This window comes from Streptomyces sp. NPDC096324, assembly GCF_044763015.1.
Taxonomy (GTDB): Bacteria; Actinomycetota; Actinomycetes; order Streptomycetales; family Streptomycetaceae; genus Streptomyces.
In genome coordinates this window covers 26,238-81,003 of sequence record NZ_JBIWFK010000012.1, presented here as the reverse complement: position 1 = coordinate 81,003, position 54,766 = coordinate 26,238, and the positions used below count along the sequence as shown (strand labels likewise).

Below are 54,766 nucleotides of genomic sequence, written 5' to 3'. Positions count from 1 at the left end.
TTGGCGGCGGTCCCGCCCTGGAGCGGGTTGTCGAAGTCCACGACGTGCGCCGCGGTGTCCGTGAAGACCTCCGCGAGCACCGACCCGAATTCGTCGTCCGGCGGGTCGTTCGACCACAGCGCGAACACACCGCCGGGATGGAGCAGTTCGGTCAGGGCGGTCAGACCGGCCCGTGTGTAGAGCACGGCGTGGCCGGGGTGCAGCACATGGCGCGGCGAGTGGTCGACGTCCAGGAGGATCGCGTGGAAGCGGCGGCCGGGGGTGTCGGGGTCGAGGCCTGGCGGCGTGCCGGTGGTCATCGCGAAGAAGTCCCCGCGCACCAGCCGGCACCGGGGGTCGGACGCCAGGCCGGCGCCGAGGGGTACGAGCCCGCGCCGGTGCCAGTCGATCACCTCGGCCAGGGTGTCGACGACGATGAGCGAGCGCACGCGGGGATCGTCCAGGGCCGTCCGGGCCGTGTATCCGAGGCCGAGTCCGCCCACGACGACGTCGAGCGGGCCCTCGGACAGCTCCGCCAGGCCGAGCCGGGTCAGCTCGATCTCCCCCGTGGTGAAGAGGCTGGACATCAGGTACTCGTCGCCGAGCTTCACCTCGTACACGTCGTCGCCCGAGACCGGGTCCCGTCGACGGCGCAGGCTGATGTCGCCCATGGCCGTCGGCTGCCAGTCGATCTCCTCGAAACGCGCGCTCATCCGAAGCCTTTCTCCCCGGCCTCGCCCCACCCCCGCGGGCGGAGGAACGGCCACCGGCACCGGGCGCCCCGGCCGTGGCGATGCGGGCGACGGGGCCCGCACGGTCCGGCTCGGGCCCGACGCTGTGGAGGATCTTGGCACGGGAAGGCCATGGGCAGGTGGCCAAACGGTCGTACGACACCGGATCGAGTCGGGTGGCGGACTCGTCGTTCGTCACGCCCGCCGGGTCAGGCTCGCGCGGCGGCCTCGCCGATGTCCCGGTGCATATGACCCATGAGTTCGCCCATCTCGCGGACATCGGCGCTCGGCGACTCGGCGTTCTCCGCCGCGCCGCGCAGCCAGTCGGCGGTCGCCAGGGAAAGCGCGACGGCATCGTCCACACGGTCGTCACCGAGGAGTTCCTCGACCCGGAAGGCGAGGCTGCCCAGGGTCTCGGCGTTCGTCTCCGGCGTCAGATAGCCGCGCAGGGCGACGGGGAACGGGTCCTGGGCTCGGGCCTGGCGCACGGCGTCGAGCACCGCGGGATCCTCGCTGTACTGGTCGAGATGGCCGAGAAGGACGTAGATCCGCGCGATGAGCCGCGGCCGGCCGGGGTGGCGGTCCAGCCAGGCCATCAACTGCTGCTGGCCTCCGAGGTGGTCGACGACCGGGGTGAGCGCCTCCACCGACTTGGTGGGGAGATCCCAGTGGTGAGGCAGCAGTCGGGCGATCTCATCGGCCAGGCTCGCCTCGTCCTCGGCGCCGAGCGTCCCGGCGGTGAACCCGCTGACCTTCGCGCTGTCCAGGGTGAACCCGTCGGGCAACGCCGCCTGGCGGTCTCGGCTCGAGGAACCGTGCCGTCGGCGCAGCAGTTCGCCGACGCTCTTGAGGAGCGGCATGTCGTGCACGAAACCTCCTGATGAACGCGCTGAAAGGCCGGCCTCAAGTCCGGAACGGCGACCGCGGCCACCGAGGCGACGGTCCGGCCGGCGATTCCATCGCTGCTCCCCGGCATCGACACCATCACCCTGCCGCCCGCCCGCCGGGTCCGCGCGCCCGGTGACCCGGATGGGTACGGGGCCCGCACGTCCGACGCGCTCCGCGGGCGGCGAGGCGGGCACCGGGCGGGCAGTGACGTTTCGTCGTGGCGCTCGGCCAGGGTGTCCCGTGAGGGTCAGACGTCCGCCACCAGGAGTCGGTAGCCGACGTCGAAGGTGTCGAGCGCCAGGAGGTCGGCCTGGCGCCGGTGCCAATGGCCTGTCGCCAGGTCGTCGGTGAGTGCTGCCAGGCCCGGCGCGAGGGCCTCCTCGCCGGTCTGGGCGAACATGGAGATCCCGGCGCGCACTTGGGGGTCGAGATAGGCGTGGGGGCGGCGCCAGAACGCCGCGCCGAACCCGTCCGTGCAGTCGTGCGGGACGTGAACGGGCTCCACACGCGCCCCGCCGAGCAACGCCTCCAACCGTCCGATGGGGACGGCCCGGTTGTCGTCGAACGCGGCGGCCTGCGGGAGGTATTCGCGTACGAGCCAGAACGTCTCGCGGAAGATCTCCTGGTCCCAGGTCAGGATGACGATGCGGCGGCGCGCGACCCGGCGGAGTTCGGTGATGCCGGCGGCGAGGTCGGTCCAGTGGTGGACGGTCAGCAGTGCCATGACGGCGTCGGCGGCGTCGTCGCGCAACGGAAGTTGTTCGGCGACCGCGCACACGGCGGGCGCGGAACCGCGCGGACGCTGGGCGATCATGATCTGACTGGGCTCGACGGCGAGAACCGTCTGCTCCGGTTCGTAGGAACCGGTGCCTGCCCCTATGTTGATCACCGTCCTGGCGTCCCCGAGCGCGGCATGCACCTGTCTGGCAATCCGCGGATCCGGCTGCCGGGTCCGGCCGTACGTCGCGCCGAGCGTGTCATAAATGGCCATGCCCCTCAGTATGCGAAGAAGTCGCCCACACCGGGACCGCTCCCGGGAACTGGTGACCTTGTCGAGGGCTCCGGCGGGCGAAGCCCGAGGGCTCACGTGCCGCGCAGGTGGCCGTAGGCGTCGTGCACGGCGGTGCGGCCCGCTTCCAGCGCGGTTTCGAGGAGGTCGCCCTCGCGTGCCAGACGGCTGACGGTCGGTGAATCCGGGGCGGGACGGATCGAGACGATGGCCGCGTGGTCGATCAGACGGGCGTCGTCCTCGGCCAGTCGCGTCTCACGGTCGAGGAACACCTGCCGCAGGGCCGCGGGCTCACGCCGCAGCACCGTCCTGGCGATGAGCGGGGCGGAGCGCGACGGCCGCGCGACGTCGGTCGCGCGCCGTGAACGCAGCACCATGACGTGGGTCGCGCCCTGGGCCAGCGCGGTCCGGTAGGGAATGGACTCGGAGACGCCCGCGTCGTAGAACCGGCGTCCGCGCAGCGTCACGGGTTCGCCCGCCAGGAGGGGCAGGGAGGCGCTGGCCCGCAGCGCGCGGCGCAGTTCCGCGGCGTCGGCGATGAAGGGCCGCAGGTCGGTCGACTCCCCGGTCTCGGCGTCGGTGGCCAGGGGGTGGTACTCGATGCCGCTCGCGAGGATGGATTCGAAGTCCATCGGCGCGCAGTCCTGGTCGCCGTAGCGGTAGAGCACCTCGTAGAAGGCGTGCAGGTCCACGAGCGGTTTGCCGCGCAGCGGGTTGGAGCGCCGGATCAGCGTTCTGGCGTACTTGGGAACCGCCCAGAAGCGCAGGGACTGCGGGCTCGTGCTCAGCAGCCATGCCGCGGAGGCGGCACCGGCGGAGGCGCCGTAGACGGCGTCGAAACTGTTGGTCAGTCCGAGTTCGTGGAGGGCCAGGGCCATCCCGCCGGCGATGATGCCGCGCATTCCGCCGCCCTCGATGGCCAGGGCGACGCGGTGCCCGTCGGTGCGCGCTCCGGGGTGGCTGCCGGTTCGCGCGCGCTCGGTGAGGACGCGCCAGACCGCGTGCGGCTCCTCGGGTTCGGGTATGGCGGCGGAGGTCGTGGCGGTCGTCGTCATCGCGGTCAGGGCTCCAGGGGGCAAGCTCGGGGGTCTTCCGCCGGGGGTGGCACCGCCCGCCGGACATTCACTTTACCAATGAACAGCCACTCACTAGCCAGCGGCTAGTCAAAATAGGGCCACGTCTGAACGCCACATCAGAGTGCGGCGTCAACGGGCCCCGTCACCTCCTGAGGCCCCCGGGGCACCCTGGGCACCCGAGGCATCCGGGACGGCGAGGAGACCTCGGGCGGTCAGGAGCAAGGTGGCCCTCAGGTCGCCGTCCGAGAGGTCGGACAGCTCCCCGAGACCTTCCAGCATCCACAGACACATCACGTACGCCATGCGCTCGGCGGGCGTGGGCGAGCCGCCGAACAGCACCCGCAGCACGCGCCGCCTGCGCGTGTCGTTCTCGGCGTAGACGCTGGCGGCCCGGATCTCGGGATCGTGCAGGAGCATGGTGCCGAGTTCGCGGTTGCGCACCAGGAAGTCGACCCAGCCGACCGCGTACGCGTCCAGCCTCTCCTGGCGTGACGGCATTCCCGCCAACTCGTCCAGGAGGACGGTCATTTCCTCCACCGTCGGATCGAGCGAGGCCTGGAGGATCTGCGCCTTGGTCCGGAAGTGGTAGTAGACCGCGGCTTTGGTCAGGCCCATCTCGTCGGCGATGGCCTGCAACGAGGTGGCTTGGTAGCCGCGGCCGGCGAACAATCGCTGGGCCGTCTCGACGATCTGCCGTCTCGTCGCCGCGGCCTGGGCGGCTCGACCGACCACCGGGGCGCCCGGCTCCCGCTCGCTGGGCACGCTCGTTCGCTCCCGCATGGTCTTGCCTTCATGGGCACTGGTGACATGGGACTGGCCGCTCACTTTACTCTCGCTGTCCTCGGCCGGCGGACGGCCGACCGGCCCGGACGCGCCTGGCCGGGCGATACGGGACCCGGTACGGGATGCCGGTCATCCACCCGCCGGGACGCCGTGGCCGACCGGTCCGACGGGGATCATCGGCCCGCTCGCTCAGGAGCGTCAGCCCGCGGCCACCGCCGGATCGGCGGGGGCCCTCGGATCAGCGGGGGCCGTGGGATCGAGTGCCTCGACGGCCGCGGCGGCCGCGGCGGAGTCCGGGCCGTAGAAGATGTCGATGTCGACCTCCTCGCCGCCCATCGTGAGGGTGTCCCACGCACCGCTGAGCACCAGCATGCGGAGCGTCCTGTCCTCCAGGGTTCCCAGCCGCTCCAGGATCGCCTCGTCGTCCGGCAGACCGGTCATGCGCGTCGCCAGGCGGGTACGGATCCCGCGCAGCCGCTCCAGGAGCGTCGCGGTGTCGGCCTCGCGGTCCGGCTCCTCGGCGATTCCGTCGATGCCGTGCGCGATGATGTCCTTGATGGCCCAGGTGGCGCCCTTGTCGTCGGTGGTCACCATCGCCTTCCAGGCGCGGCTCTTGTGCCGGTACTGGAGCATCGACATGGCGGCCTCGTGGCGCAGGAAGTCCGCGTCCCGGAAGGGCTTGCCGTTCCAGGCTCCGTTGAGGGACCGGGCGAGCGAGATCGCCGAGGCCAGGCCGCTGTTGAGCCCCCGGCCCGGCCAGAAGTGGATCGAGTTGGCGGCGTCACCCAGCAGGAATCCGTACGTGCCCGGCGTGTTGGCCGTCGGAGGCAGCAACTCGGCTGTGAAGCGCGGTCGTTGCACCATGCTCAGGCGGAACGACGTGACCGCGCTGAGCTCCCCGGGCTCGACGCCGAACAGCCGCAGCCCTTCGCCCACCCGCTTCCACAGGGCGGAGCCCCTGATGAGGGCCGGCAGGAACAGGGTGCTGTGCGTGGAGCACCGGAAGTCGCCGTGCTCGTCGCGCCCCATCAGACAGGGGCGGGAGGCGATGCACTCCTCGAAGACGCGGCGGACCGGATCGATGCCGACGACCTCCGCGGCCTCCGCGTCGGTCAGACGCATGTTGAGAAATCCCTCACCACGCAGGGAGTTGAGCAGGAACCGGTTCTGCCCGACGGTCAGCAGGACGGCCGTGGGATCGGCCAGCGCGGATTTCACCCGCAGACCGAGGACGACGTCCTGGAGATGACGGTCGTCCAGCGAGTAGATGGATTCGTCCGCCTTGCCGAACTTGGCGGCGAAGTGCTCGCGCGTGTGGGACCGCCCGCCGTCGCAGATCGCCAGCACGTGCCGGCCGGCCAGCTCGTCCCGCTGCTCCTCGACGCTGAACCGGGCGGGAACGAGCCGGATGCGGCCCCGCTTCTCGTTCGCCACCTCCAGGAGCCGGTCCTCGATGTAGGCGATGCGCATGTTGCGCGGGTGGTGGTCGCCGATGGAGTCGGGACCCGACGGCCACATCTCGGTGTAGCTGTCCGGGTCGAAGAGCCGGGCCTGCACCTCCGCGGGCAGGCTGAGGTACTGGCGGCTCTGTACGGTGACCACCTGCTGGCGCCGCACATTGCCCTGGCTCGCGTCCTTCCAGACGATCTTGCGACCCTGCTTCCGCCACCGGCCGTCGTAGACGGCGATGTCCACCTGGGCACCGAGGAAGTGCTCCAGCAGCAGGGCGAGCGACAGGCCGACGGGACCTCCGCCCGCGATGGTGACCCGCAGCACCGGCCCGCGTTCCAACTCCTCGTCACCATGGGTCAGTGACCTGGGCAGGGAGAGCGCCATGATCGTCTCCATGGCGTCCGCGACCTCGAACCGGAACTCCTGGTCGCCGATGGTGATGTCGTCCCCGGGCTTCAGGAGCCGGGAGTCGATCTCCTCGCCGTTGACCAGCGTGCCGTTGCTGCTGCCGCAGTCGCGCAGAACGTAACCCTGGGTGTCGTCCAGGACGATCTCCGCGTGGAAGCGCGACACGCTCAGACTGGAGACGACGACGGTGTTCTCGGAGTTGCGTCCGAACGTGACCCGGGTGCCGATCACCGGTATCCGTTCTCCGGCCAGTAGTCCTTCGCGTCCAACAAGCACCGGCGCCACTGGATTTCCTCCCCAGGCTGAGACATTGCTTCTGTCGCGGCGCCACCCGCGCGCACGTCCGGGCGGGCGTGACCGGGCGGCGTGCGACAGGTAGGGCGGGGCGCCATTCACTCGACGTACGGGAGCGGTGAGCGGTTCAGTCCGACAACGGCATGGAGTCGCTTGACCGGTACGGATGCCTCATCATGCCCGATTCCGGAGCCTTTCGGGAGAGGCCGTCCGGCCCCGGACACCCGGACCGCGCGCGTTACGGCTTGCGCGCGACGCCCACGTACAACGGGATCCGTTCGCCCTCGGCGCGCGCCCGCTCTCCCCCGGGATTCCACCGGGCGGCGAGTTCGATGCCGGGGTCGAGGAGTTCGAGTCCGGTGAAGAACCCGGCGAACTCGTCGCGCGACCGGACCTGCGCCGTCGTTCCGCCCTTGCGGTAGACCTCGACGACCCGCTCCCACGCTTCGGGGTCGAAGTCCCCCGTCGCGTGGGAGAGCGCCAAATAGCTGCCGGGAGCGAGGGAGTCGACGAGCTCCCCGACGATGCCGTACGGGTCGTCCTCGTCCCCCACCAGGTGCAGGAGGGCCATCATCGACAGGGCGACCGGCTGGTCGAGGTCGAGGGTCTGCCGTGCCGCCGCCAGGATCTTCTCGGGCTCCTGCGCGTCGGCCTGGATGTACGCGGTGCGTCCCCGCGCGTCGCTGTGCAGCAGCGCCTCCGCATGCCGGAGGACGATCGGGTCGTTGTCGGCGTACACCACGCGCGCGGACGGGCTGACGGCCTGGACGATCTGGTGGAGGTTCGGCGCCGTCGGGATCCCGGTGCCGATGTCGAGGAACTGGCGGATTCCCCGCCGCGCCAGCAGACGGGCGGCACGATGCATGAAGTCCCGGTTGGTCCGGGCCATTTCACGGACCGCGGGGAAGAAGGAGATGACCTGCTCGGCGGCCTCCCAGTCGACGGGGTAGTTGTCCTTTCCGCCCAGGAAGTAGTCGTACATGCGCGCCGACTGGGGCTTGCTGGTGTCGATCTCGTCCGCGCCTGTTCCGGTGTCTGTCACTTCGGTCCTCCGCCGCTCCGGGCGTGATCGTGGGAAAGGGTCGGGTCGGTGCCGGGCACCGCTGTCCTGCGGACGCGCGTCAGGCGACGAGGAAGTCCGCTCGTCCCTCCTTGGCACCGCCGACGAACTCGGCGATGACCGAGGAGGCACAGATGAGGGCGGGGCCGTCCGGGTCGGTCGCCTGCCTGACCGCCACGACGCCGCCGCCGAGTTCCTTGATCTCGACGCAGCCGTCGTCGCCGCCGGCGCTCCAAGGCTTGCTCCACCCCTGGGTTCCCAGCTCTGCGGCGGCGTTCACGGCGTGCTTCATGGTCTTTGTCTCCTTGCGGACGCGACCGGGGACTCCCCGGTCACGTCGTGTGGGCTTGGCTTGGGCACTCGTCCGGCCGGACATCACGCGCCGCGGGCGGGCTTCGTCGCGGTGCTGCGAAACCCTCCGCGGCACAGGGGACTTGCTCGCGTTCCTCGCCGTACCGGCGCGGTCGGGGCCGGTGATGCCGACGGTGTCCGGGACAGGGGAGGGCGGGAGGCGGGAGAGGGACCCGGGCACTTCCGGGTACGGCGGAGCGGCGCGAGGGCAACTCACCTGTAGGACGCGGGGATTCGGCGACCCGTCCGTCACCGCTGGAGCGACCGTGCACCCGGCATCGCATCGCGCGCGGTCGGAGCAGACCGCGGTGCGCTCACGTCTCACGCCTCATCGACCCCCTGGACGCCGAGCAGTCTGCCACGACCTTCGGCCTCACGGACAGGTTTGGTGATCCCGGCGCCACTGCCCGTCACCCCGAACTACCCTCGCCACTTGGGAAGTTCATGGTGCGGATGGAGTGGTCGCAGGCGTCCGGGTCCGCGCCTCGGAGTCCTCGGTCAGGGCCACCACTCGGCGGCAAGAGCCTCCACCTGTGCCGGAGTCGCGACGGAGCGGACCGGGACCGCGTCGGGCAGGGCCCTGCGGGCGAGGTTCGCCAGCGTGGAGCCGGGGCCGACCTCGATGAGGCGGAGACGGCCGCGGGCCGTGGCCGCGAGCGTGCGCATGGAGCCGGCCCAGCGGACGGGGGTGACGAGCTGACGGAGCATCCTCGCTCGCCACTGCTCCTGATCGTGGAGGTGGGCGCGGGCGTCGACGTTCGCGATCACCGAGCAGCGCGCGGGGTGAAGGTGAGCGCGGTCGACGGCCTCGGACAGGCGCTCGACGGCCGGAGCCATCAAAGGGGTGTGGAACGCGCCGCCTACCGGGATGCGGATCGCGCGTGCGCCGTCGCGCGTGGCCTCGTCGGCCAGCGCGGCGACCGCCTCGACGGTGCCGGAGATCACGACCTGTTCCGCGCCGTTGACGTTGGCGACCCACACCTGGGCCCGGCGCAGGGACCGCATCCGGGCGGCGAGTCTCTGCGCCCTGGGCACGATGTCGGTGCCGACCAGGACCGCCATGGTGCCGGGCGTGAGCCGGTTGGCCTCTTCCATGGCCGCCCCGCGTTCGTCGACCAGTCGTACGCCGTCCTCCGGGTCGAGCACCCCGGCTGCGGTCAGGGCGGCGTACTCGCCGAGGCTGTGTCCGGCACACACCGCGGGCAGCAGGTCACCCACCGCCGTGCGCAGCGCGTCGAGCACCATCATCTCCAGGGTGAAGGTGGCGAGTTGGGCGCTGTCGGTGCGGGTCAACTGCTCGGCTCCGGCGTCGAGGAGCAGCCGGCCGAGGTCCTGTCCGGAGATCTCGGAGAGACGTGTGACGACCTTCCAGTGCGGGGTGTCGCGCCAGGGCTCCCCCATGCCGGGGCGCTGGGCTCCCTGACCGGGAAAGAGCAGGCCGACGCCGAACGGCACGGTCTCCGGACGGTGAGCCGTACTCAGGGGTGACTCCTGTGACATCGCTGCGGACACCTTTCCGGTCGGCGTGCGGGGCCCGGACTTCCGGAACCGGCGTGCGGGTGGCCCGGACGTCCGGAACCGGGAGGGGGAGGTCGGTTCCGGAAGCCCGGGCGGTGCGGGGCGCGTGCCGGAGCCCCGGTCAGCGGGCGTGTGCCGCCGGTCCCGTCCCGGGGGCCTGCGGCACGTGGACGTCCAGGACGTCGCTCAGATAGACGGGCAGCGAGGCCCGTACCCCGGCGAACGGTTCGTGCCCGCCGGGATAGCGCTGCCAGGTCACCGGGTGCCCCCAGGAGGTGAGCAGGTCCCGCAGCACGGCGCCGCTGCGTTCGGGGACGACCCAGTCCCTGGCCCCGTGGCCGATCCACACGGGCAGGCCGCTGTTGGCGGGCGCGGGCCTGCCGGTCGGGAGCAGCGCGGGCAGGTCGGGAGGCATGAAGGGCGCGTACAGTGCCACGCCCGCCAGCCGTCGGGTGTACGTGAGGGCCATGGTCAGGGCGACCGTGGCGCCCTGGGAGAAGCCCGCGAGCACGACCCGCCCGGCACCGATCCGGTCGGCCTCCGCCTCCAGCAGCGTCGTGAGCGGCCGGTGTGCCGCCAGCAGGCCCTCGACGTCGATCCGGTCGATCGCGAGGAGGTTCTGCGGGAACCAGCACGGCACCGCCAGACCGCTCAGCAGGCTGGGAGCCGTGACGGGTGCTTGCGGGAACACCCCGCGCACTCCCGCCTCGGCGAGCCGGAACCGCTGGGTCACGGCCATCAGATCACCCGGCGCCTGGCCGATGCCGTGCAGCCACACGACGGTGCCACGGTGCGGTCGGGTGGGCTCGGCCGTCTCGTACTGCAGCCGGTCCACCGTGCTCATGCGGGCCGCGGTGCCGGCCGTGGCGTGGCCGGTCGCCGGAAGAGCATCGAGGCGTACTGGCCGCCGAAACCGAAGGAGTTCTTCAGCACGGTGGCGACCGGTCGCCGGACCGGGGTGAGGGAGGTGCGTACGGCGCAGGCGGGATCGGGCTCGGTGGAGGTCGTGACGGGCGGGATGACCCCCCGGCACATCGTGAGGGCGGCCGCCGCCGTCTCCACCACTCCGGAGGCCGCGGAGCCGTGCCCCGTCAGGGACTTGACGGCACTCACGTCGAGGTCGGCCGTCCGTTCGCCGAAGAGCCGGTGCAGTGCGCGGGCTTCGGTGACGTCGTTGAGGCGGGTGGAGGTGCCGTGGGCGTTGACGGTGTCGACGTCGTCCGGGTGCGTGCCGGCCTGTTCGAGGGCGGTCCGCATGACGCGTTCGATCATGTCCACGCTGGGAGCGGTCATGTGGCGGGTGTCCACGGCGAGGCCCCAGCCGCCGATGACGGCGTACGGCTGTGTCATCCCGCGCCGGGCGGCGTGCTCGGCGGTCTCCAGGACGAGCGCGCCCGCCGACTCGTTGATGACCATGCCGGTACGGCGTTTGTCGAAGGGCATGGAGGCCAGCGCGGGGTCGCCCTTCCAGCGTGAGAGCGCCATGAGCTGGCCGTACTGGGAGAGTACGTACGGTGTGTTGCGCGAGACGGCCGCGGACACCACCGCGTACCGCGCGCGTCCCGAGCGCAGCAGCCGGGCGGCTTCGGCGATGGCGCGCAGGCCGCCGGAGCAGGTGGCTTCCAGGCGTACAGGGAGGACGGCCGTCCCGAGACGGTCGGCGATCTCGGTCGGATAGGCGGACAAGTCCCGCGTCTCGGGCGGGAGATGCCTGCCGCGCAGGGATGCGAGGACGGCCGAGGGTTCGTTGCCGATCCGGTCGTAGCGTTCGGCGAGGTCTTCCATGTGGGTGATGTAGTCCTGCGGGAACGAGCCGGTGGGGCCCGGCCACACGCGGGCGTAGACCAGGGCGGCCGGCCCGTCCTGTGCGGGCAGTTCGTCGAGGCGGGCGTCGCCGAGCGCCTGGTCCACCGAGGCGAGCATGAGGGAGTCGCCCCAGGACCTGTCGGGTGCGCCGTAGCCGGCGGCGACCTTCGCCTTGACGTCCTCCGGGATCAGCCCGGCGGTCCAGCCGCAGGGCAGTCCCGTGGTGTCCATCCGCTCCTCGCGGACCACTCCGGAGCGGCCTTCGAGGTTGGCCGACCAGAACGTCTCGACGTCCCCGCCGATGGGGGTGATCACCCCCATGCCGGTGATGACGATGTCGTCGCTCATGTCCGTGCCTTCCCGTCGTCGGCCGTGATCCCGTGCGTCGATGCGATGACGAGGGCTCCGGCCGCCGTCGAGTGCTGTCCCTGGTTGAACGCCGTGATCAGCGCGGTCGGCGCCGGTCCCAGGGGGCGGGTCTCCCCCATGACCGGGTCGAGATCGCCGAGTCCGGGATCGGGGCGGCGCAGCAGGCCCACGGGGGGCAGTGCGCCGCGTCCGAGGCTCTCCACGACCAGTGCGGTGTCGATGAGCGCCGAGCATTCGAAGGCGTTGCCGATGGTGCCTTTCGAGCCGGTGACGGGCAGGCTGCCGACGCGGGGCAGTACCGCCCGGGTCTCCACGCGGTCGAGGCGGTCGGAGCCCGCGCCGTGTGCCCACCAGACGGTGGGTGTGGTGTCCGCGTCGGCGAGTACGGTGTCGACGGCGAGTTCCGCCGAGGCCGCGACGTCGGCGGCGACCAGCACCTCGCAGCCGGCGAGCCGGGCGCGGGCCGTGCCGCGCGCGGTGTCGGCGCGCTCCAGGAGGACGGCTGCGGCACCCTGGCCGAGCAGGGTGCCCGACCTGTCGGCGTCGAAGGGGCCGGCGCCCGCGGTGGCGCGTGTGCCGAGGGGGTCGTCCTGGTCGAAGGCGGCCATCGCGGTGGTCGTGAGGGGTGCTCCGACGCCCACGACGAGCATCCGGTCGAGTTCGCCGCTCTCCAACAGCCGTACGGCCAGGGCCAGTGCGCCCGTGCCGCCGGCCGCGGACTCGCCGTAGACGGCGACGTTGGAGCCCCGGAATCCGCTGGCCATGGAGACGAACTGGCCGAGCTGGGAGGGGATGCCGCGGATGTAGGAGTAGTCGGGAACCTCGTCGTGGAGGAACTTCGCGAGGGGCCTGGGGTCGTCGCGGAAGCGGGAGGCGAGTTGCGGGATGACGTCGCTGAGTTCGTCGCTGCTGCTGCCCACGGCCATGACGGTGCCGCCGCGTACGTCCTCCGTGTCGCCGGTGATCCCGGCCTGTTCCAGTGCCTGGCGGGCGACGGCGACGGCCCAACGGGCCGACTGGTTGGCGTACTTGCCGGCGTTGGCCCAGTCGCGGCCGGCGGGCCAGGTGATCTCCGTGGTGTCGACGGAGGCCGACGGCCACGGCAGCGCGGGGGCGGGCCCGTCGTGGCCGCCGGTGTCGAAGAAGGTCTTGCCCGCCGCCATGGCCTCCCACAGCCGGGCCGCGCCGAGGCCCGCCGGGGAGATCACGCCGATACCGGTGACCACGATGTCGGGACGGTCCTGCCGGCCGGCGCTCTCTCCCGTCAAGCCGGCGGCCTCCGCGGTGGCGCGTTCACTCGGCACGCCGGCCTCCGCCGCTGATGCCGCCCCACAGGCGGTATCCGCCGTCCACGGTGATGGTCTGCCCGGCGATCCAGGACGCCTCCTCCAGGCAGAGCAGGGCCACCACGTCGGCGCTGTTCTCCGGCGTGGTCATGCGGTCCCCGGGCCACGGGGAGACGGACAGTTCCTTGGTGACGCCGTGGGCGAAGTCGGGGCGGACCTTGAAGACCCCGGTCTGGACGAGTCCGGGACGTACGCAGTTGGCGACGATGCCGTACGGCGCCAGCTCGTAGGAGAGGTAGTCGGTCAGCGCCTCGAGTCCCGCCTTGGCGGCGGCGAAGAGTCCGGCGCGCGGGATGATGCGCGTGGTCGTGGAGTTGGTGATCGTGATGAAGCGGGCTCCCTCGCGCTCACGCATCAGCGGGAGGGCGTGCTTGGCGAGCAGCCAGGTGGCCCGGGAGTTGGTGTCCTGCACGAACTGCCAGTCGCCGAGGGAGGCTTCGGTGAGCCGGGCGAACTTGGTGGCGGCCGCGTTCTGGACGAGGATGTGCAGGTCGTGGTGGATCTCGCCGATGTCCGTGATCAGGTTCTCGATCTCGGCGGGTTCGCTGAGGTCGGCGCGGTGCAGGGTCACTTCCGTACCCTGCTCGCGGAGTTCTTCGGCGAGTTCCTTGGCCGGGCCCTCCCGGTCGACGTAGTTGATGGCCAGGGTGGCTCCCCAGGCCGCGAGTTTGCGGGTGATGCCCGCGCCGATGCCGCGTGAGCCGCCGGTCACCAGGGCCACCCGCCCCTTGAGGGGCTGATACTGACTGTCCATCACTGAACCCTTTCCACGGTTGCGGTCCGCTGCGCGGCGTGCCGCAGCACGACGACGCTCATGCGTCCGATGGCGTACGTCCGGTCGTTCTCGTCGAACACCCTGCGTGTGGTCTCGACCAGGCCGATCCGGTCGTCGATCTCCTCGGCCCGGTCGGTGGCGGTGGTGAACCAGAACGGGGTGTCGGGGTACAGCGGCCTGACGAAGTCCCAGTTCAGCCTGCGCAGGCCGACGATGGCTGCCGGGGAGCCGTGCTGGACCACCCAGCCCGAGGTGATGGAGTGGATGAAGCCTCCGGGCACGATGCGCTGCCGGCGCTCGGTGCCCCGGGCGAAGTCGTCGCTGTCGTGCACCGGGTGCTTCTCCCCCATCAGGTCGAGGAGTTGGTCGAGCAGCGCGCCGCCGAACACCACGGGTCCGAACCGGCGCACCGGCGCGTGTGCCAGGTCCTCCCAGTACTTCACGGCCCCCACGGCTGTTCCTCCGTTCGTCCCTGGTTCACCGGGATCGCCGGCCCGGGCTGCGCATGACCATGCGGCCGCCGTCCACCGTGAACGTCTGGCCCTGGATGTAGTCGGCCTCGTCACGGGCGAGGAAGGCGATGAGTCCGCTGATGTCCTCGGGCAGTCCCCAGCGGGTGCCGTCGCTGTCGGAGCCGAGCTGGTCGGCGACGGCCGCGGTCATCTCGGTGCGGACCTTGCCGGGCGCCACGCAGTTGACCCGGATGCCTTTGCGTCCGACCTCGACGGCCAGGGCACGGGTGAGGGCTTCGAGGCCGCCCTTGGACGCCGCGTAGGCGCTCTGCCCCGGTCCCGGGGTACGGGCCGAGTTGGAGGAGACGTTGATGACGCGGCCCCAGCCCTGGTCCAGCATCGTCGGCAGGACCGCCCTGCTGGTGAGGAAGGGGCCGGTGAGGTTGGTCCGCAGGACGTTCTCCCAGCGGTCGGTACGGGTCACCGCGAGGAGCTGGTCGTCGATCACGGCCGCGTTGTTGACCAGGACGTGCAGGGCGCCCTCCTGGGCGGTCACCCGCTCGACGAGCTCCTCGACCTCGGCCTCGTCGCCGATGTCCGCCTGGTGCAGGACAGCGCGGCCGCCGCCCGCCTCGATCTCCTTGACCACACGCCGTCCGGCGTCCAGGGCGCTGCGGCAGACGAGGTGCACGGTCAGTCCGTCGGCGGCGAGGCGGTGCGAGACGGCGGCGCCGATCCCCCGGGATCCGCCCGTGACGAGCGCGACGCGGGCGGCCGCGACCGACTCAGGCACGACTGCCGGCGGCGACGACGGCCACGATGGAGGCGATGCTGCGGTGGTGCTCGTCGGCTTCGGCGTTCCACTGGTCGAGGTCGAACTCGACGCCGAAGTGCCGGTTGATACGGCGGGCGAGCTGCAACAGGTCCAGGGAGTCGAGGCCCAGGTCCTCGACCACGGACTGTCCGGGCTCGATCGCCTGGTCGGCGATGCCCGGCTTGACCTCCTTGAGCAGCTCGATGATTTCGACCTGGGCGGCATTCGACACGGTGGTCATCGCATTCCTCCGTTGATGTGACAGGAGCAGGACCGGCCGGCACCTCCGGCCGGGCAAATCCATGTCACCAGAGCAGCGAATGAGCCAGCAAGGCCGTTATGCAGCGGGATTCGGGACACCCACTGGGCCGCTCGGGAGACGCTCGCGTAAAACCCCATGTCGACGCACGGATCCCGGCACTCCGCATCTCGGACAAAGTGAACCAAAAATCCACCGTAAGGAAAGGGATCCCCATGCAGAGTAAAGTAAAGTAAAGCCATCTTGACTCTTCGTCGAGGCCATCCATAGCGTCGATCTATGTGAGCCCAAGTAAAGGCCAAAACGGGCCCTCCTAGCGGTACGCAATGCCCGGGTCCCGGCATCGGCCGAATCAGTGGGCTTCGTCGATCGACATACCCTCGGACGCGTCACGCGTCCGGCAGTCTCGACATCCAGGGGGCAATGGTGGGGCGGAGCCGAACACCGATCCCGCAATCCGCGCAGTGTTATGAACTGGCGCAATGGCTGCGCTCGCTGCGCCAACGATCCGGACTCACCTACCGGCAGATGGCGGAGCTCACCGAGGGGCTGCGGATCGCGGATCCCGCCTGTTCCGCCGTCACCCTCTCCCGCGCCGACCGGGGCACCTTCCTGCCGCGCCGCCATGTCGTGGAAGCGTATGCCCAGGTCTGCGGGGCCACGCGGCGCGAGGCCCGGCTGCGCTGGGAGCAGGCGGCACGGCGATCAGGCCACGCTCCCGACGGCCGCGAAGTCGCGTCCGCGCCACGCGCCGGACGCAGACTGGAACTCGTCTACCACCCGGCACACCTCCTCGAAGCGATGCACCAGGCACGGCTCGCCGCCGGCCAGCCGTCCTTGCGCGAAATGGAGAAGAAAGCCCGCGACCTCGGGGCAGGACCGTTGCCGCGCAGCACGGTCGCCGACATTCTGGCCGGTTTTCGCATGCCGTCGGAGGAACTGCTCGTCGCCTATGTACAGGCATGCGGACAACAGGGCCGACGACTCACGCTCTGGCGCAATGCATGGGCTCGCGCATTCGGCGCGGACGCCGCGTGATTCATCTGTCCGAAATCCACTTCCGAGAACATTTCAACAAGGTGAAACCCATTCTTCGTGGGCCCGTTGTCATGACGGGGGCGCAACCCGCGATTCCTCGCCATGGTCATTGTCGGGAAACGAGGGTCGGGCGGCTCGGAATCAGTTGTGGATTCCCGGCGTCGTGGCGATGAACCAGCCCGCCGGGGGAAGTGAGACCGTACCCGTGGCGGAATCGACGGAAGCGTCACCGGCGACGGTGGTCCACGCGGCGGCCGGAATACCGGCGGTCGCCGGACCGGGTCCGAAGTTCAGTGCGACCGCGAGGGTGGAACCGGCGTCGGGCGCGGCCAGGGTGTAGCTGAGGACGGTGTTGTCCAGGCTGTGGACCCGGGTCTGGGCACGTACGAGCCAGGGGTGGCGGCGGCGCACGCCCACCAGGGTCTGGTGGAGCCGCTGCACGGCGATCCCTTCGGCCCCGAGATCCGCCGGCGCGGTGGGGAACGCGGGACGGATGGCGTCGTCCCCGCCCACCCGGTCCTCCTTGACACCCTTCCGGGCCCGCTCGTCTCCCGCGTACACGGAGGGTGTTCCCCCGACGGTGAAGAGCACGGCGAGCGCGTGCGCCAGGTGACGGGGCTCCTCCAGCCGGCTGGCGACGCGGGTGACGTCGTGGTTGCCGACGAAGGTCTGCGGGGCGAAGGTGTCGAGCATGGCGTTGTGGCGCTTGAGCGCCCAGGCCAGTTCGTGCGGATTGCGGTCGTTGAGCGCGCTCCAGACCGCCTTCCACAGTTCGTACTGCGTCACGGTGTCCAGCCCGCCCTCGACGACGTACGACGCGTAGTCGCCATGGATGACCTCGCCGCTGAACCACACGCCGGGGTGACGTGACCTGACCCGGTCCGTGACGGTCCGCCAGAAGGGCCGGGGCACCGCATAGGCGGCGTCCAGCCGCCAGCCGGCGACACCCCGGTCGAGCCAGTGGCCGAGGACGTCGACGACATGGTCGGCGACCGCGGGGGCCGCGTGGTTCAGCGCGACGAGATGACGGTGCCCCTCGAAGGTCCGGAAGTCGTCGCCCTCGGGGACGAACCAGTCCGCGTACGGGGAGGCGGCACCGCGCCGCGCCACGTCGGCGAAGGGCGCGAAGGACCTCCCGACGTGGTTGAAGACGCCGTCGAGCAGGACGCGGACCCCGCGCGACGCGGCCCGGTCGATCAGTTCGACCAGATCGGCCTCGGTGCCCAGGCGCGGATCGACGCGAAAGTGGTCGGTCGTGTCGTAGCCGTGGGTCTCGGCGGCGAAGACCGGCCCCAGGGCGAGGCCGTTGCAGCCGAGCCCGACCAGGTGGTCGAGCCAGTCGACCAGGACCGGCAGCCGGTGGCGCACAGGCGCGCCGGCGGGCAGGGCGTTCGGCTCCGCGCCGAGGAAGCTCAAGGGGTGGACGTGCCACCAGATGGCGTGGTCGGGCCAGGACACGGGAGCCTCCGTCAGTGGGGTCGGATCATGGAGCCGGACACAGCGGCCGGGGAATCGGCGAGGTGGTTCATCAGACGGGCGGCGAGCAGGAGGATCTGACGCTCCGTCTCGGTGAGCTCGACGAGGGCGATGTCGAGCCAGGCGTCGCGTTGGGCCATGTCACGGGCGAGGGCCGCACGGCCCGCCTCGGTCAGCTCCACCACGCGCTGCCGCCCGTCCTGCGTGTCGCGCGTCCGGCTGATCAGGCCCTCTTGTTCGAGGTCCGCGAAGACCCGGGTCAGGGACTGCGGCTGCTGATGGTCCGCGGCGGCCAGCGCACCGGCCGACATCGGGCCGTTGCGGCGCAGGTGGCCGAGGACGCTGCTCTTGTTGAGGCTGAGCCCGTCCGCTGGGCGCTCCGCGCTCAGCCTGCGGGCGAGCCGGATGACGCCCTGGCGGATCTCGGTGGAGGCCCGGCCGTCCTGCGCCTCGGATCCGGCGTCCCGCGCCTTGGACCCGGATCGTTCCGCACCCTCGTGTTCTGTTCGCTCTCCCATCACATTGATAAGGTATCACTTACGATCCGATGGGAGGGCTTGACTCCAGATGGCTTGTTCCAGCGGCTTCCTTGGCGGTGATTCTACGTGTTGCGTAGTTTTCTGAGATCGACGCGTCGGGCGCTGCACTTCGATCCGCGAGGAACGCACCTGCGGACGACCGCCGTGGCCATGGCCACGGTGCTGGGCACGTACGGCTGGGCGCTGCTCGTCGAGCACCAGGCCGGGCTGCGCGTGGACAGTGTGGTCCAGGCGGTGGTGATCGCCTCGGCGCTCGGTCGCGTACAGCGCCTCTTCGACCGGACGGACCGACTGGTGGCCTGCGTCGTGCTGCCGTGCGCGGCCGCGGGGGGCACGGAGTTGAGCACGTTGATCCAGGAGCACCCCCTCGCGGGTGACGCCGCGTTCGTCGTGGGGGTCGCCGGGGCGATCTGGGTACGCCGGTTCGGTGCCCGCGCCACGCGAGCGGGCACACTCGTCGTTCTTCCGCTGATCGCGGTCCTGGTGGTGCCCGCCGGCACGGTTCCCGCCGACGGACACGAGGACACCGCCTGGGCGGCGGTGACGGCGCTGGCGGCGGTCGTCTGGGGAACCGTCGTGACGTGGACCGCCCAGCACGCCGGCCTCGTGAAACGGCCGCCCCCGGCCGGGGTGACCACGGCGCCCCGCTCCCCGAGGCGCCGACCGGGCGTGAGCACCCGGATGGCGCTGCAGATGGCGGCGGCGCTCGCCGCCGCGTTCGCGATCGGCCGGAATCTGTGGCCGGACCACTGGGCGTGGGTGGTCCTCACGGCGTTCCTGGTGTGCAGCGGTGCGCGCAGCCGCGGCGACGTGCTCGTCAAAGGGGCCTGGCGCACCCTCGGCGCCGCGGCCGGCACGGTGGTGGCGACCGCCGTCTCGGGAGAGTTCGGTCCTCGGTCCGACACCGCCGTCGTCGTCATCTTCGTCGTGCTCGCCGTGGCCACGTGGCTGCGTGAACTCAGCTACGCGTACTGGGCGGCCTGCGTCACCGCCGTCCTCTCGCTGCTCTACGACTGGTTCGGGCAGAGCCCCGGAGACCTGCTGCACACCCGGCTGGCCGGGATCGCGGTCGGCGCGGTTCTCGGCGTGGCGGCTTCCTGGCTCGTGCTGCCCATCCGGACCGAGGCGGTGGTACGGGCCCGGACCGCCGCGGCGCTGTCGGGACTGGGCGAGTTGATGGAGGCGGACTGGCGGAACGGCCCGGCCGTCCGCATGGCACAGGCCCGATTCACCTACCGCGTCGAGCAGTTGGCCACCGTGACGGCCCCGATGCGGATCCTGGCCGCGGTACCCGTCCCCCGGGCCCTGTCCGCCCACCGGCACCCGGACCACTTCACGCTCCGGTCCGTGACGGCCCTGCGGCGCTGCGCCGACCCCGTCGACGAGCTCACGGACGCCGCCGGACGGGCCCCCGACGCGCTGACCGCCGACCCCGCCGTGACCCGGCGGCGCGCTCAGATCGCGGCGCACGCACTCACCGTACGCCGCGCGATCGGCCGCCGCCCGACCCCGCCCACCGCCCCGGAAGGACCCCCGCAGGACCATCTCACCCCACCCGGGCCGACCCCGCCCCCCGACCGTTCCGTCCCCACCACCCTGACCGCGCTCGAGGCGATCGACACCCAACTCGCCGTACTCGGCGCACTGTTCGGTCCCCCGCCGGTCCTCACACCCGAAGCACCGGCGGCAGCGACCGGCTGACGGGGGCGGACCTGGCCGCGGGCTCACCCACCGGGTGGTGTTCCGGCGTCGTGGGGCGTGTCGGGAGGTCGATGCCGTACGGAAGGACGGCGTCGTCCGCGTGTTCTGCGACGCGGCGCCGCCGTCCGGCTGGAACATCGGTCACGAAGGCCGCCAGGTCGTCACCGCCACCGATGACTTTCGTCGCTCCCGGCGGTCCACGGCGTGAGGGTGAAACGGACGGAGGCGAGGACGAGGGTGTTTGTCTTGATTCCCGGGGCCGGGGGTTCGGCCTGGTACTGGCATCCCGTGGTGTCCGAACTACGGGCGAGGGGACACGAGGCGGTCGCGGTCGATCTGCCCGGGGACGACGAGTCCGCGGGGCTGCCCGAGTACACCGACGCCGTGGTCGCGGCGATCGGCGGCCGCGCCGATACGGTGCTGGTCGCGCAGTCGCTGGGCGGCTTCACGGCGCCGATGGTCTGCGCCCGCGTTCCGGTCGGACTGCTGGTGCTGGTGAACGCGATGGTGCCGCTTCCGGGCGAGACGCCCGGACAGTGGTGGGGCGACACCGGTTCGGAGCCGGCCCGCCTCGCGGCCGCCGAAGCGGGCGGCTACGGAACCGAGTTCGACCTGGAGACCTACTTCCTGCACGACGTCCCGGCCGAGGTCGTCGCCGCCGGAGCGGGCCACGAGCGGCCGGAGGCCGACATCGTCTTCAACCAGCCCTGCGACATCGAGCGATGGCCCGGCACCACCACGCGGGTGCTCGCCGCGACCGGGGACCGCTTCTTTCCCGTGGACTTCCAGCGCCGAGTGGCCCGCGACCGCCTGGGGATCGAGGCCGAGAGCATTCCCGGCGGACACCTGGCGGCGCTCTCCCACCCGTCCGAGCTCGTCGACAGGCTGGTCGAGCGGCTGACGTGAGTGGTCCGCGGACCCGCCGCGGACCAGGGCCGCCGGGCCCGGCGACGAAAACGTATCCCCCGGACACGAAGCTCGTTGAAGTGGTCAGCGCGCAAACGCCCCCGACGGATGCGCGACACGTGAGGGCCCGAATCCCTGCCCGGTCTCGGGCCCTCACCCCCTCCAAAAACCCTGTCCCTCCGGGCGATCGTGTCCACCCGGAGGGACGGGGCGAAGAGGAGCCCGGCGGGCATGCCATGATCCACACCCATGAAGACGCCGAACCCTCCCATGGTCCGGGCCGCCGCCCGCAACAACGCCGAGTGGTGCGCGGCGATGAGCCGATCACACGGCGTCGAGGGCGAGTTCACGGAGCAGGCGTGGGCCTCCCCGGCCCGCACCCCGCTGTACTACCCGGACGCGGTGACACAGGTGCCCGGCGCCGACCCGGCCGCGCTGGCGGCCCGGATCGACACCTGCGCACCCGGCGCCTCCGTCAAGGACAGCTTCGCCGACCTCGACCTGACGGCGGCCGGCTTCCGGGTTCTCTTCGAAGCGCAATGGATCCACCGGCCGGCGACGGGGCCCACCGGACCCCCGGAGCTCGCCTGGAACGTGGTGGGTGACCCGGGAGCGTTGCGCGACTGGGCGTCGGCCTGGGACGACGGGAACGGCGACGCCGATCTGTTCCGCCCCGGGCTGCTCGACGACCCGGCCACCTTCGTGCTCGCCGGGCGCGCGGCCGGCGGCCGCGTGGCGGCCGGAGCGGTGGCGAGCCGCGGCGACCACGTGGTGGGCGTGTCCAACGTCTTCGCACGCGACGGCGGCCCCGAAGCCGCCTGGCCGGACCTGCCGAAGGCCCTCCACGCGCTGTTCCCCGCCCTGCCCGTGGTCGGCTACGAGCAGGGCGACGACCTGGCCGCCGCCCTGCGTCACGGCTTCGAACCGATCGGCCCGCTGCGGATCTGGACCCACCCGGGGCGGGACTGACGCGCGAGGAACCGACTCGGGCCTCGGTGCGGCGCTACGAAGCCTTGCCCGCCAGGCGCTGCGCCGCGCGCTCCCCCCGTCGCTCCACGGGCTCGACTCCCCACGCCGCGCCCAGACCGCTCGGCGGCATGTCGACGTAGATCGACTCGTACGAACCCGCCGGGACGATGTACGTCTCGTGCCAGATCCCCACGGCGCCCTTGCTGTTCCGCAGCCGCCGGTTGAACGCCGCCCACGCGGGGCGGTGCTCCTGGGTCTGGTCGGAGGCGTACGCGAGCAGCTTCTCCCGCGACTCCCAGTACTGCGCGACGGTGAACACGCGCGGACCGCCGCTCAGCAGCCGGTGGTCCAGCAGCCCGCTGTCACTGTCCCGCGCGAGTTCCTTCAGCATGCGCGGCATCGCGGTCAGGGTCGGCAGCCAGTGGCGGACGGCCCGCCAGCGGTTGACCCGCATGCCGATGAGGAAGACGACGACGTCGCCCTCGGCCGCGGCCGTGACCCGCTGCCCGGATGTCGGTGCATTACCCATGAGACTCCCCGTTCCCGTGTTGGATAGTGGCACGATCCATGTTTGGATAGTGTCACTGTCCGATGAAAGGTGCAACAGGATGCGGCTGGCGGAACTGAGCGGGCAGAGCGGTGTGTCGACCGCGACGATCAAGTACTACCTGCGCGAAGGACTGCTCCAGCCGGGCCGCCGCGTCTCCGCGACCCAGGCCGACTACGGGGAGGACCATCTGCGGAGGCTGCGGCTGGTGCGGGCGCTGATCCAGATCGGCGGGGTCTCGGTGGCCGACGCGCGCGAGGTGATCGCCGCCGCCGAGGACGAGTCGCTCGACCACCATCTGCGGCTGGGCGCGGCGACCCGGATGCTGCCCACCGTCGAGAAACCCGACGAGGACGACCCCGCGATCGCGACCGCCTGCCGATCCGTGGAGGCCCTGCTGGAGCGGCTCGGCTGGTCCTGCGAGCCCGGCACGGACCTGCTCAACCCCGCCCACCGGCGGCTCATCGACTCGGTCGCCGCGCTGGACCGGCTCGGCTACCCCTGCGACACCGAGTCGTTGCTCCCGTACGGACGGCTGGCGGCGCAACTGGCGGTCACCGATCTGGACCTGGTCGAGGAGCAGGCGACTCCGAGCGAGCAGATCGAGGCGGCCGTCGCGCTCACGGTGCTGTACGAACCGGTGCTGCTGAGCCTGCGGCGCATGGCCCACGCGGAGGAATCGGCCCGGCGGTTCTGAGGCCGGCCCAGGTCACTGGACGGGAAACACGGCCGGGCCCCGGTCGGCCCATGGTCATGGAAAGGGACATGGGCTCGGGCCGCCGGGTCCCGGCGGTGTCGACGCGCTCGTACGACGGCCACGGCGCGGCGCGCACCCTGGTGATCTTCGCCCGGGTGCGCGCCACGCGTCGAGGCGGCCGTGTCGTGCTCAGCCCAGTTTGCGGCAGAGCAGCGCGGCCGGGCCCTGACTGGCCCCGAACCGGGTCGTGAAGGCGATTCCGGCGGCGTACTCGTCGTCGGCGCACTGGCCCTTGTAGTCACCGTTCGCGAAGTCGCCTCCGGCCGCGCCCGCGGGCCGGTTGTCGGAGCGGTCGAACCAGACCGTCCGCCCGGCGCCCGCCAGTGAGGTAGCGGCCGGAACGCAGAGCGCGGCGGATGTTCGGCCACCCCGGCGGCTGTAGCCGATGAGGAAGTTCCCCGACGGGCACTGCAACTTGGTGTATCCCGAGGCCCAGTCGCCGCCCGAGGGCACATGGCGCTCGTCGGTGACGACCGTCTGGGTGTCGGCCGAGGAGCGGAGGTCGCCGGTGGAGACGTCCGTGCACAGCGCGCGAACACCGCTGTGGCCGAGCCCGATCAGCCGTTCGCCGTCGGGGCACGTGGCCTTGGACGCGCCCGAGTTCCAGTCACCGGAAGCCCGTACGCGCAGCGACTGCACATAGTCGCCGTGATCGGTGGCGAGCATGTTCCGGCTCGGGACGGCGTCCACGGCCCCGGTGCGGGTCGGGGCGGTCATGAGCCGGTTCCAGGCGGTGCCGCGCCAGTCGGACTGGTCGAGGATCCCGTACCGGTTGCCGGAGGTGTCGTAGCGCAGCAGGGACCAGTCGTCGTGGCCTTCCCAGCCGACGAGCGGCCAGTAGGCGAAGTCGACGTCGTGGTCGGCGAAGTAGTCGGTGATGTTGCCGAACCAGGTCCGGGCCGCCGTGCCCGTCTCACCGGAGCCGATACCGAACTCGCTGATCCACACGGGAGCGGTGAAGTGCTGGTTCGCCTCGGAGGAGACGAAGAAGGCCTGGTCGTTCAGAACTTGGTTGAGTTGGTCCCGGCTGAGGTCCTGGTAGCGGGCGTCGTGGGTCTCGCCGATGCCGGTCGCCCCGCTGTGGTTGGGACCGGTGTATCCGTAGAAGTGCGCGGAGTACACCAGCTTGTGGGCGGCGACGAGGGTGTGCGAGAGATTGCGCGCGGGGGTGAGGGTGGGACGCCCGTGCGCGAAGCCGTCGACCGGGATACCGGTCCAGTTGATCCCCTCGATGACGATGAGGAGGTTGCGGTTGGCCTCCGAGAGGATGCGGTCCGCGGCGAGCTGGGCGGCCGCGTACCAGTCGTGTGCGTCACCCAGGCCCCAGTTGGGGTCGTCGAGTACGTCGCGGCGTACTTCGTTGTAGAGGTCGGCGCCCACCACGCGCGGGTCACCGGCGTAGCGGCGAGCCATGAAGACCCAGTCGTCCGCCCACTGCTGGGTGGACTGACTGCTGTTCCAGCGCTCGTTGCCGTCGACGCCGCAGCACCACCGCGAGGTGTTGGTGTGATTGTTGAGGATGACGGCGAACCCGCCCCGGGTGAGGGCGGCGACCACGGCGTCGTAGACCTGGAGCGGTGTCCTGCCGCGCAGCCCCGGGTTGGCCGTGACGGCGGCGTCCGGCACCGGGGTCGTCGAATGGATCATCTCGTTGGAGAAGGGCAGCCGGATGCTGTTGATGCCCAACCGGTGGAAGTCGTCGAGCAGTTGGGGCAGCGTCACACGGTCCAGGCCGAGGGGGATGCCGTAGGAGTTCTGGCCGGCGTGCTGGTTGGCGGGATCGTCCTTGCCGCCGCTGCCCGTCCAGGAGCCTTGTGCGCCGTCCCAGTTGGCCGACTTCAGCCGGAAACGGTTGCCGTCGGCGTCCACGATGTACCGTCCGCGGGTGGAGAGCGGCGCCTTCCAAGTCTCCGCCGCCACGGTGGTTGCGATGGCTCCCCGCGCGCTGTCCGCGGGATCCGAGGTGGCGGCGACCGCCCCCGGAGCAGTGGCCAGCAGCAGGAGCGCGGTTGCCGCTAATGTCAGGTACTTGCCAAATCTGAGGGTAGGCATCGGACCTCTGTGAGGGGTGTCGGTACGCGAACGGGAGTGTCGGTGCCCGCCGGCGCCCGAGAAGGGGTGCCGGTCGCCGAGGTTCCGGCGTGACGGGGCGAGTCGGGCTCGTGCCCGCCGGAGCCTAGCGGGAAGCCCCGGCCGTGGTGAGAGTTCCGGTCAGCCGGTCGGTCGGTCGGTCAGCCGGTCAGCCGGTCGGTCGGTCGGTCGGTCGGTCGGTCGGTCGGTCGGTCAGCGGACTCGGATGAACGTCACGTCATAACCGCTGTTCGTGCTCCGGGTCTTGATGTAGACACCGTCGGACCCGCCATTGGGGTTGCCGGTGTTGCCTTCGACGGTGGTGAAGCCGGCGCCGCCGCTCACCGTTCGCACGATGCCTATGTGTTCCTGCCCGCCGGTGTAGTTGTTGCCCCCGTTCCAGTCGAAGGCCACGATGTCGCCCGGCTGCGGGTTCGTCGTCACGGAGAGGTGATAGTTGCCGGCCCGCGCCTGTTTGACCCAGCCCGAGACATAGGTGTTGCGGTAGGAGCTCGCCCCGGTCTGCTTGGCCACCCAGCTCACGAAGGTCGCGCACCAGGCGTAGTTGCGGGTGGAGAGCGACAGGCCCACGGCCGATCCGTAGCTGTTCGCCCGGGCGCTGCCCTCGACCGTGCCGACCTCGGCCGCGGCCACCGCGAGGATCTTGCCGTAGCCACCGCCGGGCGGCGTCGAGGTGGGCGGGGTGACCGCGCCGTACAGAGCGGCCTTGGTGTTCGGACCCACCTGACCGTCGACGGACAGACCCTTCTCGGCCTGGAAGTCCCGCACCGCACTGTCGGTCAACGGCCCGAAATCGCCGTCGACGGCGAGATCCGCTCCGTGATGGTTGAGCAGGCTCTGCAACTCGGTGACACAGCCGCCGCGCTGACCCTTCACGATGGCGTTCGGGCACGAGGCGGAGTTCAGGTTGACGGGGGCCGGTGCGCCGCTGCCGCCGCCCGTGCTGATGTTCGCGTACAGGGCGGACTTGGTGTTCGGGCCGACCTCCCCGTCGACGGAGAGCCCCGCCGAGGACTGGAACGACTTCACGGCGGCCAGCGTCAGGGGCCCGAACTCGCCGTCCACGTCCAGGTGTTGCCCCTTGCCGTTGAGCAGGGCCTGGAGCGTGGCGACACAGCCGCCGCTCTGCCCCTCCACGATGTTCGAGGGGCAGGAGGTCGATCGCAGGTCCAGGGCGGTGGACGCCGACTCGTCGGTGTCGTAGAGCTCGCGCTTGGTGTTCGTGCCGACCTGGCCGTCGACCGACAGACCGTGCGCGGACTGGAAGCCGCGAACCGCGCCGGCCGTCGCCGGTCCGAAGTCGCCGTCCACGTCGATCGCGTAGCCGAAGTGGCGGAGCAGCCGCTGGAGTTCCGTGACGCAGCCGCCGTTGTCGCCCTGGACGATGTTCGCCGGGCACGAGGAGGACGTGAGGTTGATCGGCGCCGGGGCCGAGCCGCCTGTCGCGTACAGCTTGGCCTTGGTCTGGGGGCCGACCAGCCCGTCCACGGCGATCGCGGTGGAGGACTGGTACTCGCGTACCGCGTAGAGGGTGTTCGCTCCGAAGACGCCGTCCACCAGAAGGCCGGCGCCGTGGGCGTTGAGCAGGTTCTGCAACTCCGTGACACAGCCGCTCGTCTGGCCCCGCTGGATCACTCCGGGACAGGAAGAGCTGGTCAGTCTGACCGCCGCGGGTGCCGCCGCCGCGGGGCCGGCACCGATCAGGGTGCCGGCCGTGAGGAGCGCCGTCGTGGCGGCGAACACCCCGGTTCTGACTCTCCAGCCCGGTCGCGCGTTCGTGGCGCCTCGATCCTCGATGGACATTTTGTCGTCGTGCACACGAAATGGACTCGTCTTCATGACCGCGAAACGTCTCCTTCGCTGGGTATACGGATGCGCCCGGCAGACGCACGCCTCGGGCCTGCGGCTGGTAAAGGGAGGAGGAATTGGCATTTTGACCGGGTCGCCACGCTTGCGGACCAACGTCCCTACCTGGCAACGGAGTTGAGGCTGTCGGAAGTCATGATCGGACCGTCATTCCGCGCATGACGGTGACAGTTCACGTCCCTGCGCACAATGTCGGACCACACAACTGGCCTGATTCAAGCGATACCCATGGCCGAAAGAAACGCACGCATGACAGCCTTTGCCTATTCAGTCCTTTTCGGCTGTCTGTCTCATTGAGGCGCCTCCGGCATCATTTTGTCCGGTCAGGCATCCCAGGCGCGAGGGCGCTTCAGCGCTTTCCCCGCGGGGCGCGGCAACGGGAACACCGCGAGGCCGTGGCGCCGGCCACGACGGGGGCGGGCGCCACGGCCGACGCCCTCCGGGACGCGGCCCGACTCACCGAGGACGGCCGCGTTCCCGGTACGGCGAGTTCGCTCACCGTTCACAGGTCACCGTGCGCAGGCAGTCGGCCTACGAACGGTGAATTGCCGGGCACACGCAATTCCGGCTCAACCGTCGGCGGTGATCCCGGAGAGGCTCACCGTGGGTCGATCGAATATCCCTGTCAGTATGTACTGCTGTCGGTGCGTCAGGTCGGTGGCGAAGACCACCAGGTCGGCCTCGGTCTCTTCGCAGTGGACTGCCACCTCGAGGACCTTTCCGGAACTCAGCAGCGTGCGCGAGGAATACGGCAGGGTCATCTTCCGGGCCCCGCCGTCCGAGACACCACGCCGTTGCGTGATCCGCCCGACGATCCGAGCGCCGCGTGCCGTCAATTCCTCCGCCGCCGCGTCCATGAGCGCGCCGAAGTCCTTCTCCCTGGCGGAGAAATAGCCGACGAGCACGACATCGGCGCCCGTCACGCCGACCGGCGCGACCGGGCGCCCCGCGGACCCCGCTCGCCCACGACGAACAGGGCGGCGGTCCCGTCCGCGGAACCGACGCACGGGCCGGGACGTCAGCTCGCCCTGGGCGCGACGGCCGCGGTGTCCTTCGAGCGATCGTGCTCCACTCGGGCCGTCTCCAGGAGATTCAGCCAGGAAGTCACCGTGGGCCGGCGGCGCAGCAGCGCGCGGCGCTCGCGCTCGGTCATGCCGCCCCAGACGCCGTGCTCGATGCGCTGGTCCAGTGCGTAAGCGAGGCATTCCGTGAGCACCGGGCAGCCGACGCACAGCATTTTGGCCCGGTTCTGCGCCGCGCCTTCGACGAACAGGTCGTCCGGATCGGCCGTACGGCACAATCCTCGATCGCTCCAGTCGGTGCTCGTCATCTCGTGATGCCGTCCTCTCCCCTGGCCCCCGCCTGCGAGTTGCCCACCTGCCCTGGGCAACAGGCATATGACACTACGCCTTTCGCGGACCGCAACTCTATCTGCCGTACGGCACCACACCTTCGAGTGAGTCCGGCTTGCCTCGCGCGCGTGGCGGCGCTATGGAGGTGGCTCGACGATGCACGGTCCCGATCAGCGCCTCCGGTACGCGGCGCGGCCGTCATTCACTCTTCCTTCCGATGGAAAGCAGGAGACATGTCCCGGAACAAACAGACCGTCGAGTCCTACTTGGACGGTTTCCGGAAGAACGATCACGCACAGATTCTGAGTTGCCTCACCGATGACATCGAGTGGACGGTTTTCGGCGGATTCCATCTGACCGGCAAGGAGGCGTACGACGCCGCGATCGAGGGCCCCGGCTTCGTCCCGCCTCCCCGGCTGGAGGTCGTCCGCATGGTCGAGGAGGACGACGTGATCATGGCCGAGCTCACCGGAACGGTGATGCGTGAGTCGGGAGAGCCGATGCGCATGTCGATGGCCGAGGTCTTCCGCATGCGCGACGGGAAGATCTGCGAACGCCGGGCATGGGTGATCGAACTCAAGCGGAACGCATACGTCTGATCCGCCGGGGCGCTTCGGGTCAGCCCGCGCGGACGGTCGTGGCCGCCTCGTACGTACGCAGCGCAGGGGCCACCTCGATCCGCGTGACGGCGCCCCGGGCCACCCGGCGCGGTCAGGAGTGGCCACCGTCGCGCCGCACCTCGAACTCGGCCTCCACGACGGCCCGCTCGGCGCGGCGCTCACCCTGCCGCCGTGGTCCCCGAGGCTCACCCGGCCGCCATGGTCCCCGGGGCTCGCGGCCGGCTCCTGGGCCGCCGGCACTCATCTGGTCACGCGATAGGGCACGCGCGTCACGCACACCGGCCCGGCCGTCCTCGCGGTCGGTCCGGCGGCCGGCGTCCTCGCGTATCGCGGCACGGGGCCCCGGAACGCATCCGGTCCGGCCACCTCGGTGATCCTGGCCGCCCCGACGGTGATGGCGGCCGTGGTCATGGCCACGCGCCGCGCGACCCGCTGACGCCCGTCCGCCGCCGCCCCGTCGACCTACGAGCCCGCGGCCCCGTGGGGCCGCGGGCTGTCAACCCCGCTCAGGACCCGCTCAGGCTTCCGCGCGCCTCGGCAGTCGCCAGTTCGGGCGGACGAAGTGGCAGGTGTACCCGTCGGGGTAGCGCTGCAGGTAGTCCTGGTGCTCCGGCTCCGCCTCCCAGAACGGACCGGCGGGCGCGACCTCGGTCACGACCTTCCCGGGCCACAGTCCGGAGGCGTCGACATCCGCGATGGTGTCCTCGGCGACCCGCTTCTGCTCGTCGTCGACGTAGAAGATGGCGGACCGGTAGCTGAGACCGATGTCGTTGCCCTGGCGGTTCTTCGTCGACGGGTCGTGGATCTGGAAGAAGTACTCCAGGATCGTCCGGTAGTCGGTCTTCGTGGGATCGAAGGTGATCTCGATCGCCTCGGCATGCGTGCCGTGGTTGCGATACGTCGCGTTGGCCACGTCGCCGCCGCTGTATCCCACCCGCGTGTCCAGAACACCCGGGAAGGTCCTGATCAGATCCTGCACGCCCCAGAAGCAGCCACCGGCCAGCAGCGCCTTCTCCTCGTTCCGGCTCATCGCACGCACCCCTTCTTCCTAGTACTCGTCGGACCCGCGCCGGCGCGCTCTCGTGCGCCGTCGGCGGTCCGTCCGCCCCGCCCGTACAGGGACGGGGCACCGCACAGCACAAGGCCCAAAGGGCCGGTCGAAATTCCCGCCCGGGCACCTGGGCCGTGCCGAGGGTCCGGACACCATCAGGACCCGCGCGCGCCCGCGCCCGTACGAGATCGATAACGATCGCGCAAGATTCAATCAACTTCGCCGTGAGGATTTGCTATCGCTACGAGGAAACAGGCTCAATGTCCTTCGTATGTCCGCGATAAGCGGTGAGCGGTAAGTGGATAGGGAGCGGATGAACGGCACGATCGACGGCTTCAGCTATGGGCTGGTCACACCTGTGGCCGCCTACGTCATGGCCTGTGTGGGCTCGGCGCTGGGGCTGCGCTGCGTGGTGCGCACGGTGCACCACGAGCCCGGGTGGCGGCTGGGCTGGCTCGCCCTGGGTGCCAGCGCCCTGGGATGCGGCATCTGGACGATGCACTTCATCGCCATGACGGGCTTCTCGGTGGCGGAGACACCCATCACCTACGACGTCCCGCTGACCGTACTCAGCCTCGCCGTGGCGATCGTGGTGGTCTCCGCGGGCGTCTTCATCGTCGGGCACCGCGGTGCCACGCGAGCGGCCCTCACCGTGGGCGGCGCCATCACCGGCCTCGGCGTCGCGACCATGCACTACCTGGGCATGTTCGCGATGCAGCTCAACGGGGAGCTGAGCTACAACGCGTTCACCGTGTCGCTGTCCGTGATCGTCGCCCTCGTGGCGGCGACCGCCGCGCTGTGGGCAGCCGTCTCCGTGCAGGGCTTCCTCCGCACGCTCGGCGCCAGCCTCGTCATGGGCCTGGCCGTCACCGGCATGCACTACACGGGCATGGCCGCCGTGAGCGTCCATCTCCACAACAGCATCGAGTCGGCCCCGACCATCAGCGGCCAGGAGGGCTCCTCGCTCCTGCTGCCGATGCTCCTGGGCCCGATCATCTTCCTCATCCTCGCCGCGGCCGTCGTCATGTTCGACCCGGTCCTGATCCTCGGCGACAGTGACGGTCGGGACAAGCACGCCAGGGGACGCTCCAAGGTCGTCGCACGCGGGAACACCATGCCGGTACGGGTGACGGGCATCCAGGACTCTCCGGCACCGGTGGTCCACAGCGTCCCGCAGGCCGACCACTGGCCGTCGGCAGCCCCTCAGCGGTCCGCCGACGACGAGCGTGCCCAGTACCGCGAGACAGGCGCCGGCGACCCCTACGGATCCCGGTACGAGGCGGAGTAACCCCTCCCCCCTGCCCGTCGACGGCCCGGCCGACGCGATCGACCTCGCGCTCGTGCCGGGCCGTAGCGGTCTCCGTGGCCCTGCCCCCCGTCTCCGTGTCCCCATCCCCTGGCCGGCGGACGGGATATTTCGGCCCGCCGGGATGATCTTGAGACTAGGGTGCCTGGCATGACCTCCATAGGCTTGCGCGGTACGACGCTCCACTACGACGACACCGGCGCCTCGGCCGGGCTGCCCGTCCTGCTGGTCCACGGGCATCCCTTCAACCGGACCCTGTGGGCCCCGCAGGTCGAAGCGCTCGTCGCGGCCGGACACCGCGTCATCACCCCGGACCTGCGCGGCTACGGGGCCAGCGGAGTGGAAACCGGCCCCGTGTATCTCTCCGACTTCGCCGACGACCTCGTCGCGCTCCTGGACCACCTCGCCATCGACCGGGCTGTCGTGGGCGGCGTCTCGATGGGCGGGCAGATCGCGATGGAAGTGCAGCGCGCCCATCCCCGGCGCGTCCGCGCGCTCGTCCTGTCGGACACCTCGGCGCCGGCCGAGACGGACGAGGGCAAGGCCTTTCGCAATCGGCTGGCCGACCGGCTCCTCGCGGAGGGGATGAACGGCTACGCGGACGAGGTCATCGGCAAGATGCTCGCCGACTACAACGTCACCGCGCTGCCCGACGTCGCCGAACACGTCCTGGGCATGATGCGCGCCACCGATCCCCGCGGTGCCGCAGCGGCCCTGCGCGGCCGGGCCGAGCGCCCCGACTACCGGGACACGCTCGCGGCCGTCCAGTCCCCGGTGCTGATCGTCGTCGGCGCCGACGACGTCTACACCCCGGTCGCCGACGCCGAGGCCATCCGCGAGCTCGTCCCGCACGCGGTCATGACCGTCATCGAGGGCGCCGGCCACCTCCCCGGGGCGGAACAGCCCGGCCGTTTCAACGCCGCGCTCCTCGACTTCCTGGCGACCCAGGTGACCACCCGCGCCTGAGCGCGGGGGCTTGCCGGGCGGGCGACACTCGGCCGGTACGTTTCCCGGCCGGTCCTACGACGGGTCCTGGGTCGGCACTTCGAACCACATGGTCTTGCCGGTGGGCGTGCAGGTGCTGCCCCAGCTCTCGGCGAGCAGGTCGAGCAGTTCGGTGCCGCGGCCGCCCTCGGCGTCGGCGTCGGCCTCACGTCGTACGGGGCACAGGGGCTCCGTGTCCTCGACCTCGCACAGCAGCCGGTCGTCGCGCAGACACAGATTGAGCCGCAGCGGGCCGCGCGTATGGCACAGGGCGTTGGTGACCACTTCGCTGACCAGGAGTTCCGCGGTGTCGGCCAGTTCCTCCAGGTTCCACTCGGCCAGTTGTGCCGTCACCAGACGGCGGGCCCGGCGGGCCGAGGTGAGCTCCCGCGACAGGGGCCAGGAGGCTTCCCAGGGGGTGACACGGGCGCGGGGCGCGTCGAACGGACGTATGGGTTGCAGCGCACGCGCCCAAAGAGCCATGTTCCTGGCGAGCCACGACGTGGGTGCTGCTTCCACGGATGCCCCGTTCTGCTGATCGCGTCTCGTGGCCCCCTCGCGTCCCGATTCCTCGGGCCGGCGGTAGAGCCGGGTGAAGCGCCCGCGGCGTGGTGCCGCCCTGAGGTCGATGGCCCCCGGGGCCATGGAAATCAGTCCCTTCCGCACTGCTGGCAACCAGACCGCCGGAGCGGCACGGACCTGTCGACGACGACCGGTCCGGACAAGTGTCAGGTCACGCGTTCACGTAACGCCCGTCACGATAACAAATATGCATGTAGCGGTCGCTACGGTAAACATTCTTTCCAAGAGTACTTATCGGGACATATGGAACGTGTTCGGCGTCACACGACCCCGTCGAGGCGGCGCCGCGACCACGGGAGCCCTTCATGCCACGACAGCCCGACCAGGGCAAACGCCGCGAGCTGGCCGACCGGGTCCGGGCGTACCTGGTGCGCAACGGCCTCGCGGAACTGTCCCTGCGCCCGCTCGCCCGAGCCCTGGGGACCAGCGACCGCATGCTCCTGTACTACTTCGGGACCAAGGAGGCCATGGTCGCCGAGGCCCTCGCCCTGGACGAGCGGCGACCGCTCCTGCACGCCCGGGACACGCTCGCCTCGGCGGAAGCCCCGCGTGATCCGGCGGGACTCCGCCGCTTCATGGAGGAGATCTGGCAGCGGTTCAACGCACCCGACCTGCGCCCCGCCCTCCCCCTGTACGTCGAGATCATGGCCGCCGGTCTGATCGACCCGGACCGCTACGGGCCCCTGCTGCGTGACGTGCTGACCGAGTGGACGGACCTGCTCAGCTCCGTCTTCCGGGACCTCGGCATGGCGCAGCTCCGTGCCCGGACGGAGGCCGCCCTCCTGGTGGACGCGACCTTCGGCCTGGTCGTCGCCTCGCTGACCGAGGACGGCCGGGAGCGGGCGGACGTGGCCTTCCTCGCGCTCCTCGATCGCCTCGAACCCGGCTGGCACGTCACCTGAGGCGCGTTCGGCGCCCGCGGTCTGTCCCGCCCCCATGTGTCCGCCACGTCCACGGCCGGCGAACCTCACGCCCGGGGCTGAGTCCCCGTACCGGGCATCACAGCTTCGCGCCGAAGTCCTGCGTCCACCAGGGACCGCCCGACCCCTTGTGCACACCCACCCCGATGTTCTTGAACGAGCAGTTCAGGATGTTCGCCCGGTGGCCCGGGCTGTTCATCCAGGACTCCATCACCGACTCGGGGGTCTGCTGACCCATGGCTATGTTCTCGCCGTACGTGGACCACTGGTAGCCCGCGGCGGTGATGCGCTTTCCGGGGTCGGCACCGTCGGGGTTGGTGTGCTCGAAGAAGTCACGTGCGGCCATGTCGTCGGAGTGGGCCTGAGCCGCGTCCTCCAGTTGCGGATCCTCCGTGAGGGGTCCGCAGCCGGCCGTCGCCCGCTCCTTGTTCACCAGCGCGACCACCTGCGCCACGGTGGTCGTGGGGGCCGACTGCGCCTGGGCCACCCCGGAGGCCCGCCGGGTCGGCGCGGCCGAGGCGGCCCCGGCCGACTTGCTCGGCTCGGCCGCACGGGCCGTCCTGGACGCCTTCGCCTTCTTCGACGCCGATGGCGACGGCGAGGCCGATGCCGTGGCACTGGCCGAGGGCGAGGTGCGGGAGGCGTCCGGTGCCGCGAGGTCTCTGACGGAGTCGCCCGCGGTGCGCGAGGGAGCCGCCTCGTCGGTGCCCGTCCCGGGTCCCGTGTCCAGGTACCAGAAGCCGCCACCCGCCACACAGACCGCCACGAGGGCGCCGCCCAGCGCCCTGCGCCGCATCTGTCGGCGCCGACGCGCCTCGCCGCGCGCGGCCGATCGCGCACCCGGCACCCGGTGCCCGGCCCCCGACGCGCCCGCGTCCCCGTGGCCGGCGGCCGACGTCCGTGACGCCGAGCCCGTGGCGGCCATCCCGCCGGAGACATCGCTCAGCGCCGCGGCCAGCCCCGGCGACACCGCGACCAGCGCCAGACCGGCCAGCAGCCCCTCCGCGGGCATCAGTCCGCTCCACAGACCCGAGCAGCGCACGCAGTCGCGGGCGTGCCGGGCGATCCGCTTGCGCCACAGCGCCGAGGGCCGGCCGTCCCAGGAGGCGAGGACACCCCGCAGTTCCTCGCACGGCGGGCGGGCGGCGAGCGCCCGTACGACCACACGAGCCGTCTCCAACTGCGCCTTCATCCGCTGCACTCGGACCGCCGCGTGCTGCGGCGACAGCTCCAGGGCCTCGGCCACCTCGGTCCGGGTCACCTCACCGGCGCATTCCAGCCACCACAGGGAGAGCACGCCCCGGTCGTCGGGTTCGAGCCAGCGTGTCGCCAGCGCGGTCTCCCGGCGCTGGCCGGAGAGCTGGAGCCGCATCATGGTGAGGTCCACGAAGTCGGAGCCGGGGTCGGCGAGTTCCTCCGCCTCCTCCACTCCGTCCGGGGCGAGCTGCCGGTCCCGCCAGTGCGCCCGGACCTGGTTCATCGCGATCGCCACGAGCCAGGAGCGGAAGTTCTCCGGCGTACGCAGCCCGTCCAGGCCGTCCAGGGCGCGGAGCATGGTGTTCTGCACGACGTCGTCGACATCGACCGAGCCGTTCAGCGCGCGTCCGACGATGTTGTAGACCAAGGGGAGATAGGCGCTCACCAGGGCGTCCTGAGCCGCCGAGTCACCCGACCGGGCGGCGATCACCAGTGCCGCCGGCTCCACCGCGTGCTGTCTCCTCATGAAATCTTCCCCGTCCTCGACTCCGCACGATGCTGCCGTTGCATGGGAGACCGCCCGCGGAACCTCGAATAACAGTTCTTCGGAGACTCGTTGCGGAGATGCTTCCCACACGGGGATGCCGATGGCAATGAAGAAGGTCACATCGGGGTGCGTCGGCTTCCGGCCCGGCCCGGCCCGGCCGCCGGGCCGGGCCGACGGCCAAGTGCCCACTGGTAAAATGGGGAGCACGCTTCGAAGTCGCCGGGGCCCGTGCCGAGTGGTACGGGCCCCGGGGCGTTCCGGGCGTCAGACTGAGGAAGGTTCCCCATGAACGCGAAGCCGCCGGCCCCTGGACTCTCCGACGCCGGCGCCGACCGGCCGGCGCCGCCGAGCGACGTCACGGCACCCTCGTCCCGCTCGGCGGAACTGCCTCCCGCAGCGTCCTTCGACGCCCTCGGTCTGCCGGCGGAACTGGTGGCCAGGATGACCGGGCTCGGGGTGACGGAACCCTTCCCGATCCAGGCCGCGACCCTGCCGAACGCGCTGGCCGGACACGACGTCCTCGGCCGGGCACGGACCGGCTCGGGCAAGACGCTGGCCTTCGGGCTGGCTCTGCTCGCCCGGACCGCGGGCAGCCGGGCGGAGGCGAAGCGGCCGCTGGCGCTGGTCCTGGTGCCGACCCGGGAGCTCGCGCAGCAGGTGAGCGACGCGCTGGAGCCGTACGCGCAGACTCTGGACGTACGGCTCGGGACGGTCGTCGGCGGCCTGTCGATCAACCGGCAGCAGGCGCTGCTGCGGACCGGCGTCGAGGTGCTCATCGCGACGCCGGGACGGCTGACCGACCTGGTGTCACGCCGGGACTGCTTCCTGAACCAGGTGCGGATCACGGTGCTGGACGAGGCCGACCAGATGTGCGACCTGGGCTTCCTGCCGCAGGTCTCGGACCTCATGGACCAGGTGCACGCCGACGGTCAGCGGCTGCTGTTCTCGGCCACGCTCGACAGCAACGTCGACCAGCTCGTGCGGAAATACCTTCACGACCCGGTCGTGGCCTCGGTCGACCGGGTGGCCGGCTCGGTCACCACGATGGAACACCACCAGCTGAACATCCACGGCGCCGACCGGTACGCGACGGCGACCGAGATCGCCGCACGGGACGGCCGGGTGCTGATGTTCCTGGACACCAAGGCGGCCGTGGACCAGTTCACCCGTCACCTGCGGTCCAGTGGCATCCGTGCCTCGGCCCTGCACAGCGGGAAGTCGCAGCCGCAGCGCACGCACACGCTCGCCCAGTTCAAGAACGGTGAGATCAACGTACTGGTGGCCACCAACGTCGCCGCCCGTGGCATTCACATCGACGCGCTCGACCTCGTCGTCAATGTCGATCCGCCCGCCGACGCCAAGGACTACCTGCACCGCGGCGGGCGCACCGCGCGCGCCGGGGAGTCCGGGAAGGTGGTCACCCTGGTCACCCCCAACCAGCGGCGCGACGTGAACCGTCTGATGTCCGAGGCCGGCATCCGGCCGATCGTCACGCAGGTGCGCTCGGGCGAGGCGGCGCTCACCGCCATCACCGGGGCCAGGCGCCCGCCGACCGGACCGAAGCCGACGGGCAACGCGCCCTTCCGGGGGATCGGAACGCGTCCCGGGCGGCCCGCCAAGGAGTCACGCAAGACCGCGGACGCCCGCAAGGCCGCGGAAGCCCGCGCGGCCGCCCGGGTACGCAAGAGCCGCTGAGGCGGTTCCCGCTTCCCCGGGTGACCGCGCCGCGGCGGCCCCCCTCGTCCGAAGACGGGTCGGCGAATGTCGGCCTCCGACCCCAACTCCCCGGCGAGCAGGGCCCGCCGCGAGGCGAGCTGGGCGCCATCGTGAAGCGAGCCAGGTACCACCGTGAAGCGAGCCGGGTGCCGTGGTGAGGTGCCTCCTCAGCTCACCGCCTGCTTCACGAGCGCGCTGATCCTCGCCTCGACCTCGGCGGTGAGCTCGGTCAGGGCGAACGCGGTGGCCCACATCGTGCCGTCGTCCAGCTTCGCCTGGTCGCTGAAACCGAGCGTCGCGTAGCGCGCCTTGAACTTCTCCGCGCTCTGGAAGAAACAGACGACCTTGCCGTCCAGCGCGTAGGCGGGCATCCCGTACCAGAGCTTCGGTGCGAGAACCGGAGCGCCGGCGGTGACGACGGCGTGGACGCGCTCGGCCATGATCCGGTCGGAGTCCCCCATCTCGGCGATCTTCGCGAGGACGTCCCGCTCCGCCTCAGCCGCCTTGTCCGCGCGTGAACCGCGGCGGGCCTCCTTCTTCAGTTCCCTGGCGTGGTCCTTCATCGCGGCCCGCTCTTCGGCCGTGAACCCCTCGTGCCGACCACTTTCCGTGCTGCTCATGACAGAACTCCCCCTAGAGGATCCGTTGTCCGCAATCGTGTGCACGCCGGCGGCGATCCGCCACCCGACCACATCGGCACGCACCGTGCCGATGTGGTCCGAATATTCCGCGTGGCCCCCGCGTTGTCAACGGCACGGTGCGTGCCGATAGGCTGCACTCATGACGGAACCGCCCGCCGCGCCGCGGCGTCGAGGTGCCGAGCGCACCGAGGAGCTGCTCCAGGCGACGCTCGATCTGGCCGCGGAGGTCGGGTACGCGGGTCTGAGCATCGAGGCGGTCGGCCGCCGGGCCGGAGTCGGAAAGCACACGATCTACCGGCGCTGGCCGTCGAAGGCGGCACTGCTGCTCGACGCGCTCAGCCGCGTGTGGACCAGCGACCTGGACTACCGCGACACGGGGAACGTCCGCGAGGATCTGCGTGAACAGTTCCACCGTTCCGGCGCGGCCCTCTCCGCCCCGCCGATCGGCCCGGTCTACCGCGCGGTCATCGCCGAGGCACAAGGCGACTCGGCGCTTCGGGCGACCCTGCACGAACGCTTCCTGGCCACCGTCGAGCGGAGCACCCTCGACCGGATCACCCGCGCCCAGCGCGCCGGCGAACTGAAGGCCGAAGCGAACCTGGAGTTCGCGGCCGAGGTGCTGTGCGGCGCGCTGTACTACCGCAGCCTGCTGTCGACCCGCCCCATCGACACCGACGCGGTCGACGGACTCGTGGACATGTTCATGGCCGCCTACGGAACCACCGGCTGAAGGGGCATCGCCCCGCGGTGAGCCCGCTCGGAGAGGCCGCTCAGGCCGCGCCCGGCAGCCGGACCGTGACGACGAGGCCGCCCTCGGCGCAGGGAACGAGTTCGAGGGATCCGTCGTGGGCGCGGACGATGCCGGCCACGATGGCGAGGCCCAGACCGACGCCGGCGTGCTCGTCGGTGCGTACGCGTTCCGTTCCTCGCTGGAACGGTTCGGTGAGGGTCGCCACCCGTTCCGGCGGGAGTACGCGGCCCGTGTTCTCGACCCGCAGCACGCTCGTGTCCCCGTCCGTGCCGGTGTGGACCGTCACGGTGCCACCGTCGGGGAGATTGTGGACGACGGCGTTCTGGACGAGGTTCGTCGCCATCCGCAGCAGGAGTTCCGCGGAACCGCTGGTACGGGCCGCCCCGCCGGTGACGTCGAGCGTGATCCGGCGCCGTTCGGCGAGGGGGAGCAGCGTTTCGGCGGCTTCCTCGGCGACGAGGGAGAGGTCGACGTCCTCGCGGGGGACGTCCCCGCGGTCGCTGCGGCTGAGGAGCAGGAGTGCCTCGGTGAGGTCGATCGCCCGCGTGTTGACGGCGTCCAGGCGCTCGATGAGTTCGTCCCGGTCCCGCGTGGGGTCCTTGCGGGCGACGTCCAGGAGTGTCCGTGAGATCGCCAGCGGGGTGCGCAGCTCGTGGGACGCGTTCGCGGCGAACCGCTGCTGCTCGGCGACCTTGGACTCGAGTTGTTCGAGCATCGAGTCGAACGCGTCGGAGAGTTCCCGGAATTCGTCCTGGCGGCCCTTCATCCGGATCCGGTGGGACAGCGACCCACTCCCGGCCGTCCGTACCGCGTCCGTGATCCGTGTGAGGGGGGAGAGCATCCGGCCCGCGAGGATCCACCCACCGATGAGGCCGAACACCAGCAGGAAGCCCAGGGAGACGGCCGCGGCGGGGGCGAAGCCGCGCAGGAGGTCGGAGCGGCTGGGCCCGACGATGATCACGGCGCCGTACGTCTTCTGGATGAGCCGGGGGTCGGCCGTCGGCAGCCAGCGCAGCACGAACACCCACATCACGACCAGCAGGAGCGTGCCGGCGACGAAGAGGAATCCGGCATAGCTGAGCGTGAGCTTCAGCCGGGCACTGCGCCCCGGGTGTCTATCCATGTGTGTCACCTGGGTGTGTGTCGTCCCCGCCGGTGTCCGCGCCGGTGTCGATCCGGTAGCCGACACCGGGCACCGTGGCGATGATCCATGGTTCGCCGAGTCGTTTGCGCAGCGCGGAGACGGTGATGCGGACGGCGTTGGTGAACGGGTTGGCGTTCTCGTCCCAGGCCCGCTCCAACAGCTCTTCGGAGCTGATGACACCGCCCTCGGCGGCGACGAGGACGTCCAGCACGGCGAACTGCTTCCGGGTGAGCGCGACATGACGTCCGTCGCGGAAGACCTCCCGGCGGAACGGGTCCAGCCGCAGGCCCGCGATCTCGCGGACCGGTGGCCGGGCGTAGGCGCGCCTGCGGTCGAGCGCCCTCAGCCGCATGACGAGCTCCCGCAGCTCGAACGGTTTGGTGAGGTAGTCGTCGGCGCCGAGCCCGAATCCGGACGCCTTGTCCTCGATCCGGTCGGCGGCGGTGAGCATGAGGATCGGGATGCCGCTGCCGGAGGCGACGATGCGCCGGGCGACCTCGTCGCCGGAGGGGCCGGGGATGTCGCGGTCGAGGACCGCGAGGTCGTAGGAGTTGACGCCGAGCAGTTCCAGGGCGGAGTCGCCGTCGGCGGCGATGTCGGCGGCGATCGCCTCCAGCCGCAGACCGTCCCGGACGGCCTCGGCCAGGTAGGGCTCGTCCTCCACGATCAGTACACGCATGTCCGAAGCCTAAGCAGCACGCCGTATCGTCGGCGTATCCCGACGGCGGGTGCGCACCGGGCCGCGGTTCAGCCCACCGGCGCCCGGGCGGGGTGCGGCCGGTCCGACGGCGCCTGGTCGGTCGTGCGCCACCAGCGGCGCGAGGCGAGCCCGGCCAGCAGGGCGCCGGTGGCGTTGACCAGGACGTCGTCCACGGAGGACACCCGGTCCAGCCACAGGACGTACTGCGCGATCTCGACCGCGACCGAACAGCCCACGCCGAGCGCCAGGATCCGCGGCACGGACGCGAGCGCCGCAAACCGGATCGGGGCGAAGAACCCCAGCGCCGCGAAGACGAGCAGGTTGCCGATAATGCCGCCTGCCCCCATGGTGACGAGGTCCCGCAGCGGTACCAGGCTCACCCGGCGGGGAGCGACGCCGGGCGCGAGGCCCGGCATCATCGTCAGCCACAGGAACGGCACCGTGCCGTGGACCATGCCCACCTCGGCCAGCGACCTGCGCCAGGCCACTGCCGAACCGAGTCCGGCGCGCTGCCTCCAGGACGCGAGGGCCCACGCCACCAGCACGGCCAGGGGCACCGCGACCAGCGTCATGAGCACCACACCGTTGAACGTGTCGTAGCAGCCGTGCCAGTGCCCGGCCATGCACCGCGGGGCCGACATCAGGAGCATCCGCCGGATGGCGAACAGACCGCTCGTCAGAGCGAGTAGGACGAGCCCGAGAAGCACGAACCTGAGCGTGCGGCGGAACGATGCAGGCGAGGATGTGTTGTGGCTCATGCTCCGAGTGAAAGGGGTCGCCGGTTGCGGGGGCGTATGCGGTTTTCGATACACCCGCGATACATCGAGCCCAGGGGCGCGCTGTCGTTTTCCGCCCTTCGCCATGCCGAATCGGCCGGCACCGGGGGTCCTCCGGTCGGAGGCCGGCCCTGCCAGAATCGCCGCAGCGCTCGACGGAGGCGGGGTCGTGCACCGCTTCGCCCGCCCGCAGGAGCGGCCCGGGCAGACGTCGGCCCACGCGACTGAGTGTGAGCGGCCGTTGAGGACTCCGCGGATACGGACCCCAAGGGCGAGGATGCATGTGGTGGCCGCAGCGGTCTTCGCCGTCTGCGTCGGCCTCGGCGGAGGCGTGATGCGGCTGGCGACAGGCCGAGCTGCTCGACGACACCGGGATGCGGGTCACGGGTGTCGTCATCCGCGTGGTGGTCCCGACCGGCAAGGGAGAGAAGAGCGACGAGATCGCGTACACCGTGGCGGGCCGGCGCTACACCGTTCGCAAGGTGCCGAACGGCGGCTATCCCCTTCCGCCGAAGGGGACTCGGGCGTGTCTGGAGGCAGCCCGAGAGCGGCCTCGGCTGACCCGGCTGTGCGGTGACCGCTACCCGGACGGCGACGACGAGTTCCCCTCGTTCGCCCTGTTCACCGTGGCCGCCACGATCGGTCTGCTCTTCGTCACCGGGCACTGGCTCACCACACGCCGCGAACTCCGGCGACCCGCGGCCGGCTGACCCGGTTCCGCCCCGGCCCCGGGTCGAAAATCGGTGGGCCGGGCCCGCCGGGGCTGTCACGCTCCTCGTATGGGCGCATTGGACAGCGTGGCAGCCAGAGTTGCCAGTGGGCAGACCGTGGAGTTCCGGCCGAGCGGCGCCTCGATGGTCCCGCTGATCCGTAGCCGTCAGCTCGTGACCATCGCTCCCGTCGACACCTCGAAGCTCGCGATCGGTGACATCGTCCTCGCCCGGGTCGCCGGCACCGTGTACCTGCATCTGGTGTCGTCGCTCGAAGCCGCGAGGAAGCGGGTGCAGATCAGCAACAACCGGGGGCACGTCAACGGCTGGACCGGGCACGACCGTGTCTTCGGCATCTGCGTCGCGGTCGACGGGACACCCCGGGCGGGGGCCGCGGCCAAGGTGCCGACAGCCGGGCCGAAGGGCGGGCAGACGGCCGGGACCGACGGTGACGATCGCCCCAAAGACGAGACCGTCGAATAATTGCGAGAGTCTGTATCAATCTTGCGCAGCTTCATGGACTTCTCTTGCCTCCACTCCTAGCCTTCTTGCGTCCGCTCACCCCACGAGCCCTGAGGACGCATGCCTGTGACTCCCTCTCCCCTAGGCAGATTCACGCGCCGCGGCACGGCGTTGTCGCTGTCGCTGGCACTCGCCGCGGCCGGCACCGTCGTCGCGGTCGCGGTGGCCCCCCACGCCGTCGCCGCCGGTGTACCCGCCCCTTCCCCCGTCGGGATCTCCGGCCGGGGCGCGGCCGTCCCCTTCAAGGAACAGGAGGCCGAGTACGCCGCCACCAACGGCACCCTCATCGGCCCGGACCGGCTCTACGGCCATCTCCCGTCCGAGGCGTCCGGCCGCCAGGCCGTGACGCTGGACGCGACGGGCGAGTACGTCGAGTTCACGCTGACCGCCCCGGCCGACGCGATGTCGTTCCGCTACTCGCTGCCCGACAACGCGGCGGGCACCGGCCGCGACGCCGGCCTCGACCTGAAGATCAACGGCACCCAGCTCAAGTCGGTGCCGGTGACCTCCAAGTACGGCTGGTACTACGGCGGTTATCCGTTCAACAACAACCCCGGGGACACCAACCCCCACCACTTCTACGACGAGACCCGCACCCTGCTCGGCTCGACGCTGCCGGCCGGGACCAAGGTGCGCCTCCAGGTGTCGTCCACGAGCGCCTCCCCGTCCTTCACCATCGACCTCGCCGACTTCGAGCAGGTGGGCGCGCCCATCGGCAAGCCGTCCGGAGCCCTCGACGTCGTCAGCGACTTCGGGGCCGACCCGACCGGCGCGGCCGACTCGACGGCCAAGATCCAGGCGGCCGTCGACGCGGGCAAGGCCCAGGGCAAGACCGTCTACATCCCCCAGGGCACCTTCCAGGTGCGCGACCACATCGTCGTCGACCAGGTGACGCTGGCCGGCGCGGGTCCCTGGTACAGCGTCCTCACCGGCCGTGACCCGGTGAACCGGTCGAAGGCCGTGGGCGTGTACGGGAAGTACGCGAACCAGGGCGGCAGCAAGAACGTCACCCTCAAGGACTTCGCGATCATCGGCGACATCCGCGAGCGCGTCGACGACGACCAGGTGAACGCCATCGGTGGCGCGCTGTCCAACTCCACGGTCGACAACGTGTGGATGCAGCACACCAAGTGCGGGGCCTGGATGGACGGCCCCATGGACAACTTCACCATCAAGAACAGCCGCATCCTGGACCAGACCGCGGACGGCGTGAACTTCCACATGGGCGTCACCAACTCCACGGTCACCAACACGTTCGTCCGGAACACGGGTGACGACGGTCTGGCGATGTGGGCGGAGAGCGTCCCGAACGTCAAGAACAAGTTCACCTTCAACACGGTGATCCTGCCGATCCTCGCCAACAACATCGTCACGTACGGCGGTAAGGACATCACCATCTCCGACAACGTGATGGCGGACACCATCACCAACGGCGGTGGCCTGCACGTCGCGAACCGCTATCCCGGCGTCAACTCCGGTCAAGGAACGGCTGTTTCGGGCACCACCACGGCCGCGCGCAACACCCTGATCAGAACCGGCAACAACGACTACAACTGGCAGTTCGGGGTCGGCGCGGTCTGGTTCAGCGGCCTCAACGAAGCCCTGGACGCGACGATCAACATCACGGACAGCGAGATCCTCGACAGCTCCTACGCCGCCATCATGAACATCGAGGGCGCGACGAAGGGGCTGCACTTCGAGAACGTCCGGATCGACGGGGCGGGCACCTACGCCCTGCAGATCCAGGCGACCGGCACGGCCTCCTTCACCAACGTGACGGCGACCCACATCGCCCAGTCCAACCCGATCCACAACTGCGTCGGTTCCGGCTTCGTGATCACCCGTGGCGCCGGCAACAGCGGCTGGTACGCGGACCCGCCGGCCTGCACCGGCAACTGGCCCGCTCCCCAGTGGACCAACGGCGGCGTACCCGGCGGAGGCACCACGCCCCCGACCGACCCGCCCACCGATCCTCCGACGGACCCGCCGACCGACCCCACCGTGAACCTCGCGAAGAGCCGGCCGGTCACCGAGTCGAGCCACACGGACGTCTACCCCGCCGCCAACGCCGTGGACGGCAATGCGAACAGCTACTGGGAGAGCGCCAACAACGCCTTCCCGCAGTCCGTCACCGTCGACCTGGGCGCGGCCAAAGCGGTCAAGCGCGTCGTCCTCAAGCTGCCGCCGGCGACCGCGTGGGCCACGCGCACCCAGACGCTGAGCATCCAGGGCAGCACCGACGGCACCACGTTCACCACCCTGAAGCCGTCGGCGGGATACACCTTCGACCCGTCGAGCGGAAACACCACGACCCTCACCCTGTCCGGCACCCCCACCCGTTATCTGCGCGTGCTCGTCACGGGCAACACCGGCTGGCCCGCGGGGCAGTTGTCCGAGATCGAGGCGTACACCGGCTGATCGAGGCACCGGCCGATCGAGACACACCGGCCGGCACGCCCCGTTGCGCGCACGGACTCCTGGCGGCCCCGCTCCGGAACTCTGACCCGGGCGGGGTCGTCAGGCCCGTTCCACCGGGCCGTCAGCGGCGGCGCAGGGCCGGGTCGAGCAGGGCCGGAGGGGTGTCGAACTTCTCGTGCGGGGCCAGGTCGGTCCCCGGGGCCACGACGGCGTCGATGGCGTCGAGCACGTCCGCGGAGAGCACGGTGTCCGCGGCGGCGAGCTGGCTGCGCAGATGGTCCGGTGTCCGGGGGCCGATGAGCGCGCTCGTCACGGCGGGATGCGCCGTGACGAAGCCGAGGGCGAGCTGGATCAGCGTCAGCCCGGCCTCCTCCGCGATGACCGCCAAGCGCTCCACGGCGTCGAGCCGGGCCTGGTTGGAGGGGATGGAGAGGTCGAAGCGCTGTGGCAGGAACGCCGAGCGGCTGGTGGTGATCTCCCGGCCCCTCCTGACCGCGCCGGACAGCCAGCCCGAGGCCAGCGGGCTCCAGGCCAGGACGCCGAGCCCGTACTCCTCGGCCACGGGCAGGACATGGGCCTCGATCCCCCGTTGCAGGATGGAGTAGCTGGGCTGTTCGGTGACGTAGGGCCTCACCTGATGCTCGCGGGCGGCCCATCGAGCCTGCACGATGCGGTGGGCGGGGAACGTCGAGGAACCGAAGTAGCGGATCTTGCCCGCGCGTTGCAGGTCGGTCAGGGCGGACAGCGTCTCCTCGTCGCCGGTGGCCGGGTCCCATCGGTGGATCTGGTAGAGGTCGACGTGGTCGACACCGAGCCTGCGCAGACTGGCGTCCAGCTCGGTGATCAGCCAACGGCGCGAGGAGCCCCGGTGGTTGCGCTCCTCCCCCATGGGCATGCCCGCCTTCGTGGCCAGCACGATGTCGTCGCGGCGGCCGGCGATGGCCTTGCCGACCATCTCCTCCGACTCCCCGTCGCCGTACATGTCGGCGGTGTCGATGAGGTTGATCCCGCCCTCCAGGGCGGCGTCGACGATGGCGGTCGCCTCGTCCTGGCTCGTGCGCCCGATCCTTCCGAAGTTCATCGCGCCGAGCGCGAGCGAGCCGACCTGTACACCGGTGCGGCCCAAGGTGCGGTACTGCATGTCCCTGCCTCCTTCGATACGGGTGAAGCCTGGTGACGGCGCGGCTGGTCGCCGGGTCCCCGGTCTGCCATCATGAACAAACGGAACACCGTCCCGTTTGACGATACGGAACACTGTCCCACTTAGCAAGACGATACGGAACACCGTTCCGTTTTCCGTCTTGGATGACCGGCCGCAGAGGGAAGGGCGCGATGAACGACAGCGACGACACCACGGGACAGGCGGCGGCCCGGCCCAGACGGGCCGACGCCCGGCGCAACCAGGAGACGCTGCTGGACGCCGCCGCCGCGATCTTCGCCACGTCGGGCGTCGAGGCACCCGTGCGCGACATCGCGGCCAGGGCCGGCGTCGGTACGGCCACGATCTACCGCCACTTCCCGACGCGGGCCGACCTCATCGTCGCCGTCTACCGGCACCAGGTCGAGGCCTGCGCCGAGGCGGGCCCGGCCCTGCTGAACGACTGCGCGTCCCCCTACACCGCGCTGTCACGGTGGATCGACCTGTTCGTCGACTTCCTCGTCACCAAGCACGGGCTCGCCGCCGTCCTTCAGCCCGACAACACGGCGTTCGACAGCCTGCACAAGTACTTCATCGACCGGCTGCTCCCCGTGTGCACCCGGCTCCTCGACGCCGCCGCCGAAGCCGGCGAGATCCGACCGGACCTGACGGCCTATCAACTCATGCGCGGCATCGGCAACCTGTGCATCGGCGCCCACAACGACCCCCGCTACGACGCGCGACGACTGGTCGAGACCCTCGTCGCGGGGCTGCGCCGAACCGAGGGACCCTGACCGCGCGCAGGGTCCAGGTCCTGTCTGACAATTCGCATCGTCGCCGGGCAGACAGGAATCGTCAGACAGGCCCTAGAGGGCCACCAACCGGCCACCGCGGCCCGCCAGTCGGACCGAGGCCCCGGCACCGCAGACCGCTGCCACGGCCAGGAGCGTGCCGCAGGACTCCGCCACGGCGTACGTGTCACCCGACAGGGCGGCACGCAGGCCGCGGGCGGCCCAGTAGCCGGGCGAGGCGGGGGCCACGTCCGAGACCCAGGCCGGCAGGGCGGCGAGCGGGACGAGCGCCCCTCCGAGACTGCTCATCAGCATGCCGCCGATGTCGAAGGCGGCCGAGAGCGCGCCCAGGCTGCGGACCAGCACCCCGAGCAGGGTGCCGAGTCCGAGGAGCGCGCAGGCCCAGCTGAGCAGGACGCCCAGCAGCAGGAACGGGTGCGGGACACGCAGACCGAGGAAGCACGCAGCGAAGCCGACGATGAGGAACTGCTGGGCGAGCAGGACCACGAAGGCCGGGACGGCCTTGCCGACCAGCAGCTCGGCGGGGCGCAGGGCGGTTCCGCGCAGCCGGTCCCAGGTGCGGCCGAGCCGTTCCGTGAGGATCGCGCCGCCGCAGATGCTGAGCGCGAGCAGCGAGAACGTGACCAGCGTGCCGACGACCGCCTGTTCCGTTCCGGCCGTGCGGCCCTGCCCGGTCAGATAGAGCGGACGCAGCAAGGTGATGAAGACGAGCGGGAGGATCATCCGGCTCAGGACCGGCCCGGGTTCGCGCGCCATCAGCAGCACGTTGTGGCGGACCAGCACCGCGAGGCGGGCGACGGATTCACGCGGCATCGCGGACCTCCGTCCGCGTCACGGTCCGCGCGGCTTCCATGGACCGGTAGAGATCGTCCAGTCCGGGCCGGCGGACGTCGACGGACACGGGTGTACGACCGGACGCGAGCAGGGCCGCCAGATCGGCTCCGGGGTCCGTGGTCGGCCGGCGCAGCTCGGGTTCGCCGGGGTCGGCGAAGGTGACCCTGAGCTCGCCGGGCAGGTGGCGGGTGAGCTCTTCCTGTGTGCCGCGCGCGATGATCCGTCCGGCCCGCGCCAGGGCCAGTGTGGCGTCGAGGTCGACGAGCTCCGGCAGGTAGTGGGTGGTGTAGACGACCGCCGCGCCCGCTTCGGCCCGGTCCCTGACCGCCGCCAGCAGGGCCGCGCGGGTCTCCGGGTCGGCTCCGGCGGTCGGTTCGTCCAGCAGGAGGAGGGGCGGTGAGCCGACCATGGCGGTGGCCGCCTGGACCCGGCGGCGCTGGCCCCCGGAGAGGGCGGCGACGGGGTGGTCGGCCGCGGCCGTCAGGCACAGCTCGTCCAGGACCCGGGCGATCTCGGCGTCCCCGCGCCGTCCGCGGAATCCCGCCAGCCCCGCGAACAGCCGCACGTTCTCCCGGGCGGTGGCGCCGCCGTACAGGGCGAGTTCCTGCGGGGCCACGCCGAGGAGGCGCCGAGCGGCCCGGCCGTCCCGCAGCGCGTCGAGCGCCCCGATGGTGACGCGGCCCGCGTCGGGACGTACGAGACCGGCGACGATCTCGACGAACGTCGTCTTGCCCGCGCCGTTGTGACCGATCAGGCCCACGATCTCCCCGGCCGGGACCGTCAGGTCGAACCCGTCGAGCGCGTGGCGAGCGCCGTAGCGCTTCACCAATCCCTCTGCGATCAGCATCATCCGTCCTTCATCAGGTCTGCGCCGCATGTGTATACGCCGTACACGTCTACACCGTATACGTCTACACTGTAGACCCATGAGTGGGAGACGGGAAGAGATCCTGGACGCCGCCGTGGCCATCGCCGACGAGCACGGGGTCGACGCCGTCTCGATGCGTGCCCTGGCCGATCGCGTCGGGGTGACGCCGATGGCGCTGTACCGGCACGTCAAGGACAAGTCGGCGCTGCTGGACGGCATGGTCGGACGGCTGCTCACCGCGTTGCTGCCTGCGGATCCCGCCGAGCACGTCACGTGGGACGCACGACTGCGCGCTCTCGCGCACGCGGCCCGGAAGGTGACCCAGGAGCACCCCTGGGCCGCACACCTGCTCTTCTCGCGGCCGGCTGTCACCCCGGACGGCCTGCGGGCGGTGGACATCATCTACACCGCGCTCATCGAAGCCGGGGTCCCCGAGCCTCAGGTGCCCCGGCTGGAGCGCCTGATCAGCACGTTCGTCATCGGTTTCGCCGCCTCCGAGGCCTCGGGCCGCTTCACTCCGGGCGTCGGCGACCCGCGCGGCGGTCGGGGCCGGCTCGACGACAGCGATCTCCCCGGACACAGCGCGCTCGGGCCGTGGCTGGACCTCCCCCTCGACCTCACCGCCGAGTTCGAGGCCGACCTCACCGACATCACACGACTGGTCGAGGCGGTCGCGCGGCACGAGGAATGATCCGTACCACGACACACCGAGCTCAGCACCCCGGACACACGGGGCGGACCGGTACGTACCCCTCGGCCGCTCAGTCGGTGAGGCCCAGCGCTCCCGCCGCCTGGATCGCCAGCCACACCTCGGCCAGAGCCGCCGTGGACGTCAGATCGCGGTCGGTGAGCGCGCCGAAGCGGCGCAGCCGGTAGGCGAGGGTGTTGGGGTGGATGTGCAGCGCGGCGGCCGCCGTCTCGGTGCGGCGGTCGCGCTCCATCCAGGTGCGGGCCGAGACCAGCAAGCGCGAGTCATGGCTCTCGTCGTACCGCAGCACGCCGCCGAGCACATGCTCCACCAGTGCCGTCAGGACGGCGGGATCGTCCGGCAGCCACCGGCCCGCCCCGTCGTCGCCGTAGTGGACGACGGCGCGGCCGGACTCGATGGCCTGGGACACCGCCCACAGCGCCTCGCGCTGGGCGACCTTCAGCGCGCCGCCCGGCAGAAAGGGGCGGCTGGCCCCGGCCGCCACTCCGGGCAGCTCACCGACGGCCGCCGCCAGTTCCGGCGCCCCGAGGACGTAGCGGTCCTCGCCCCGGGTGAGCAGCAGATGGGGCCGGTCCTCCAGGCAGCGCAGCAGCGCCTCGTCGGTGGTGCGGCGCACGATGAGGAGCACGGCGTCGCCCTCGATCGCGTGCCGGGCGAGCCGACGGCGCGCCGCCTCCGGGTCGAGCACCTCCTGCAGCAGTTCCGCGAACGTCTCCGCTCCCTGGCGGCGCAGCGTCTCGCGTTCGTTGCGCACCATCGCCAGGCGCAGTGCCGCGACGGTGGCGATGTGCTGCACGACGGCGAGTCCCGCGGGCCGGGCACCCGCGCGCTCGTACGCGACGAGGAAGCCGGCGGGGCCGCCGGGCGCCGGCACCGGGAGGACGAACCCTCCGGGGATCGTCGGCGGGGCGTCGACGGACGGGGGCAGGACGGCCGGGTCCGGCACCGGGACCCCGGGCAGGAGCGGGCGGCCCTGAGGCGTGCACAGGAAGACGTCGTAACCCGACAGGCCTTCGAGCCGGCGCAGGAGCGTCGGGGTGTCGAGATGCTCCGTGACCAGCCAGCGCAGCGCGCCGAAGACCTGGAGCTGCGCGCCCAGCCGGTGCCGCGCCTCCTCCTGGGCCGAGGCCGCGACTTCTTGGGCGACGGCGATGAAGGGAACGGCGAGCGGCACTTCGAGGACCGGGAAGTCCCGCTCCTCCGCGGCCCGGAAGAACGCGTCGTGCAGCGGGGGCATGTGGAGCTGCGCCGAGAGCGCGAGACCGGACGCCCCGGCGTCGTCCAGCCGCTCCAGATAGGCGCGCTGTTCCGCCGCCGTACGGGGGATCGCCAGGCCCGCGGTCATGATCAGCTCGGCTCCCAGGAGCCACGGCGTCGGATCGACGAGCTCGCTGGCGTGCGCCCAGGAGACGGCCCGGTCCAGACCGCCGCCCGCCTTCAGCGAGAGCTGGAGGGCCGGGGAGGAGAGCAGGTCCTGGATGGTGAGTTTGTCGCTGGCCACAAAAGACATCGTACGCATCTGTGATGGACACCATTGTCGCAGGTCACCGGGGGCCTCACACTGTGGAGGCCACCGTTTGAACGGTGCACTAACGGACATTGGAGGGCCCGTGACGACCTCGGTCACCGAAATCGAGACATATGGCGTCGAGCGCATCCCGGACGAGGACCGCACGGCCCGGCCGATCGACCTGTTCCGGCTCGCCTTCGGCGGCGCCAACACCTTCGCCACCTGTGTGCTGGGCGCCTTCCCGATCCTCTTCGGGCTCTCCTTCTGGCAGGGTCTCGCGGCGACCGTCCTCGGCCTGGTCGCGGGTGCGCTGCTGCTGGCCCCGATGGCGCTCTTCGGCCCCGCCAACGGCACGAACAACGCCGTCTCCTCCTCCGCCCACCTGGGCGTGCACGGCCGGGTCGTCGGTTCCTTCCTCTCCCTGCTCACCGCCATCGCGTTCTTCTCGATCTCGGTGTGGTCCTCGGGAGACGCGCTCGTCGGAGGCGCGCACCGGCTGGTCCACGTCCCCGAGACGGACGTCACGTACGGCATCGCCTACGCGATCTTCGGCGGACTCGTCCTCGTCGTCTGTATCTACGGCTTCCGCTTCATGCTGCTGGTCAACAAGATCGCGGTGCTTGCGGCCTCGGCCCTCTTCGTGCTCGGCGCCTTCGCCTTCGCCGGTGACTTCGACCCCGGCTACGCGGGTGCCTTCGCCTCGACCGCCGACCCGCTGTTCTGGCCCTCGTTCATCGGCGCCGCGCTGATCGTGCTCTCCAACCCGGTCTCCTTCGGCGCGTTCCTCGGCGACTGGTCCCGCTACATCCCGGCGAACACCCCGCGCCGCCGGGTGATGGGCGCCGCGTTCCTCGCCCAGATCGCCACCCTGCTGCCCTTCGTCTTCGGCCTGGCCACCGCGTCGATCATCGCGACGAAGGCCGCGAAGTACGTCGACCCGGCCGCCCCGAACTACGTCGGCGGACTGCTGGCCGTCTCGCCCGGCTGGTACTTCCTGCCGCTCTGCCTGATCGCCCTGATCGGCGGCCTGTCCACCGGCACGACGTCCCTCTACGGAACCGGCCTGGACTTCGCCAGCGTCTTCCCGCGCTTCAACCGCGTCCAGGCCACCTTCTTCATCGGTGTCCTGTCCATCGGCTTCATCTTCCTCGGCCGCTTCGCGCTCAACCTCACGCAGTCCATCTCCACCTTCGCGACGCTGATCATCACCTGCACCGCGCCGTGGATGGTCGTCATGGCGCTCGGCTACGTCACCCGACGCGGCTGGTACGACGCCGAGGCACTGCAGGTCTTCAACCGCCGTCAGCGCGGTGGCCGCTACTGGTTCGCGCACGGCTGGAACTGGCGCGGCATGGGCACCTGGATCGTCAGCGCCGTCGTGGCCCTGCTCTTCACCAATCTGCCGGGCCAGTTCGTCGGTCCGCTGGGCAACCTCGCGAACGGCGCGGACATCTCGCTGCCGGTCGGCCTGGCCCTCGCGGTCGTGCTCTACCTCGCCGCGCTCACCCTGTTCCCCGAGCCGCGCGCCGTGTACGGGCCCGCCGGCCCCCGCTTCGTCGGGGCGTCCGACGCCGAGATCGCGCCGATCACCGGTGGCATCGAGGAGAAGTCGGCCGAGCCCGCCGCGGCCGTCTGACCCACCACCGCCACCCACCACAGACTGGGCGCCCGGCCCTGACCGCCGGGCGCCCCTGACCAGGAGCCGAGCATGAGCACCAGCACCGTGCAGGAGATCCGGGCCGCCGCGGACGCGCTCGTGGCCGCCTTCGCCGAGGGCCGCCTCGACGACTACTTCGGGGCCTTCGCCCCGGAGGCGACGTTCGTCTTCCACACCACGCCGCAGCGGCTGAACTCCACGGCCGAGTACCGCGCCCTGTGGCGGCAGTGGGTCGAGCAGGACGGTTTCCGCATCGTCGGCTGCACCTCGTCCGCGCAGTCGATCCAGCCCTTCGGCGACACCGCCGTCTTCACCCACGACGTGGAGACCCGGGTCGCCACCAACGCCGGCGAGGAGACGGTCCACGAGCGGGAGACCATCGTCTTCGCCCGCTCCGAGGACGGCGCCTGGCTCGCCGTCCACGAGCACCTGTCGCCCCGTACCGCCGCCTGACCAGGAGAGACGTTTCCATGAACAGCACGTTCCGTAACTACATCGACGGCGCGTTCGCGGATGCCGTCGACGGCCGGACGCTCGACGTGGTGGACCCCACCACGGGTGACGTCTACGCGACCTCGCCGCTCTCGGGGTCGGCCGACGTCGACGCGGCGATGGCGGCCGCGGCCGCCGCGTTCCCCGTCTGGCGCGACGCGACGCCGTCCGTGCGTCAGCGCGCGCTGCTGAAGATCGCCGACGCGATGGAGGCACGGGCCGACGAACTGGTCGCCGCCGAGAGCCGCGACACCGGCAAGCCGCTGCACCTCACCCTCAGCGAGGAACTCCGCCCGGCGATCGACCAGGTCCGCTTCTTCGCGGGCGCGGCCCGGATGCTGGAGGGCCGCTCGGCCGGCGAGTACATGGAGGGCATGACCTCGATCATCCGCCGTGAGCCGGTCGGCGTGTGCGCCCAGGTGGCGCCGTGGAACTACCCGCTGCTGATGGCGGTGTGGAAGTTCGCCCCGGCGCTGGCGGCGGGCAACGCGGTGGTCCTCAAGCCCTCGGACACCACCCCTGCCTCCACGGTGCTGATCGCGGAGATCATCGGCGGTGTCCTGGAGGAGCTCGGTCTGCCCCAGGGGATCTTCAACGTCGTCTGCGGCGACCGCGAGACCGGCCGGCTGATGGTCGAGCACCCGACCCCGGCGATGGCCTCCATCACGGGCTCGGTTCGCGCCGGCATCCAGGTCGCCCAGAGCGCGGCCAAGGACGTCAAGCGGGTCCACCTGGAGCTGGGCGGCAAGGCCCCGGCCGTGGTGTTCGAGGACGCCGACCTGACGAAGGCGGTCGAGGACCTGGTGGTCGGCGGCTTCTTCAACGCCGGTCAGGACTGCACGGCCGCCACCCGCGTCCTGGTCCACGCGTCGGTCCACGACGAGTTCGTCGCCGCGCTCGCCAAGGCCGCGGCCGAGACGAAGACCGGGCAGCCGGACGACGAGGACGTGCTGTACGGGCCGCTCAACAACGCCAACCAGCTCGCCCAGGTCACCGGTTTCATCGAGCGCCTGCCCGAGCACGCGCGCGTCGAGGCGGGCGGCCACCGGGTCGGCGACAAGGGCTACTTCTACGCCCCGACCGTGGTCTCGGGCCTGAAGCAGGACGACGAGATCATCCAGAACGAGGTCTTCGGCCCGGTCATGACCGTCCAGTCGTTCACGGACGAGGACCAGGCCGTCGCGTACGCCAACGGTGTCGACTACGCGCTGGCCTCCTCGGTGTGGACCAAGGACCACGCGCGGGCGATGCGGATGTCGAAGAGGCTCGACTTCGGCTGCGTGTGGATCAACAGCCACATGGCGCTCGTCGCCGAGATGCCGCACGGCGGGTTCAAGCAGTCCGGCTACGGCAAGGACCTGTCCGCGTACGGCTTCGAGGACTACACCCGGATCAAGCACGTCATGACGTCGCTCTGACCGGTCGTCCTCACGACGGAGGGGTGGGGGGGGGGGCGGGGCCCGCCCCCCCCACCCGCGGGGCGGCCGACGTAACAGTGAGGCCTGCGGGGCGGGCGGGGCGGTCAAGACGACCCACCCCCCCCACGGGG

53 protein-coding genes (1 of these 53 running past the window's edge) are annotated in these 54,766 nt (G+C 71.0%); 19 read left to right on the top strand and 34 right to left on the bottom strand.

The window, feature by feature from the left end:
* The 16 genes from ACIQ7M_RS30165 to ACIQ7M_RS30090 all read right to left on the bottom strand — a co-directional run.
* Nucleotides 1–692: the 5' portion of a spermidine synthase gene (locus tag ACIQ7M_RS30165; protein WP_403650356.1), read on the bottom strand. 34 nt of this gene lie to the left of the window's left edge; only the first 692 of its 726 coding nucleotides appear in the window; the start codon lies at nt 690–692; its stop codon lies off the left edge, out of view.
* 227 nt (nt 693–919) lie between these two features.
* The gene (locus ACIQ7M_RS30160; RefSeq protein ID WP_403650671.1) at nt 920–1,570 is read right to left on the bottom strand and encodes a hypothetical protein; all 651 of its coding nucleotides are present in this window, start codon (nt 1,568–1,570) and stop codon (nt 920–922) included.
* Between the two features lie 275 nt (nt 1,571–1,845).
* Nucleotides 1,846–2,589: a class I SAM-dependent methyltransferase gene (locus ACIQ7M_RS30155; protein WP_403650354.1), complete on the bottom strand. Its 744-nt coding sequence runs from the start codon at nt 2,587–2,589 to the stop codon at nt 1,846–1,848.
* Nucleotides 2,590–2,681: 92 nt separating this feature from the next.
* The gene (locus tag ACIQ7M_RS30150; RefSeq protein WP_403650352.1) at nt 2,682–3,662 is read right to left on the bottom strand and encodes a patatin-like phospholipase family protein; all 981 of its coding nucleotides are present in this window, start codon (nt 3,660–3,662) and stop codon (nt 2,682–2,684) included.
* 150 nt (nt 3,663–3,812) lie between these two features.
* Nucleotides 3,813–4,463, bottom strand: a complete 651-nt coding sequence (locus ACIQ7M_RS30145) for a TetR/AcrR family transcriptional regulator (protein WP_403650350.1) — start codon at nt 4,461–4,463, stop codon at nt 3,813–3,815.
* Between the two features lie 201 nt (nt 4,464–4,664).
* Nucleotides 4,665–6,602, bottom strand: a complete 1,938-nt coding sequence (locus ACIQ7M_RS30140; RefSeq protein WP_403650348.1) for an FHA domain-containing protein — start codon at nt 6,600–6,602, stop codon at nt 4,665–4,667.
* Between the two features lie 256 nt (nt 6,603–6,858).
* Nucleotides 6,859–7,662: an SAM-dependent methyltransferase gene (locus ACIQ7M_RS30135; RefSeq protein ID WP_403650346.1), complete on the bottom strand. Its 804-nt coding sequence runs from the start codon at nt 7,660–7,662 to the stop codon at nt 6,859–6,861.
* 79 nt (nt 7,663–7,741) lie between these two features.
* Nucleotides 7,742–7,972 carry a DUF397 domain-containing protein gene (locus tag ACIQ7M_RS30130; protein ID WP_384784317.1) on the bottom strand — a complete coding sequence of 77 codons (231 nt, stop codon included), beginning with the start codon at nt 7,970–7,972 and terminating at the stop codon, nt 7,742–7,744.
* 557 nt (nt 7,973–8,529) lie between these two features.
* Nucleotides 8,530–9,531 (bottom strand): ACP S-malonyltransferase, encoded by a 1,002-nt coding sequence (locus ACIQ7M_RS30125; protein WP_403650344.1) that lies wholly within the window; start codon nt 9,529–9,531, stop codon nt 8,530–8,532.
* A gap of 139 nt (nt 9,532–9,670) precedes the next feature.
* Entirely contained in the window at nt 9,671–10,393 is a 723-nt protein-coding gene (locus tag ACIQ7M_RS30120; RefSeq protein ID WP_403650342.1) for an alpha/beta hydrolase, read from the bottom strand.
* The gene (locus ACIQ7M_RS30115) at nt 10,390–11,703 is read right to left on the bottom strand and encodes a beta-ketoacyl-[acyl-carrier-protein] synthase family protein (protein ID WP_403650340.1); all 1,314 of its coding nucleotides are present in this window, start codon (nt 11,701–11,703) and stop codon (nt 10,390–10,392) included. Before ACIQ7M_RS30115 ends, ACIQ7M_RS30120 begins: the two co-directional genes overlap by 4 nt.
* Complete coding sequence (locus ACIQ7M_RS30110) at nt 11,700–13,028, bottom strand: beta-ketoacyl synthase N-terminal-like domain-containing protein (protein WP_403650338.1); 1,329 nt, start codon at nt 13,026–13,028, stop codon at nt 11,700–11,702. The genes ACIQ7M_RS30115 and ACIQ7M_RS30110 overlap by 4 nt, the downstream gene beginning before the upstream one ends.
* On the bottom strand, nt 13,018–13,824 hold the full coding sequence (locus ACIQ7M_RS30105) for an SDR family NAD(P)-dependent oxidoreductase (RefSeq protein ID WP_386987654.1): 807 nt from the start codon (nt 13,822–13,824) through the stop codon (nt 13,018–13,020). Before ACIQ7M_RS30105 ends, ACIQ7M_RS30110 begins: the two co-directional genes overlap by 11 nt.
* Complete coding sequence (locus ACIQ7M_RS30100; protein WP_386987651.1) at nt 13,824–14,297, bottom strand: MaoC family dehydratase; 474 nt, start codon at nt 14,295–14,297, stop codon at nt 13,824–13,826. Before ACIQ7M_RS30100 ends, ACIQ7M_RS30105 begins: the two co-directional genes overlap by 1 nt.
* 25 nt (nt 14,298–14,322) lie before the next feature.
* Nucleotides 14,323–15,090 carry an SDR family NAD(P)-dependent oxidoreductase gene (locus tag ACIQ7M_RS30095; protein WP_403650335.1) on the bottom strand — a complete coding sequence of 256 codons (768 nt, stop codon included), beginning with the start codon at nt 15,088–15,090 and terminating at the stop codon, nt 14,323–14,325.
* Nucleotides 15,083–15,352, bottom strand: coding sequence for a phosphopantetheine-binding protein (locus ACIQ7M_RS30090; protein ID WP_386987646.1), 270 nt, complete (start codon nt 15,350–15,352; stop codon nt 15,083–15,085). Before ACIQ7M_RS30090 ends, ACIQ7M_RS30095 begins: the two co-directional genes overlap by 8 nt.
* A gap of 441 nt (nt 15,353–15,793) precedes the next feature.
* Here ACIQ7M_RS30090 and ACIQ7M_RS30085 point away from each other — a divergent pair, with 441 nt between their 5' ends.
* A complete protein-coding gene (locus ACIQ7M_RS30085; protein ID WP_389845272.1) occupies nt 15,794–16,408 on the top strand; it encodes a helix-turn-helix domain-containing protein in 615 nt (204 codons plus the stop codon).
* A 141-nt stretch (nt 16,409–16,549) separates the two neighbouring features.
* Here the strand turns inward: ACIQ7M_RS30085 and ACIQ7M_RS30080 are convergent, their stop codons facing one another.
* The gene (locus ACIQ7M_RS30080) at nt 16,550–17,866 is read right to left on the bottom strand and encodes an alpha-amylase family glycosyl hydrolase (protein ID WP_403650333.1); all 1,317 of its coding nucleotides are present in this window, start codon (nt 17,864–17,866) and stop codon (nt 16,550–16,552) included.
* Nucleotides 17,867–17,877: 11 nt separating this feature from the next.
* Nucleotides 17,878–18,402: a MarR family winged helix-turn-helix transcriptional regulator gene (locus tag ACIQ7M_RS30075; protein ID WP_403650331.1), complete on the bottom strand. Its 525-nt coding sequence runs from the start codon at nt 18,400–18,402 to the stop codon at nt 17,878–17,880.
* Nucleotides 18,403–18,573: 171 nt separating this feature from the next.
* Here ACIQ7M_RS30075 and ACIQ7M_RS30070 point away from each other — a divergent pair, with 171 nt between their 5' ends.
* From ACIQ7M_RS30070 to ACIQ7M_RS30060, 3 genes are all read left to right on the top strand, one after another.
* Complete coding sequence (locus tag ACIQ7M_RS30070) at nt 18,574–20,124, top strand: FUSC family protein (RefSeq protein WP_403650329.1); 1,551 nt, start codon at nt 18,574–18,576, stop codon at nt 20,122–20,124.
* Nucleotides 20,125–20,361: 237 nt separating this feature from the next.
* Nucleotides 20,362–21,030 carry an alpha/beta fold hydrolase gene (locus ACIQ7M_RS30065; RefSeq protein ID WP_386987632.1) on the top strand — a complete coding sequence of 223 codons (669 nt, stop codon included), beginning with the start codon at nt 20,362–20,364 and terminating at the stop codon, nt 21,028–21,030.
* A 249-nt stretch (nt 21,031–21,279) separates the two neighbouring features.
* Nucleotides 21,280–21,999, top strand: coding sequence for a hypothetical protein (locus ACIQ7M_RS30060; RefSeq protein ID WP_403650327.1), 720 nt, complete (start codon nt 21,280–21,282; stop codon nt 21,997–21,999).
* A 34-nt stretch (nt 22,000–22,033) separates the two neighbouring features.
* Here ACIQ7M_RS30060 and ACIQ7M_RS30055 read toward each other — a convergent pair whose 3' ends face one another.
* Nucleotides 22,034–22,528 (bottom strand): DUF4188 domain-containing protein, encoded by a 495-nt coding sequence (locus ACIQ7M_RS30055; RefSeq protein WP_386987628.1) that lies wholly within the window; start codon nt 22,526–22,528, stop codon nt 22,034–22,036.
* A gap of 79 nt (nt 22,529–22,607) precedes the next feature.
* Between ACIQ7M_RS30055 and ACIQ7M_RS30050 the strand changes: the two genes are divergently transcribed.
* Entirely contained in the window at nt 22,608–23,243 is a 636-nt protein-coding gene (locus tag ACIQ7M_RS30050) for a MerR family transcriptional regulator (RefSeq protein ID WP_403650325.1), read from the top strand.
* 189 nt (nt 23,244–23,432) lie between these two features.
* On the opposite strand, the gene ACIQ7M_RS30045 is transcribed toward ACIQ7M_RS30050, so the two are convergent.
* The 4 genes from ACIQ7M_RS30045 to ACIQ7M_RS30030 form a co-directional block, all read right to left on the bottom strand.
* Complete coding sequence (locus ACIQ7M_RS30045) at nt 23,433–25,355, bottom strand: glycoside hydrolase family 5 protein (protein ID WP_403650323.1); 1,923 nt, start codon at nt 25,353–25,355, stop codon at nt 23,433–23,435.
* A gap of 231 nt (nt 25,356–25,586) precedes the next feature.
* Nucleotides 25,587–27,197, bottom strand: a complete 1,611-nt coding sequence (locus ACIQ7M_RS30040; RefSeq protein ID WP_403650321.1) for a peptidoglycan-binding protein — start codon at nt 27,195–27,197, stop codon at nt 25,587–25,589.
* A 632-nt stretch (nt 27,198–27,829) separates the two neighbouring features.
* A complete protein-coding gene (locus ACIQ7M_RS30035) occupies nt 27,830–28,183 on the bottom strand; it encodes a hypothetical protein (RefSeq protein ID WP_403650319.1) in 354 nt (117 codons plus the stop codon).
* 95 nt (nt 28,184–28,278) lie between these two features.
* On the bottom strand, nt 28,279–28,590 hold the full coding sequence (locus tag ACIQ7M_RS30030; protein WP_386988531.1) for a WhiB family transcriptional regulator: 312 nt from the start codon (nt 28,588–28,590) through the stop codon (nt 28,279–28,281).
* Nucleotides 28,591–28,845: 255 nt separating this feature from the next.
* On the opposite strand from ACIQ7M_RS30030, the gene ACIQ7M_RS30025 reads away from it, so the two are divergent.
* A complete protein-coding gene (locus tag ACIQ7M_RS30025; RefSeq protein WP_386988534.1) occupies nt 28,846–29,211 on the top strand; it encodes a nuclear transport factor 2 family protein in 366 nt (121 codons plus the stop codon).
* Nucleotides 29,212–29,749: 538 nt separating this feature from the next.
* On the opposite strand, the gene msrA is transcribed toward ACIQ7M_RS30025, so the two are convergent.
* Nucleotides 29,750–30,262, bottom strand: a complete 513-nt coding sequence (gene msrA / locus ACIQ7M_RS30020; protein ID WP_403650316.1) for a peptide-methionine (S)-S-oxide reductase MsrA — start codon at nt 30,260–30,262, stop codon at nt 29,750–29,752.
* A 334-nt stretch (nt 30,263–30,596) separates the two neighbouring features.
* On the opposite strand from msrA, the gene ACIQ7M_RS30015 reads away from it, so the two are divergent.
* Nucleotides 30,597–31,571: an MHYT domain-containing protein gene (locus ACIQ7M_RS30015; protein WP_403650314.1), complete on the top strand. Its 975-nt coding sequence runs from the start codon at nt 30,597–30,599 to the stop codon at nt 31,569–31,571.
* Nucleotides 31,572–31,739: 168 nt separating this feature from the next.
* On the top strand, nt 31,740–32,555 hold the full coding sequence (locus ACIQ7M_RS30010) for an alpha/beta fold hydrolase (RefSeq protein WP_403650313.1): 816 nt from the start codon (nt 31,740–31,742) through the stop codon (nt 32,553–32,555).
* Nucleotides 32,556–32,609: 54 nt separating this feature from the next.
* On the opposite strand, the gene ACIQ7M_RS30005 is transcribed toward ACIQ7M_RS30010, so the two are convergent.
* Entirely contained in the window at nt 32,610–33,218 is a 609-nt protein-coding gene (locus ACIQ7M_RS30005) for an ATP-binding protein (RefSeq protein ID WP_403650311.1), read from the bottom strand.
* A 242-nt stretch (nt 33,219–33,460) separates the two neighbouring features.
* Between ACIQ7M_RS30005 and ACIQ7M_RS30000 the strand changes: the two genes are divergently transcribed.
* The gene (locus ACIQ7M_RS30000) at nt 33,461–34,057 is read left to right on the top strand and encodes a TetR/AcrR family transcriptional regulator (protein WP_403650309.1); all 597 of its coding nucleotides are present in this window, start codon (nt 33,461–33,463) and stop codon (nt 34,055–34,057) included.
* Between the two features lie 97 nt (nt 34,058–34,154).
* On the opposite strand, the gene ACIQ7M_RS29995 is transcribed toward ACIQ7M_RS30000, so the two are convergent.
* Entirely contained in the window at nt 34,155–35,798 is a 1,644-nt protein-coding gene (locus ACIQ7M_RS29995; RefSeq protein WP_403650308.1) for a sigma-70 family RNA polymerase sigma factor, read from the bottom strand.
* A 306-nt stretch (nt 35,799–36,104) separates the two neighbouring features.
* Here ACIQ7M_RS29995 and ACIQ7M_RS29990 point away from each other — a divergent pair, with 306 nt between their 5' ends.
* Complete coding sequence (locus ACIQ7M_RS29990; protein WP_403650306.1) at nt 36,105–37,514, top strand: DEAD/DEAH box helicase; 1,410 nt, start codon at nt 36,105–36,107, stop codon at nt 37,512–37,514.
* Between the two features lie 188 nt (nt 37,515–37,702).
* Here ACIQ7M_RS29990 and ACIQ7M_RS29985 read toward each other — a convergent pair whose 3' ends face one another.
* Nucleotides 37,703–38,155 (bottom strand): iron chaperone, encoded by a 453-nt coding sequence (locus ACIQ7M_RS29985; RefSeq protein WP_403650304.1) that lies wholly within the window; start codon nt 38,153–38,155, stop codon nt 37,703–37,705.
* A 160-nt stretch (nt 38,156–38,315) separates the two neighbouring features.
* Between ACIQ7M_RS29985 and ACIQ7M_RS29980 the strand changes: the two genes are divergently transcribed.
* Complete coding sequence (locus tag ACIQ7M_RS29980; protein ID WP_386987747.1) at nt 38,316–38,906, top strand: TetR/AcrR family transcriptional regulator; 591 nt, start codon at nt 38,316–38,318, stop codon at nt 38,904–38,906.
* A 40-nt stretch (nt 38,907–38,946) separates the two neighbouring features.
* Here ACIQ7M_RS29980 and ACIQ7M_RS29975 read toward each other — a convergent pair whose 3' ends face one another.
* From ACIQ7M_RS29975 to ACIQ7M_RS29965, 3 genes are all read right to left on the bottom strand, one after another.
* Nucleotides 38,947–40,050, bottom strand: coding sequence for a sensor histidine kinase (locus ACIQ7M_RS29975; RefSeq protein ID WP_403650301.1), 1,104 nt, complete (start codon nt 40,048–40,050; stop codon nt 38,947–38,949).
* Nucleotides 40,043–40,750 carry a response regulator transcription factor gene (locus ACIQ7M_RS29970; RefSeq protein ID WP_403650299.1) on the bottom strand — a complete coding sequence of 236 codons (708 nt, stop codon included), beginning with the start codon at nt 40,748–40,750 and terminating at the stop codon, nt 40,043–40,045. Before ACIQ7M_RS29970 ends, ACIQ7M_RS29975 begins: the two co-directional genes overlap by 8 nt.
* A gap of 68 nt (nt 40,751–40,818) precedes the next feature.
* A complete protein-coding gene (locus ACIQ7M_RS29965) occupies nt 40,819–41,529 on the bottom strand; it encodes a VanZ family protein (RefSeq protein ID WP_403650297.1) in 711 nt (236 codons plus the stop codon).
* 392 nt (nt 41,530–41,921) lie between these two features.
* On the opposite strand from ACIQ7M_RS29965, the gene ACIQ7M_RS29960 reads away from it, so the two are divergent.
* The 3 genes from ACIQ7M_RS29960 to ACIQ7M_RS29950 all read left to right on the top strand — a co-directional run bounded on the left by ACIQ7M_RS29960 (nt 41,922) and on the right by ACIQ7M_RS29950 (nt 45,197).
* Nucleotides 41,922–42,257 carry a hypothetical protein gene (locus tag ACIQ7M_RS29960; protein WP_403650295.1) on the top strand — a complete coding sequence of 112 codons (336 nt, stop codon included), beginning with the start codon at nt 41,922–41,924 and terminating at the stop codon, nt 42,255–42,257.
* 87 nt (nt 42,258–42,344) lie between these two features.
* Nucleotides 42,345–42,740 carry a S26 family signal peptidase gene (locus ACIQ7M_RS29955; RefSeq protein ID WP_403650293.1) on the top strand — a complete coding sequence of 132 codons (396 nt, stop codon included), beginning with the start codon at nt 42,345–42,347 and terminating at the stop codon, nt 42,738–42,740.
* Between the two features lie 99 nt (nt 42,741–42,839).
* A complete protein-coding gene (locus ACIQ7M_RS29950) occupies nt 42,840–45,197 on the top strand; it encodes a discoidin domain-containing protein (RefSeq protein ID WP_403650291.1) in 2,358 nt (785 codons plus the stop codon).
* 121 nt (nt 45,198–45,318) lie between these two features.
* On the opposite strand, the gene ACIQ7M_RS29945 is transcribed toward ACIQ7M_RS29950, so the two are convergent.
* Nucleotides 45,319–46,338 carry an aldo/keto reductase gene (locus ACIQ7M_RS29945; RefSeq protein ID WP_403650289.1) on the bottom strand — a complete coding sequence of 340 codons (1,020 nt, stop codon included), beginning with the start codon at nt 46,336–46,338 and terminating at the stop codon, nt 45,319–45,321.
* A 191-nt stretch (nt 46,339–46,529) separates the two neighbouring features.
* Here ACIQ7M_RS29945 and ACIQ7M_RS29940 point away from each other — a divergent pair, with 191 nt between their 5' ends.
* A complete protein-coding gene (locus ACIQ7M_RS29940; protein ID WP_403650287.1) occupies nt 46,530–47,129 on the top strand; it encodes a TetR/AcrR family transcriptional regulator in 600 nt (199 codons plus the stop codon).
* Nucleotides 47,130–47,201: 72 nt separating this feature from the next.
* On the opposite strand, the gene ACIQ7M_RS29935 is transcribed toward ACIQ7M_RS29940, so the two are convergent.
* Both ACIQ7M_RS29935 and ACIQ7M_RS29930 read right to left on the bottom strand, forming a co-directional pair.
* Entirely contained in the window at nt 47,202–47,960 is a 759-nt protein-coding gene (locus ACIQ7M_RS29935) for an ABC transporter permease (RefSeq protein ID WP_403650285.1), read from the bottom strand.
* On the bottom strand, nt 47,950–48,828 hold the full coding sequence (locus ACIQ7M_RS29930) for an ABC transporter ATP-binding protein (protein WP_403650283.1): 879 nt from the start codon (nt 48,826–48,828) through the stop codon (nt 47,950–47,952). The genes ACIQ7M_RS29935 and ACIQ7M_RS29930 overlap by 11 nt, the downstream gene beginning before the upstream one ends.
* Before the next feature lie 79 nt (nt 48,829–48,907).
* Here ACIQ7M_RS29930 and ACIQ7M_RS29925 point away from each other — a divergent pair, with 79 nt between their 5' ends.
* Nucleotides 48,908–49,540: a TetR/AcrR family transcriptional regulator gene (locus tag ACIQ7M_RS29925; RefSeq protein WP_403650281.1), complete on the top strand. Its 633-nt coding sequence runs from the start codon at nt 48,908–48,910 to the stop codon at nt 49,538–49,540.
* Nucleotides 49,541–49,610: 70 nt separating this feature from the next.
* On the opposite strand, the gene ACIQ7M_RS29920 is transcribed toward ACIQ7M_RS29925, so the two are convergent.
* The gene (locus ACIQ7M_RS29920; protein ID WP_403650279.1) at nt 49,611–51,068 is read right to left on the bottom strand and encodes a PucR family transcriptional regulator; all 1,458 of its coding nucleotides are present in this window, start codon (nt 51,066–51,068) and stop codon (nt 49,611–49,613) included.
* Nucleotides 51,069–51,168: 100 nt separating this feature from the next.
* Between ACIQ7M_RS29920 and ACIQ7M_RS29915 the strand changes: the two genes are divergently transcribed.
* The 3 genes from ACIQ7M_RS29915 to ACIQ7M_RS29905 all read left to right on the top strand — a co-directional run bounded on the left by ACIQ7M_RS29915 (nt 51,169) and on the right by ACIQ7M_RS29905 (nt 54,635).
* Nucleotides 51,169–52,704: a purine-cytosine permease family protein gene (locus ACIQ7M_RS29915; protein ID WP_403650277.1), complete on the top strand. Its 1,536-nt coding sequence runs from the start codon at nt 51,169–51,171 to the stop codon at nt 52,702–52,704.
* Between the two features lie 72 nt (nt 52,705–52,776).
* The gene (locus ACIQ7M_RS29910; protein WP_403650275.1) at nt 52,777–53,178 is read left to right on the top strand and encodes a YybH family protein; all 402 of its coding nucleotides are present in this window, start codon (nt 52,777–52,779) and stop codon (nt 53,176–53,178) included.
* Nucleotides 53,179–53,195: 17 nt separating this feature from the next.
* Nucleotides 53,196–54,635, top strand: a complete 1,440-nt coding sequence (locus ACIQ7M_RS29905) for a gamma-aminobutyraldehyde dehydrogenase (RefSeq protein WP_403650273.1) — start codon at nt 53,196–53,198, stop codon at nt 54,633–54,635.
* The last annotated feature ends 131 nt before the right edge of the window (nt 54,636–54,766 follow it).

What these genes read in the sequence shown, in the direction of transcription:
- ACIQ7M_RS30160 (WP_403650671.1), bottom strand. Translation starts at nt 1,570, where the DNA reads ATGCCGCTCCTCAAGAGCGTCGGCGAACTGCTGCGCCGACGGCACGGT.
- ACIQ7M_RS30155 (WP_403650354.1), bottom strand. Translation starts at nt 2,589, where the DNA reads ATGGCCATTTATGACACGCTCGGCGCGACGTACGGCCGGACCCGGCAG.
- ACIQ7M_RS30150 (WP_403650352.1), bottom strand. Translation starts at nt 3,662, where the DNA reads ATGACGACGACCGCCACGACCTCCGCCGCCATACCCGAACCCGAGGAG.
- ACIQ7M_RS30145 (WP_403650350.1), bottom strand. Translation starts at nt 4,463, where the DNA reads ATGCGGGAGCGAACGAGCGTGCCCAGCGAGCGGGAGCCGGGCGCCCCG.
- ACIQ7M_RS30130 (WP_384784317.1), bottom strand. Translation starts at nt 7,972, where the DNA reads ATGAAGCACGCCGTGAACGCCGCCGCAGAGCTGGGAACCCAGGGGTGG.
- ACIQ7M_RS30125 (WP_403650344.1), bottom strand. Translation starts at nt 9,531, where the DNA reads ATGTCACAGGAGTCACCCCTGAGTACGGCTCACCGTCCGGAGACCGTG.
- ACIQ7M_RS30120 (WP_403650342.1), bottom strand. Translation starts at nt 10,393, where the DNA reads ATGAGCACGGTGGACCGGCTGCAGTACGAGACGGCCGAGCCCACCCGA.
- ACIQ7M_RS30115 (WP_403650340.1), bottom strand. Translation starts at nt 11,703, where the DNA reads ATGAGCGACGACATCGTCATCACCGGCATGGGGGTGATCACCCCCATC.
- ACIQ7M_RS30105 (WP_386987654.1), bottom strand. Translation starts at nt 13,824, where the DNA reads ATGGACAGTCAGTATCAGCCCCTCAAGGGGCGGGTGGCCCTGGTGACC.
- ACIQ7M_RS30090 (WP_386987646.1), bottom strand. Translation starts at nt 15,352, where the DNA reads ATGACCACCGTGTCGAATGCCGCCCAGGTCGAAATCATCGAGCTGCTC.
- ACIQ7M_RS30085 (WP_389845272.1), top strand. Translation starts at nt 15,794, where the DNA reads ATGGTGGGGCGGAGCCGAACACCGATCCCGCAATCCGCGCAGTGTTAT.
- ACIQ7M_RS30075 (WP_403650331.1), bottom strand. Translation starts at nt 18,402, where the DNA reads ATGGGAGAGCGAACAGAACACGAGGGTGCGGAACGATCCGGGTCCAAG.
- ACIQ7M_RS30070 (WP_403650329.1), top strand. Translation starts at nt 18,574, where the DNA reads ATGGCCACGGTGCTGGGCACGTACGGCTGGGCGCTGCTCGTCGAGCAC.
- ACIQ7M_RS30060 (WP_403650327.1), top strand. Translation starts at nt 21,280, where the DNA reads ATGAAGACGCCGAACCCTCCCATGGTCCGGGCCGCCGCCCGCAACAAC.
- ACIQ7M_RS30055 (WP_386987628.1), bottom strand. Translation starts at nt 22,528, where the DNA reads ATGGGTAATGCACCGACATCCGGGCAGCGGGTCACGGCCGCGGCCGAG.
- ACIQ7M_RS30050 (WP_403650325.1), top strand. Translation starts at nt 22,608, where the DNA reads ATGCGGCTGGCGGAACTGAGCGGGCAGAGCGGTGTGTCGACCGCGACG.
- ACIQ7M_RS30045 (WP_403650323.1), bottom strand. Translation starts at nt 25,355, where the DNA reads ATGCCTACCCTCAGATTTGGCAAGTACCTGACATTAGCGGCAACCGCG.
- ACIQ7M_RS30040 (WP_403650321.1), bottom strand. Translation starts at nt 27,197, where the DNA reads ATGTCCATCGAGGATCGAGGCGCCACGAACGCGCGACCGGGCTGGAGA.
- ACIQ7M_RS30030 (WP_386988531.1), bottom strand. Translation starts at nt 28,590, where the DNA reads ATGACGAGCACCGACTGGAGCGATCGAGGATTGTGCCGTACGGCCGAT.
- ACIQ7M_RS30025 (WP_386988534.1), top strand. Translation starts at nt 28,846, where the DNA reads ATGTCCCGGAACAAACAGACCGTCGAGTCCTACTTGGACGGTTTCCGG.
- msrA (WP_403650316.1), bottom strand. Translation starts at nt 30,262, where the DNA reads ATGAGCCGGAACGAGGAGAAGGCGCTGCTGGCCGGTGGCTGCTTCTGG.
- ACIQ7M_RS30015 (WP_403650314.1), top strand. Translation starts at nt 30,597, where the DNA reads ATGAACGGCACGATCGACGGCTTCAGCTATGGGCTGGTCACACCTGTG.
- ACIQ7M_RS30010 (WP_403650313.1), top strand. Translation starts at nt 31,740, where the DNA reads ATGACCTCCATAGGCTTGCGCGGTACGACGCTCCACTACGACGACACC.
- ACIQ7M_RS30005 (WP_403650311.1), bottom strand. Translation starts at nt 33,218, where the DNA reads ATGGCCCCGGGGGCCATCGACCTCAGGGCGGCACCACGCCGCGGGCGC.
- ACIQ7M_RS30000 (WP_403650309.1), top strand. Translation starts at nt 33,461, where the DNA reads ATGCCACGACAGCCCGACCAGGGCAAACGCCGCGAGCTGGCCGACCGG.
- ACIQ7M_RS29995 (WP_403650308.1), bottom strand. Translation starts at nt 35,798, where the DNA reads ATGAGGAGACAGCACGCGGTGGAGCCGGCGGCACTGGTGATCGCCGCC.
- ACIQ7M_RS29990 (WP_403650306.1), top strand. Translation starts at nt 36,105, where the DNA reads ATGAACGCGAAGCCGCCGGCCCCTGGACTCTCCGACGCCGGCGCCGAC.
- ACIQ7M_RS29985 (WP_403650304.1), bottom strand. Translation starts at nt 38,155, where the DNA reads ATGAGCAGCACGGAAAGTGGTCGGCACGAGGGGTTCACGGCCGAAGAG.
- ACIQ7M_RS29980 (WP_386987747.1), top strand. Translation starts at nt 38,316, where the DNA reads ATGACGGAACCGCCCGCCGCGCCGCGGCGTCGAGGTGCCGAGCGCACC.
- ACIQ7M_RS29975 (WP_403650301.1), bottom strand. Translation starts at nt 40,050, where the DNA reads ATGGATAGACACCCGGGGCGCAGTGCCCGGCTGAAGCTCACGCTCAGC.
- ACIQ7M_RS29970 (WP_403650299.1), bottom strand. Translation starts at nt 40,750, where the DNA reads ATGCGTGTACTGATCGTGGAGGACGAGCCCTACCTGGCCGAGGCCGTC.
- ACIQ7M_RS29965 (WP_403650297.1), bottom strand. Translation starts at nt 41,529, where the DNA reads ATGAGCCACAACACATCCTCGCCTGCATCGTTCCGCCGCACGCTCAGG.
- ACIQ7M_RS29960 (WP_403650295.1), top strand. Translation starts at nt 41,922, where the DNA reads ATGCGGGTCACGGGTGTCGTCATCCGCGTGGTGGTCCCGACCGGCAAG.
- ACIQ7M_RS29950 (WP_403650291.1), top strand. Translation starts at nt 42,840, where the DNA reads ATGCCTGTGACTCCCTCTCCCCTAGGCAGATTCACGCGCCGCGGCACG.
- ACIQ7M_RS29945 (WP_403650289.1), bottom strand. Translation starts at nt 46,338, where the DNA reads ATGCAGTACCGCACCTTGGGCCGCACCGGTGTACAGGTCGGCTCGCTC.
- ACIQ7M_RS29940 (WP_403650287.1), top strand. Translation starts at nt 46,530, where the DNA reads ATGAACGACAGCGACGACACCACGGGACAGGCGGCGGCCCGGCCCAGA.
- ACIQ7M_RS29935 (WP_403650285.1), bottom strand. Translation starts at nt 47,960, where the DNA reads ATGCCGCGTGAATCCGTCGCCCGCCTCGCGGTGCTGGTCCGCCACAAC.
- ACIQ7M_RS29930 (WP_403650283.1), bottom strand. Translation starts at nt 48,828, where the DNA reads ATGCTGATCGCAGAGGGATTGGTGAAGCGCTACGGCGCTCGCCACGCG.
- ACIQ7M_RS29925 (WP_403650281.1), top strand. Translation starts at nt 48,908, where the DNA reads ATGAGTGGGAGACGGGAAGAGATCCTGGACGCCGCCGTGGCCATCGCC.
- ACIQ7M_RS29920 (WP_403650279.1), bottom strand. Translation starts at nt 51,068, where the DNA reads ATGTCTTTTGTGGCCAGCGACAAACTCACCATCCAGGACCTGCTCTCC.
- ACIQ7M_RS29910 (WP_403650275.1), top strand. Translation starts at nt 52,777, where the DNA reads ATGAGCACCAGCACCGTGCAGGAGATCCGGGCCGCCGCGGACGCGCTC.
- ACIQ7M_RS29905 (WP_403650273.1), top strand. Translation starts at nt 53,196, where the DNA reads ATGAACAGCACGTTCCGTAACTACATCGACGGCGCGTTCGCGGATGCC.